Here is a 57,671-nt window from a genome sequence, read left to right on the forward strand (position 1 = left end):
TGAAACAGACGGATCAATTGTAGAGGATTTACTTCAATTGTAAAGAACTGTGTATATATGTAAAAGTTATGTAAAAATCATCACTGTTTCTCTTTTTATAATTTTTATTTTTGTACACTGTTAGTAGAACAAATTTAAGGGGGAACATTATATGAAGAAAATGTCCAGACAAGAAAAAAGCTGGATATTATACGATTGGGCGAATTCCGTATATTCGCTCGTCATTACAACTGCATTATTTCCAATCTACTTTAAAACCGCTGCAAAGGAAGCTGGACTATCCGGTGCAACTTCAACAGCATATTGGGGATATGCAAACTCGTTCGCAACACTTTTAATTTCTATACTTGCTCCTATTCTCGGAACGGTTGCTGATTATAAAGGATTCAAAAAACGATTTTTTACATTTTTCTTTGGACTCGGTATTGTCTTTACAAGTATGCTAGCAGTTGTTCCAACCTCTCAATGGTACTTGTTATTAGGATGCTATATGCTCGCATTAGTCGGTTTTGCTGGAGCAAATATTTTTTATGATGCATTCTTAGTAGATGTTACTTCTAAAGATAGAATGGACCGAATTTCTACGAGAGGATTCGCCTTAGGGTATATTGGAAGTACAATTCCTTTTATCGGTTGTATTGCACTTATCATTCTTGCTCAAAAAGGAACTATCCCTTTATCCGTTGGCATTGCTAGTCAAATTTCCTTTGCGATAACAGCTCTTTGGTGGGGGTTATTTACAATTCCAATGCTAAAAAACGTAGAGCAAACGCACTATATTGAACGTCATCCTAGACCAATTACAATGAGCTTCAAACGCCTTGCTGATACTTTTAAAAATATTAAAGAATATAAAACTGTCTTTATGTTCCTAATCGCTTACTTTTTCTATATTGACGGGGTCGACACAATTATTACTATGTCTACAGCTTACGGAACTGATCTCGGGATTAGTGCAACGAATCTATTAATCATCTTATTTGTCACACAAATTGTAGCTTGTCCATTCGCTTTATTGTATGGCAAACTATCAGAAACATTTACAGGTAAAAAAATGCTATATGTCGGTATTATTATTTATATCATTATCTGCACATATGCTTATTTCTTAAAAACGACACTCGATTTCTGGATTTTAGCAATGTTAGTTGCCACTTCTCAAGGTGGTATTCAAGCACTTAGTCGTTCCTACTTTGCGAAACTAGTACCTAAAGAATCTGCAAATGAATTCTTCGGATTTTATAATATATTTGGCAAGTTTGCCGCGATTATGGGTCCAGTATTAGTTGGTGTTACAACTCAATTAACGGGAAAAACAAACGCTGGCGTACTTAGTATTATTGTACTGTTCGTTATCGGTGGATTCTTACTAACTAGAGTTCCGGAAAATAATACATCTGTTACACCACCTAATCCGAAAACTAAAACGATATAAGAAAAAGATCCTCTTCATATGAGAAGGGGATCTTTTTTATTTTTAACGGTTCACCTTCCAATGAAAGGCCCTACTGTTTGTACAAAAATAATTTATCAACAGTTGTTCCTAATACTTCCGCTAAACGAAAAGCTAACGCTAAGCTTGGATCATATTTATTATTCTCAATTGCATTTATCGTCTGTCTAGAAACTTTACATTTATCAGCTAATGCGCCTTGTGAAATATTATTTTCAGTGCGTAATTCATAGATTTGATTTTTCACACCATTGCTCCTAACATGTAAAATCGTTTTTACAACATTAGTATATAGTCGGTCCATTTCATTGTCAAAAGATTGCCATGAAAAAAGGGAGCAATTGAGCCCCCTTACAATAGCTATTTCGAAGCTAATGAATTCGTCATTTCCTCTCGATTAACAACATCTTCTTTCTTTATTTGCATACGTAAAACCGGGCCTATTGCTAATAAAATAAGTGACATTGCTATACAAAATACGGTAACTAGTGAGGTCATCTCCTTCAATCCTCCAGCTAGTGAAGTTCCAATTAACATTGCCCCCATAAACAGTGGTAAAATTGTTCCATTTACTCTTCCAATCATATTTTCTGGTACAAGTTGAATCATAAGCGTACCGACAACGATATTAACACAAGCTAAACAAATACCTGTTCCAAATCTCATGAAACTAGTAATCCAAAATGATGTAGATATCCCTTCTACTAAAAATGACATCGCTAATATGCTCATACCGAATACAAACATCTTTTTCGGATTCACCTTTGAAGCGAAAACTGCAGCAACAATACCACCAATTAACATACCTATTCCATCAGCTGCGGCTAAATATTGAACTGCTTCCTTTTCCATTCCAAGGCGTTCTATTACAAGAAACACTTCTAATGGATTCGTTAGTCCAACAGCTAAGCCCATAACGGTGAAAGTGATCGTAATCATACGTAAATTTTTCGTATGAAGAACGTATTTCCAACCTTCTTTTATATCATTTTTCAATGAATCTCTCGCCACTTGCTCTTTTTCAACCCATTTTGGTAAAAATGAAAGGGCAATAGCAGATAACAAAAATAAAATGATTAAGCTATATAGCGACGTAAATAAACCAAGTTGTGTATACACAAGCGATCCTACCACTGGTCCAAAAATCATAAATAATGACTGTAATGTTTGGTTAAATGCAATCGCATTTGCTACCTGTTCTTCCTTTACATAGCGCTTAAATATACGCGAAGATGATGGCTGAGAAAACTGGCCTACAATCGCGGAAATGAGTGTTGCAAAAAATATTGCCTGCCAATAATCCAGCTGTAACAACAAAACAATACCTATAATAGACAGTACACTTAACACATCTCCAGCAACCATCGTTCTTTTCGGATTCCAGCGATCAGCTAACGCACCACCGATAAACGAGAAAATAAAGATAGGTGCATATTCCATAACCGATAACAATGAAACGGAAACCGGATCATTATTCGTTCGCTCCATTATGAAATACAAAAGGGCCATATTTCTGATCCAAATTGCAAATTGTTGTAAAATATCAGATGCCATAACGAGCATAAATGCTCGATTTTTAAATAAAGCGTTCATTCTCATTCCCCTTTCATAAACCGACCGTTCGGTCTAATTTAATTTGTAAGAAAAGCAACTGACCTATTATTCAGCTGCCATCCCTTTTAACAATACATCTATCGCCTTTTTATAAATACGTTTCAGCTCTTTATAATCTAACTCGTAGTAAAGTACTCCAAGCCCTGATAATAATCCATTCACAATATACATAAGATCTCGCGTATTATCTTCACGAAACTCTCCAGACTGTATGCCTGCTTCAATTAATTTCTCCAACATAACATATGATTCTCTAGTTAAAGCTAACAGTTCATCCAGAATCTCTTTACTTACAACTTGGCTCATAGAGAATTCCTCTATCGCATTTGAAATTGGTTGCTGTATGTCCTCTACATAATATTCCGCGAGACCATATAGTTTTTCGGTACTAGTACTATATAACTTCTCTTTTTCATTCCATTTTTCAAGCCAATCATACGTATGCTGTTTCACTACGAATAAAAATAATTCTTCTTTACTTTTAAAATGATAATAAATGCTTCCTTTACTTCGTCCTGTAATTTCACAAATCTCTTCCATAGATGTAGCTGCATAGCCCTTCTGTGAAAACAGACTTTCTGCTTTATATGCAATTTCTTTCTTTATCTCTTCTGCGCTTCTTCTCATATTCACACCTCTTTAAACCGACCGTTCAGTCTAATAATAACAAATCAAAAACCTCTATCGCAAGAGGCTATATTCCTTATTTAAGAAAACGTACTCTCAAACCACATTCGAATCATATGTATTGTTCCAATTTTAAATCCTAATTTAACAAGAAATACGCCTCCCGCAGCTAATAAAAATAACATTACTTTCCCCTTAGTATGTTAAAAATAGTTAATCAAACGTTTGTTTAACTGTTTTTATGCATATGTAAGCCAACTAATCAAACGTTTGTTTAAAAAGAAATACGCCTATATAAGGCGTATTTTCATCAATCACCGCCGCCACCGCAGCTTCCCCCACCATCTCCACCAAAAGACCCTCCACAATCATGCGAGCCTCCATCGTGCGAGCTATCATTATCAGATCCAGCAAAGAAAAATAGTGGTGATGAGTTGTTAGATGAGTTATGAATGTTATTTTGTTTTGTAAGATTTACATTCTTTTTGTTTGATCGAACTGCTGTTACAATTGTTCCAACTACAACAAATAATAGTATGACAATAATAAATTCCATATAAAAGCCTCCCTTAATCTTCGAATAATTGAATAGTTCTTTCTAGATTTTCAAGTGAAATGAAGCGCGATTCACGAAGGATTTCTTTTCCCTTATAAAATAATAAAACTGTTGGACCTGTAAATACGGCATATCGCCCCGCAATCTCTTGCATGTCTTGTAGCAATATCTCTATTTTCTCTACGTAATCATAATTCTCTAATACGTAATTTACTTTCCTTAACATGACATCACAAACACCGCAATTTTCCGTTTTAATAAATAGCAGTACTACTTGTTGTTCTTCAATATATGTTGTTAATTCTTCTATCGTTTCAAATGTATTCATCTTATCCCTCTTAGCGTAATTTACGAAATACTTTATCCTGATACATACGAAAAGCTGAACTATCTTTAATCTTTCTCTTTTCCATTACTTGCTGAAAACGTAGTGTTTTCGCTGTTAACTCTTCTTGTAACTTTTTTCTCTCCGCTTCATCATAACAGCAAGAGATTAAATCCTCTATTTTTAATATATCTTTTTGTAGTTCCATTTCTGGTGGAATCATTCCCGCGTTTTTTAAAATTTTATAGCTCATTCTAAGTTCTGGAGGTACCATTGAAAGGTCTTCTAATTGTAGTGGTTTGCCTTTTCCCGGAATATGATCGAGATCACCGTTCCGTACTGCTTGTCGAATTTTTTCTTCGGCAATATTCAAAAACACATCCACATTACTCCCTCCCTTACATATTTTTACTATTATTTTACATGAAATTTCATTATCTTGCTACGCCATTCAAGTTTGACTCCATACAGTTTTTTAAAGAATATATAAAATTACTATTCCTTCTGATAAATCCGTTACAATCAAGGACGAAGTCAGAGGAATCCTAGCGAACATTATAATAACCTATTATAATTATATTCGATTTATAATATGAAGTTTATGTGAAGTTCACCTGAAGTTTACATGAATTTCCTTTTACTTCTATTGTCTTCCTATACTAATCACATTATCCTTTACATATAGGAATTATTTTCATTCCATTTCAAACTATCTATATATATAAAGAAAGATAGTAGCCTATTAGGGAAAGGCATCTAGTATTATTACAAATATAAACATAACAAAAGAAAAAGCACGCTTATAAGCGCACCATAAGAGTGTTTCTTCATACACTTCTCATGTAAGAGTTCTCGAAAATCATGTTAATCACAAAGAAAAGGCATTAGCTCATAAAGCTAATGCCTTTTCTTTATTCATATTGTTCAGTATGCCATTCTTCTATATTCCATATTTTCGTTATCCATGATTCATAGAAAGAAGGCTCATGTGAAACAATTAAGACCGTTCCTTTATATCGTTGTAGCGCTTCCTGCAAAGCCTTCTTAGTTTCTATATCCAAATGATTAGTCGGCTCATCTAAAATTAAAACATTACTTTTCGTTACGATAAGTTCACAAAGTCGTACCTTTGTTTGTTCCCCTCCGCTTAATAAACAAAGCGGCTTTAATACATGTTCCTCTTTCAATCCACACTTCGCCAATGCTTGACGTACTTCTTTCTTTGTCATATCTGGTCGTTCTGTCCAAACTTTCTCTAACGGTGTTATTTCTGAAGCAAACTCTTCCTGTGCAAAATAAGCAGGATTTACTCGTTCCCCAACAGAAACTGAACCACTTAACGGCTTGAGTTGACCTAATAACGTTTTTAACATTGTCGTTTTTCCAATACCGTTATGACCAACGATGGCTATCTTTTCTCCTTTTTTCACTTGCAAATCCAATTTTGGAAATAAAGGATCCCTATAGCCTATTCTTAGTTTTTCAGCCTGCAATATGCGGCTTACCGGTTCATTATAAACAGTAAAATCAAAACGGGACCGTGGCACATTAGTAACTTTTTCAACCCTTTGCATTTTCTTCAATACTTTTTCTCGGCTCTTTGCCTGTTTCGCTTTTCGAATTTTATTTTTTTGAATAAATGTTTCTAAGTGGGCAATTTCTTTTTGTTGCTTCGCATACGCTACTTGTAATTGTTTCTTTTGCATTTCATAATTCTGTACAAAACTTCTATAACCACCTACATAACGCTTAACCTTTCGTTCTTCTAGATGATAAATAACGTTCGTAATATTGTTTAAAAATACTTCATCATGCGAAATGATAATATAAGCTTTTTCATACATTTGTAAATAGGATTGCAACCATTCTATATGTGCTGTGTCTAAATAGTTTGTTGGCTCATCTAACAATAAAACATCAGCTTTTTCTAAAAGAAGCTTTCCAAGTAACAACTTTGTCCGCTGCCCTCCGCTTAATTTTGAAACATCCTTCTTCATCCCTACTTCAAACAACCCTAAACCTGTTGCTACTTCTTCAATTTCTGTATGAATTTGATAAAAATTAGAACTCTCCAACATCGTTTGTAATTCTCCATACCTTATTAACAATTTTGTTACTTCTTCTGCTTCCGCCATTTCTTCTGCAAGTTTTAACATTTCACATTCAATCGCATACAAATTAGAAAATGCACTTTGCAAGTATTCTTCAATTGTTATGCCTTCTTGTAAATCTATATGTTGCTGTAAAAATCCTACCTTCACATGTGGAAACCATTCAATGTTTCCATCATCATGTATAACTTCTCCTGTTAACAGACGTAACAGTGTTGATTTTCCAATGCCATTTTCTCCAACTAACCCAACATGTTCTCCCTTTAATAGTCGAAAACACGCATTATATAAGATGGTTTTCTCACCATAAGAATGACTTACATTTTCTACTGTTAATATACTCATTTTTCTCTCTCCTTTACTTATCATCCATAAGCTAAATAGAGAGACTCACAGTATAAAGCCTTATTTGATTGTGTATATAAAAAATGGGTAAGGTGAATACACCTTACCCATTACATATTATCGTAAAAAAGGATTAAGGTTCTTTACCTGCTGTCTTCAATTTAGCTTAATTGTTAAAAATGGGCAGACTTCTCCCGTCTTAAGCTAAAACCATTTGAAGAACAGTTGATAAAGTCATTTTATCCTTTCACTCCTTTAACATTTGTTATATTAAGAGTATAAACTACTCTGTTATATTCTATTCTCCATTTTTTCTTTTGTTCCTTCTTCAAAATGATCTACTGTTAATGAATCCACTATTTTCTCAATAGATTTCATTTTTCTCCTCCTATATAAAAAAGCCTTTTAACAGTAATTACGCTAAAAACTGTTAAAAGGCTTTTTCTATTTTTTCATATAAGGAGCTAATACTCTTAAAATCTCTTCCTTATCCTTCTTTAACTCAAGTGATGTTAACATATCCATCGTTCGCGGCCTAGGTAATTTCACTTGTACTTCGCCAACTATTGATGCTGGCCTTTGAGATAAAATAAATACGCGATCAGAAAGCAAAATGGCCTCATCTAAGTCATGGGTGACCATAACAATTGTTTGCTTTTCCTGGTGCCAAGAATTCAAAAGCCAACTATGTACTTCCATCTTTGTAAATGCATCTAATTTTCCAAAAGGCTCATCAAGGAGCATAATCGGTTTTTCACATAAATATGTGCGAAGAAAGCTAATTCTTTGGCGCATACCACCAGACAATGCATCTGGGTAATGATCGGCATATTCATCTAATTCAAACTGCTTTAATGCTTCCATTCCTTCTGCCAGCCTTTGTTTTTTAGGCTTTCCTTCAATCTCCAGTGGAAGAACAATATTTTGCAAAGCAGATCGCCACGGTAATAATAAATCTTGTTGCGGCATGTAGCTTACAACATCTTGCTCTTGTACGTACTTATCATTATACGTGACGCTACCACTTGTTGGATTTTCAACGTGTGCAATCATGTTTAATAATGTGCTTTTCCCGCAACCACTCGGACCTACAAAGGAAACGAATTCTCCCTCTCGTATAGAAGCACTAATATTTGTTAATACATTCTTGCCATCGAAAGATTTTACAATATCTTTTATTTGTAATCCGCTCATTTTTCACTTGGAAGGAATTCATTTGTAAAGGCATCTTTTACATCGATTTTCTTTTTAATAACTTTGTTGTCATATAAGAAATTCATGTAATTTGTCCAAATTTCTTCCTTCTGTACTCCCCACGCTTTAGCATCATCTTGATACTTTGTGCTTAACCACTTTTGACTTTCTTGTACTAACTCTTTATTTACATCTGGGACAGCTTTAATTAAAATATCTGCAGCTTCTTTCGGTTCTTTAATTGCAAAATTATAACCTTCTGTCGTTGCAGTCATAAACTTTTTCACAAAATCTTTATCTTGCTTCGTATGTTTTTCACTCGTAATAATAACAGGACTGTAGAAATCAAGCGCTGGATCTAGGTCTTTTACCATAATCGTATTTAACTCTTTCCCTTGACGCTTCGCTTCAATCCCATCCCAACCGTAATAAATCCACTCGAAATCTGCATCTCGGCCAATTGATTTAAAGAAATCTGTTTGTCCTAAAATAATTTTTTCAACTTTATTAAAGTCAGCTTGATGCTTATCCATAATTGTTTTTAACGTTGCCTCTTCCGCTGGTCCTCCCCAGCCTCCGTAACGTTTACCTTCAAAATCCTTCGGTGATGTCATATTATCTTTCTTAAGCGATGCAAAAGCTGAAGTGTTATGCTGAATAATTGCTCCTACAGACACAACAGGAATCCCTTCCACACGGGCTAACGTTACATTTTCTTGTGCACTTATTGCGAAATCAGCTTTTCCTGAAGCTATCATTTGCTCCGCAGTTACATTATCACCTGGCTGGATAATTTCTACATCTAATCCTTGCTTTTTATAATAATCTTTCGTTTGCGCTACATATAAGCCAGTATGATTCGTATTTGGAAACCAATCTAATACTACTTTTACTTTTTGATCTTTACTTGCACTTTCCTCTTTCTTCGCCGGATTACATCCAGCCACACCTACTGCTAATAAAGCAGCTAACATAACTTTTAAACCTTTTTTCATTTTCTGCCGTCCTTTCTATATATCCATGGTGCTGTTATTCTTGCCATAAACTCCACGATAAAATACAGGCATAACGTCACCATGACGATAATCGCAGCAACACCAAATACTCGAGCAGTTAAAAAGGATTTTGTTGCTCTCGTAAGCATAACCCCTAGCCCTTCACTTGCACCGAGCCATTCTCCGATAATTGCCCCCATTACGCTATATGTAACTGCAATTTTTAGACCTGAGAAAAAGTATGGGAGCACTGCTGGAAACTTTACTTTTTGGTAAACTTGCCATTTCGTTGCTTTCATTGTTTGCAACAATTTCAACATATTTTTATCTACTGTTTGAAAACCTTCTAAAATGCTAAGCGCAATTGGAAAGAAACAAACGAGTATGACTACCATTACTTTTGGTAACATCCCATAGCCAAACCAAATAATAAATAATGGTGCAAGTACAACAATTGGAATTGTTTGCGAAATCACGAGCAATGGGTTTATTAAAATACGAAATAAAGGGATAACGTCCATAAGAATTGCAATGCTCGTCCCAAGTAAAATCGCAAAAAACAGTCCGATTATAACTTCCTGCAGTGTTTGCATCGTATTTGGTAATAGTAAATCTTTCATTCCAATTAACTCTTGAACAATGGCAGAAGGCTTCGGTAAAATCCACGGCTCAATTTTAAATAATGAAACAGATCCTTCCCATATCGCAATGAGAAGGATAAGCCAAATAGTTGTAATAAGTTTAGATTGCTTCTGGTTTTGCATATTCATCACGGTACTTCCAAACCTTTTCATCTATCGTTACACCAGTGCTTGGACGATAATGGATTTTAATTGAAGTAATCACTTCTTCTGCTCCAGCATCGACGCATGCTTGTTGTGCACGTTTAATGACATCAAGAAGTACATCTAATTCTCCTTCCAGCGTTGTTTCCATTGCTCCTACTTCATAACGAACTCCCGATTGTTGCACAACTTCAATTGCTTTATCAACAACAGAATATACATCTTTGTTCTTCGCTTGCGGTACTACTGAAAATGACATTGTAACTTGTTGTGACATAATAAAATCCCCCTTAAAGATAAGTTTTCAAAAAAAGAAAAGGCTTTCCTACCATGTAGGAAAGCCTTGTATGCAAGTTATTCTATAATAACTTATGCTACATCACTTTAAAGTAACTCCCTACGCTGGCATTATCCAGATCAGGTTGAGGGTCGATGTGTGCTTACATCCTCTCAGCCAATTGGCTCCCCGGTTCTTAATTCGTTTTCATTGTAGCATGATTTATTTTATTGAACAAACAAAACCATACATAATCATTTCATTATCTTTGGAAAATATCCAACTCGTTCACCATGAACTAATAATTGCTGAATAAATTCTTTGTTAATTGCTGGCACTACCAGTTCTTTTTTCTTAATCCATTCATTCGTTCTACGAGTACCCATTACAATTTCAGATTGTTGTGCTCCATCACCTGCAACTTGCGAAGCAATTAGCTCTGCTATTACTTCATCTTCCTTCGCTAACTTAAGTCCAGTATCTATATATTGTGAGAGTGAAACCATTTCAAGATTATATCCACATTCCTCAATTAGCTGTATGAAATGTTCAAATTCAATTTGATTTGGATGGCATATATGTAGCGTTTCCCCTACAACTTTTGGATCTTGTAAATACGCTACAATTGATTTACTAGCAAAATCAATTGGTGTAAAATCGATTTTCCACTTCACATTTGGAGCTTGTCCAATGAGTAACATCGCTTTAATAAGACGGTAAAATGCATTCCCTTCAATGTTTCGTTGGAATACACCTGTCTTCGAATGACATGCTAAGTTACCTGCACGATAAATATTTCCTTGTACACCGCCCTTTAAAGCTTCACGGACAAGGTTCTCTGCCTGCAATTTACTATCAGAATACACATTCTCTAACTCTACATCGTAATTAAAATCACCTGTTTCGATATATGTATCCCATTGCCCTATCGCTAATTCTATCGGAATACCAATTGTTGAAATAAAGTGGAATGACGCTCCTTCTTCTGTTAATGCTAGCATGCGGCTTGTTCCATGAACATTTACATTTATGAACTGAGATACATCTCCAAAGTGCCTTACATCTGCACCACAATGAATTACCGTATCAATCTTAGAACGTATGAGTAGAAACTCTTCTTCACTCATACCAAGATACTCTTCTCCAAGATCACCAGGTACTGCCGTTATACGTTGTAGCCAATCCTTACTTATATCATTAAAATAACTTGTTAATGTGTTAACAATTCTTTGTTGTATGTTTTGTGTCGGTCTTACTAAGCAATAAATGTGCGCTGTTGTATCTTTTAGTAATTCATATAAAATATGGGAACCTAAGTAGCCTGTAGCTCCTGTTAAAAAGATTTTTGAAACTGTGCCGCTTTTCACTTCTTTTATATGTGAAATTGGCCCTGGCTCATGAATTACTTTATATGCGCGAAATGCCTCTTCTTCCTCCACTTTTACTATCCTTTCAATTTGTGCTAACCCATATATTGTTCTTTCCTGGAAGAAGTCTTGAATTGTTAAATATGGAAAATTCTCTTTCAGTAAAGTTAAAACTCGTAACACCTTCAATGAATGTCCACCAATTGTAAAGAAATCATCATGAACACCTATTTTCGAGATTCCTAATACATCACCCCAAGCTTGTGCTATTTTCTTTTCCGCCTCAGTAGACGGTGCAACATATTCTTGTAGACGAACTGGTTCGTATTCTTCTTCCAGTTGTGCTAATCGCTTCAAATCAACTTTTTTATTCGGTGTAAGTGGCAATTCATTAATATAAATTAATTTAGATGGTACCATGTAATCTGGTAATTGTTCTCTTAAATCGTGTATTAAGGTTTCCATAGCAACTTCATTAATTGTTGTATAGAAAGCAACTAAATAATGGCTACCTTCTTCACTTTTTTTCGTAAACACAGCTGCATCTTTTATCATTTCGTATTTCGCAATTGTATTTTGGATTTCACCAAGCTCAATTCGGTGCCCCCTAATTTTCACTTGATTGTCTTTACGATATAGAAACTCAATGTTTCCATCTTCCAATACTTTTACAATATCACCTGTTTTATATATCCTACTATCGTGTTTTATGTGGTGCTGAATAAATACTTCTTCTGTTTTTTCTGGTTTATTAAAGTAACCCTTCGCTAAACCCACTGTTTCTATATACAATTCTCCCGGTATACCAATTGGACAAATCTTCATGTTGTCATTTAATATCCAAACTTTATAATTATCTGCTGGCTTTCCAATTGGAATACTAGCAAGTTTGTCATTTAAATCCTCTGGAATTGGATATGTTGTTGTTGTAATTGTACACTCTGTCGGACCATATGCATTATTTAGCTGAACATGGGTACCAATTCTCTCTCGCCATAATTTCACCACTTCAGCAGTAAGCATTTCTCCACCAACTGCAATTCTCTTTAATGAATCCAGCTTATACTTACTTTCGTCTGGAAGATATGTCGCTACTTGCTGTAAGAAAATTGTAGCTAAACCTAAAATAGATGTTGCCTTTGCTTTATAAATTGCATTTGCAAAAGCATCCACTGACATTCTTTGCTCATCTAATAATACATATACATTTCCACCACAAAATAATGATGCGAATAACTCCCAAATAGATGCATCAAAACTAAATGACGGGAACTGTGCGAAAATATCTTCTTCACTTAATTCGTAATGTCTTTGCATCCATGTACATAAATTCACTACTCCGCGATGTGCAAGCATGGTTCCTTTTGGATTGCCTGTAGAACCAGACGTGTAGATCATATATGCAATATCATCAAGGTGAATAGACAAGTTTACATCCGTCTCCGGAAACTGTTCCATATCGTAAAGAGATAATTCCCGAATATCCTCAAACGGTACTTTCGCTTCTTTCGTTAAAACTAATTTTGATTGGCTATCCTCAATAATATATTGCACTCGATTTGCTGGATAATCTGGGTCAATCGGAATATATGCCGCACCTGTTTTTAAAACGGCTACTATACTGACTACCGTATCAATACTTCTCTTCATAAAGATACCGACATAATCACCTTGTTTCACTCCATTATGTAATAACATGTGAGCAATTTGATTACTTTTTTTATTCAATTGTTCATATGTTAATGTTCCTTCCACTGAAGATAAAGCTATACGATTCGAAAATTTCCTTACGGTTTCATAAAACATATCCGCAATACTTTTATTCGGGTATGGTACTTCTGTGCAATTCATCTCTTTATATATCGCTAATTCTTCTTCTGTAATAATATTCATATCTACAACACATTGCTTTTCATTTGCAATACCTTGCTGAATTACATACTGAATTTGGTTCATATAGCGAAGCGCTGTTTTTTCCTCTAATTGCATTTCATTATAAGAAACTTCGAAACAATTATTCTTGAATTCAATAATGTTTAATTGACTATTTCTATTTTCTTTTCCGACTGTAATTGCAGGTTTCCCCCACTTTTCTTCATCGTACTGTAACAACACCTTTTGTACTTCTTCCATGCTCTCTAACTGCATCATTTGATCACTAATTTCTAATTTCAACTCTTCATAAGAAAGCTTTTGTGCAATCGTAATACATAACGGATAACTGCTATGTCCTATATAATAAGGAATGACTATTCGCTTTTCATTACTAATATGATGCAGCCATATAAAAGCTGCTACTATTACATCTAATTTCTTTTGTTCAATCCCTTTGCTACCCTTTACTTTCCTCTGCTTATATTCACTTACTTGAAAATCTTTCGGTATCATAAGCGGTTCATAATTATGTTGCAAAAATTGTTCATATCTCTCCATATATGAACGTTTTAACAAAATACTCATTCTGAATCCTCTCGCTCTCCATATTATAAAAATATAATGAAACTTTAATCATCGGAGGACATCTTCCCCCAATGATTAAAATCACACTACAACATCCTAAAATTCGGATATTAGATTATTATTTTTAGAGAGAAAGGTGCAGATTATATCTACACCTTATATTGTCATATTAACTTTTAAATTCCCCAATTAACTCTTGTAACTCCTGTGAAAGCCAGCTTAAAGAAGTAGCTAATTCAGCTATATCTTGTACTGACATTTCCTGTTCTTTCATACTCTCTTCAATATTACTACTACTATTCGCATACGTATTTGCAATATGTGATAGTTCATTTACAACACGAACAATGTTCTGGCTATTTTGCAATATATCACTTGAATTGCTAGAAACGGCTCTAACTTGATTTGTAACAGATTGGGCTGACTTTGAAATTTTCTCAAAGAAGGAACCACTACTTTGAACGAGTGTAATTCCAGACTCTACTTCTTTTGAACCTTTTTGCATTGAAACTACAGCCTCTTCTGCTTCGGCCTGTGTTTCCCCAATTAATTTAGCTATATCTTTTGCTGATGCTTCCGTTTGTTCTGCTAATTTTCGCACTTCATCAGCAACAACAGCAAATCCTCGTCCAGCAGCTCCAGCACGTGAAGCTTCAATAGAAGCATTTAAAGCTAATAAATTTGTTTGATTTGAAATGCCAGTAATTACAGTTACAATATCACTAATTTCTTTTGATCTTGTTTCCAACGAATAAATAATAGAAGATAAATCTTGTACTGCATTTTGGATCAAACTCATTTGATTAATAATTTGTTCAATAACTCCATTACCCTCAATTGAATGTTGCTCCATACCTTCTGAGGCAACCGCGACTTGTTTCGCAGCCCCTGTTATTTCTTCCATCTTATTTTCCATTTCATGTACAATACCTAAGCATTGTTGTACAGAATTTTCTTGAGACTGGGCACCAGCTCTTAATCCTACCATAGAACTCGCAATCTCTTGAACTGCCATGCTATTCTCCTCTGTACTTGCTGACAATTCTTGTGAAGATGAAGAAACTTGTTCTGCCGTCTGTTTCACTTTATCTATAATTCCTTTAAACTTCTCGATAGTATTATTAAAATATGCATTAATAATACCAATGTCATCTGGTCTTTCTTCTAATTTAATACTTAAATCTCCTTCGCCCACTTTACGCAACCCTTCGCGTAAATCTCGCAATGGAGCAAGTGAATTGCGCACAATTAAGAATTGGATAACTGTCGCAATTAAAACTGAAATACAAATAAACATTAAACCTTGCATCGTAAATTTCTTCTTTGTACTAGGAACAATAGAAGCATCTACATCAGCCGCAACAATCGCAACAATGGTTCCTTCTCCATCTGTAATTGGCTCTAATATCGTTACCCATGACCCTAGCTCATCTTCATATATTTCCGTTATTTGTGCTTTTTGTGTGCTCATTACTTTATCGTATGCCTTCATCCAATGAGCGGGTTGTTCATAATAATCTCCTGGTTTTACTGGAACAGCATTTGCTAATTCCGTAGTCAAACCAACTACCTGCAGCTCACCTTTTGTATTTGTTTTTGCTCCAACAACATACGTTTGTCCAACACTTCTCAATTCTTTTGTAACTTCATCTAACTGCTCTGTTAACTTTTCTCTTTTCTCTCTCTGTGCCGTTGGGTCCTTCGCAACATCTCTCAATATTTCTGCATCTAATTTATGTAATACCGCATCTCCAGTTTCAAAAGACTGCCTTTCAAATAAAGACATCATACTATTTTGAAACATGTTAAAACTTAACGCCCCCATACTACCTACAAGCGTCAAAATAACGAGTACAGTTAACAGTACATTTTTTTGAAGAAACGATAGCTTGTGCCAATATTTTTTCATTAACATCACCTTTCTAAATTAAACCCACATAAAATTTAAATATTAAAATATCTTTATACCTAATCGATAACCATTCTCAAACGGTTATAAATATAAAAAAAAGACCAATGAAAAAAGCATTGGTCAAGACCAACCCTATCCGTCCGGTAACTGGCTAGCATAGCCTTTCGACCTTAGCTCCTGTAGTTTTGCGTCCTCATGTTTCCATCAGTTTGCCTTTCTCGCTGAACGAGTTGAACGATATGGGAGTTCTATGAGAATTAAATTATTCTCTTTCAAAGATTACAACATACGGATTAAAATGTCCACTTATTTAGAGATATAAATGTAAAGTTCCAATGTATTATTTTTTCGAAATAATTTCAAAAAATACATGAATGTTACTTTTTTTGTGTTATATAATAAAAAATGTAGAAAAATCGAGGTTTCTTTTGATTATTTATTTAATTTTCATTCAAATTAAACTATTCGAATATATCTTAACTTATGAATTTCGGAGGTAGTTTATCATGTTTTGGCTACAATTTCTTACCTTATTACTCTGTATTTTTATTGGTGCACGCTTAGGCGGAGTTGGTTTAGGAGTAATGGGTGGAGTTGGTATGGCAATACTTGTTTTTGTCTTCCACTTACAACCAACCGCTCCTCCTATCGATGTAATGCTTATGATTTTAGCAGTAATTACTGCTGCGGGTGCTTTGCAAGCTGCTGGAGGAATGGACTATCTTGTTCATCTAGCTGAGAAAGCATTACGAAAAAATCCAAAGCGTATTACTTTTTTTGCTCCAATTGTTACTTATTTATTCACACTATGTGCTGGCACTGGTCACGTTGCCTATTCCGTACTTCCTGTTATCGCAGAAGTCTCTCGTGAATCAGGAATTAGACCTGAACGCCCAATGTCAATTGCCGTAATCGCTTCTCAACAAGCAATTACAGCTAGTCCCATTTCAGCTGCCACAGTTGCTCTTTTAGCAATGCTAGCTGACTATAAAATCACTTTATTAGATATTTTAAAAGTAAGTATCCCTTCCACTTTCATCGCTTGTATGGTTGCTGCATTTGTTGCTAGCAAAATGGGGAAAGAATTAAATGAAGACCCTGAATACTTAAAACGATTAAAAGAAGGAATGATTCCTAAGATTGAAGAGAAAAAAGAATTTGTCGGTGTAAAAGGCGCTAAATTATCAGTTATCCTTTTCCTATTAGGAACTTTCCTTGTCGTACTTCTTGGTTCATTTGAAGCACTTCGTCCAGGATGGATAGTTGATGGGAAGTTAGCCCGTCTTTCCATGCCAAACACAATTGAAATGGTTATGTTAACGATCGCAGCTCTTATTATTATTTTCTGTAAACCAAATGTAGAAAGCATTGTTTCTGGTAATGTCTTCAAAGCGGGCGCAACAGCAGTTGTTGCTATTTTCGGTATCGCTTGGATGGGAGATACTTTCTTTAACGGAAACTTAAATATGATTCAAGGATCTATTCAGCATTTAGTAACAAGTGCACCGTGGCTATTTGCTATCGCATTATTCATTCTATCTATTTTACTGTACAGCCAAGCAGCAACAGTTCGTGCTTTAATGCCACTTGGACTATCTCTTGGTATTCCACCAGCATTACTAATTGCGATGTTCCCTGCAGTAAACGGATACTTCTTCATTCCAAACTACGGGACAATCGTTGCTGCCATTAACTTTGACCGCACTGGTACAACAGGCATCGGGAAATATGTACTAAATCATAGCTTTATGATTCCTGGCCTAATTGCAACCTTTACTTCTATCGGAATTGGAATGCTCTTAATATCAATTATGTTTTAAAGAAAAAGCACAAACCTACAATTTTAAAGGGTTTGTGCTTTTTTAATCAAACGTTTGTTTAAATATTTTTAAACGTCATTCTTCCATTATATTCTTTACTTATTTGTGTAAAGTTCCTTTTTTCTACAAACTCTTATTTACTTCCTCTACTAGCTTCTTCGTACTTTCATAAGCAGATTCAGCTAAACTAATCGCGGAAATAACGGAAACACCGTCCGCACCGGATTCTATAACAGAAGCGGTATTTTCAATTGTAATGCCACCAATCCCAACGATTGGTATTGTAATTCCTTGTTCTCTAAAATGAGCTAATCCTTTCGTTCCTTGAACAGCTTTCGTGTCTTTTTTTGTACTCGTTGGGAAAATAGGTCCAACGCCTAAATAGTCAGCCCCATTTTCAATTGCCCAGCGCGCTTCTTCAATTGTATGTGTAGATACACCGATAATTTTATCACCCATTCTTTCACGAACAGATGTAATTCCCTCATCATCCTGTCCAACGTGAACACCATCTGCATCTAGTTCAATGGCTAATTCAACATCGTCATTTACAATAAACGGTACACCATACTCCTTGCAAAGTGCTTGCACCTCTTTGGCAAACTGTAAACGTTTCTCTCCCGTTAAAGCTCCTTCTCCCTTTTCACGAAATTGGAAAAGTGTCACTCCGCCATCTAACGCTTCTTTCAATACAGCTAGCGGATCCTTCATGCAATTATTACTTCCCATAATAAAATACACTTGCAATAGCTTAGACATTTTATCTATTTCAATGCGTGCCATTTCTTTCACTCCCTCTTACTCTAACTCCTCAATCTTTCCATACTTCTCAATATCATCTGAAGTTGTATTCGCTAATTGATTTAAAAATTCAATTTGGAAACTACCAGGACCTTTTTCTACTGTTTTAGCCGCTGCTAGTTCCGCTGCGACTCCATAAAATGTTAATGCCGCCGCGGCTGCCTTTACGTAATCTTTTTCTACCGCTGTAAAAGCTCCTATTACAGAAGTTAGTAAACAACCTGTTCCCGTAACTTTCGTTAAAATAGGATGACCATTTCGAATAAAAACAGTTCGCTCTCCATCTGTAACAACATCTTCTTGTCCAGTAATTACCGCAACTGTATTCAATTCGTCTGCTGCCTGTTTTGCAATACTTACAACATTCCCTTGTCCAGCACCAGCATCTACCCCTTTAATTTCCCATCTCTCATTAATAACGTTCGCTATTTCTGCTGCATTTCCGCGGATAACAGCTAAATCTATTTCAGCTGGAATATGTCTCGCAACTTCTGTTCGATACGACGTTGCTCCTGCACCAACTGGATCAAACAACACAGGTACATTGTTCATATTTGCTGCTTTACCAGCAAGTAACATCGCTTCTACTTCCTCAGGACGAAGTGTCCCCATGTTTAATACTAAAGCTCCCGCAATGCTAGCCATTTCTGCTACTTCTTCTTTTGCATACGCCATTACAGGCGATGCCCCTAACGCTAACAAACCGTTAGCTGTAAAATTTGTTACAACAACATTTGTAATATTATGAACGAGCGGATTAGAATCTCTTACTAAATCCACTACTTTACTAATTTCTTGTACATTCATTTTTTTCATCTCCTAACTATAATGGTGGGAGATACACAAAAAGACACTTTGCGTACGCAAAGTGTCTGAATATGTGCTTTTACACTCTCCCTACGCTGGCATTATCCAACAGGTTCAAATGGTCAATGACGGATTGATAGTCATACTCTCAGTTTGCATCCACAAACTCCCATGTGTTTATTATTCATCTACTTCAAAGTCTACTCTTATTCTAATAAAATAACAAGTTCTTTACCTTTCCGTCCTTAAAATGACAATACGGTCTGAATAACAAGAAACAAATTTTTTTGCTATTTTAATAGAAACATCTTCAACACCATTTTCATTTCCATTCATCAAAAAGCATTCAAACTTCGCGCGTAACTGAATCTCAAGAAGATGTATGCTATATTTAACGTATGGAATTTTGAAAGGATGTTTTAAATATGGTAAAAAGCGTTGTAATCGCTGAAAAACCTTCCGTTGCACGAGATATTGCTCGCGTACTGAAGTGTGGTCAACTCCCCCCACTGAGTTAAAACGTTTCAGTAGGGTATTGAGTTAGAACGCTAGGTCTTTTCGTCTATCGCTAGACAGTTTGACGCTCTAGCATTCATGCCACCTTATGGTAACACCCCAAGTAAGTTTTTGGTTGGTACTGGAAACGAACAATAGTTTCCCCACTTGCACCGCCCTTTCGAGAAAGAGCAATTCTTCCTTTTGGAAGAAGCCACCACTCAGATGAATCCGGCGTGTGCTACAAGCCCCGACAAGTCGAGTACACATGGATGGTTGACACACCCACTAAACTATGCGCGAAGCAACAGCCTTACGTTTTTGCACCTCTAATAGAATCGGCGTTTTCACTTTGAGATTTTCATCCAATTCTACAACTTTTGATTTTTGCAATGTGTTCAACGCACCATTAATATCAGCGTGGATACATGCCCCTGCTTTACTTTGGTACAGACCACGAGTGATTCGTTTGCCACTAAAGTGATAATGCGTCCTATCATCCTTAGACCAAACTGGCACCCTATCTTTATCAAGAAAACTAGCTTTTGAAGTATAACTTTCTTCTTGTTTCAAAAATCGGATGCCTTCTTTTACACATTTATTCTCAATTGCTGCGATCAGTTTATGAAAGGGGATTTGAACAAATTTTTGATTATTCTTTTTTTCCATATCAGATTTTTGTTTCCAACCAGCGTTATAGCCTATGACAACCGTATCTATGCTAAATGCTTTCACTTTTTTGAACAACAAGCCTACAGTTTGTGAAATGTAACCATTTATTTGTCTTTCCCGTTTATGCCAAAGTGTAGCCATTTGATTTGTTACAACTCGTTTCGAGATTCCATTTTTCATATTTTTCCGTTGGAGATTACTTATCATTTTGTTGAAGTACTGATTAATAGATTTTAGTTTTTTTCCATCAATTAAAAATGCATCACCTGTATTTGTCACGCAACTTAACAATCTGTCTACACCTAAATCGCAACTCAAAGCGTTACTAGTAGTCGTGGATGTTTTCTTCATTTGAGAAACGTGCATTTCATATGTATAATGCACCTCAAAGAACCGACCTTTTTGCTTCGGTACAATTTCAATGTAGGAGATTTTTTATTTATTAAATTTTTAGGCATACGTATTTTAATGGATCCAAATTTTTTCCTGAATGCAACACTCATCGGAATCATCCAATACCCGTTATCATCCACTTTTGGAACTTGATAGATTTCAATAATTCGTTTGTCAGTGGAACGAGAATAATTCGGAAACTTCGGACGACCTGTGAATGTTTCAGGTTTTTTCTTCCACTGTTCCCATGCTTTAAAAAAGCCCGTCACTTCTGTAAATAAGGCTCTACGAATGGCTTGAACAGAGTTTGATTGCATGCTCGAGTAGTTCATATCGGCTTGCATAGCAGTGTCCACTTCTTTTACAGTAGCCATTTTATTATGGTTCAAATAACTTTGTTTAATCGTGTACAAGCCAACATTTCGCAGTGCTTTTGAACTATGCGACATGCGCTGAAGTAAACGAAATTCTTTAGCTGTGAGACAAGCTCGTCCGATATTCTGTTTCTGAGTGAATCGTTGTATGTTTTCCCTTTTCTTTTGTTTACGTAATACTTTCACCGCTTTCTTTCTGTCCATTGTTTTCACCACCTTTCTTAGAGGGTTCATTAAAATTATTTCTTTCCTAAGATAAAACATCATCTTAGGAAATCTCGTTTCACGAAACGCGAACTAACACTTTTGTAACTGTTAATTACTTTTGACAAATCAATATTTGGAACGAAATAGAACAAAATGTGAACATGTTCTTCATCATAATTCCTTTTGGTTCAAGTAACCGAATTATTATTATCCAATTTCGTTGTCTTACGATATATTCCCTCCTTATCTACGACAGATTATATCGTAAGACAAAAAGAAAAAAATATTCATCCTCTAAAAATTATTATGAAAGAAACAAAAGTGTTTGGTCTATTGACTGACGACAATTCATCTGGACCTGAATTGTTGATCTTCACCCGTAACACAAATCAGATGGAGTCTCCTTACCAAAAAAGATAAAAAAGGAAACGGCTATCTTGAAGGTAGTAAATATATTGTAACTTGGGCTTTAGGTCATCTCGTTACATTAGCAGCCCCAGAAAGCTATGATGTGAAATATAAAAAGTGGGATTTAAAAGATTTACCGATGCTACCGGAGCGTTTGAAATTAACGGTTATTAAACAAACTGAGAAACAATTCAATGCTGTGAAAAGCCAACTACTTAGAAAAGATGTAAGTGAAATTATTGTAGCGACAGACATAGATTTATCTCTATAAAATATAACTGTACATAAATCCTAAAACACCTTTCATCCTTGATATAACAATGATATCTAATACTTTTTACAATTGCACATAAAAAGAAGCACATAATTTTTCTTTAAATTATGTGCTTTTTATTTATTAAATGAAGTATTTTATATTTAAATATTATAAAATCAAACTGGATATAATAGGAATTAAAAGGAGGATTTTATGTACATTTCGGAGTTAACAATAAACAATTTTAGATCTTTTAATAAAAAAACAACGCTAAATTTTAATGATGGGATTAATGTAATTATTGGACAAAATAATGCTGGTAAAACAACTGTCATAAAGGCATTAGATATACTCTTCAATAATTCTTCGAGTAAAAGGTTAAACATTAACGATTTTAATCGTAATGCCTCGATTGAAGAACTAAAAGTGTGCCCACCTAAAATATATATATCTGCCAAACTACAAGAATCTGAAAATGAAAGTGAATACTCAGATGAATTAGTGACAGTAGCTACCTGGTTAACAACCCTTAATACACCGTATGAAGCTACAATTACTTATGAATATTTCTTACCTGAAAGAGAAGCAGCTGAATATACAAATTTAATGAAAAAAATATCGACTGAAGATATTAATCAATATTGGAAAGCTATTGAACATAATTTCTTAAAAAAGTATGTTCATAGAGTATACGTTGGAAATCCTGAATTCAAAAATTCTGTGCAGAATGATGAAATAAATCGTTTTGATTTTCAATTTTTAACTGCAATTCGTGATGTCGAAAGAGATTTATTCAAAGGAAATAACAGCCTTTTAAGAGAAGTAATAGACTTTTTTATGGACTACGATATTAAAAGTAACAGTGATTTAGAAAAAAAGGAAAAAATAGAACAAATTCAAAAGAAAAAAAGAGACTTCTCAGTTGGATCAAAGAAGATAATTGAATCACTTCAGCAACGTATGAGAAACGGTGAAGAACAAATTTTAAAGTATGTCAATAATACTGGGGCTGGAATTGATGAATCTAAACCCTCATTTGATGGAGGAATTTTGGACACCGAATTATATTCAGCATTAAGACTCATTGTCGAAAAAGAATCTGGAATTAAGCTACCTGCCATTAGCAATGGGCTAGGCTATAATAATTTAATTTATATCTCCCTTTTACTATCAAAAATGCAAAAAGATGCTTCTGGAGAATATTTAGGGTCAAATGCTAAAGTGTTCTCCATATTAGCTATTGAGGAACCGGAAGCACATTTACATCCAAGTATGCAATATAAGTTTTTACAATTTCTAAAAGAAAATAAAGATTCAGATGTTAACCAAATATTTATTACTTCACATTCTCCAAATATAACTGCTGCAGTTGATTTAGAAGATATTTTAGTTATTCAAAAAATTAATGAAGAAATTAAAATAGCATATCCAAGTAAAGTATTCAATGATTCAAGTGAGGAAGATGTCATATCACGAAATTACGTAAAAAGATTTTTAGATGTAACAAAAGCGGATTTATTTTTTGCGCAAAATGTAATTCTAGTAGAGGGTATTGCTGAACAACTCGTTATTCCTGAATTTGCAAATTCAATGAATTTAAATTTAGCAGACAGCCATACCACTGTATTGAATATTGGGGGAAGATATTTCAACCATTTCTTAAAATTATTTGATACTAATCGCTGTGAATTTGCTTTAACCAAAAAAGTAGCATGTATAACTGATTTAGATCCCCTTAGAAAATCGAAAAATTGCGTAGACGAGGATAATAATTGGAAAACATGCCTTCCCATTTTTTTAGATTTACAACCTGAAGAATATGAATATAAACAAACTTCTAATACACTCGTAGGAACATATAACCAGCATGATTCAAAAATTAAGGTTTTTACACAGACTTATGGAAAAAGTTCTACATTTGAGTATGATGTGGTTTTAAAAAATCCAGCTTGCACAGAATTAATAACCTCCTCTGTTTCTAATGCTCAGGAGCTTAAAGATTTAATGAACCTTGTTATAAAAGATAAACCTATAAAAGAAATAGTTGAAAGAATACGGAAGAATGCCTTTAAAGACGAGCTTTCAAACTTGCTTGCTCTTGGATTACTAAAAGATAATTTAAGCGTAAAGAAAGGTATAATTGCTAGTCGATATTTACTATCTATTTCTAAAGGTGAAGCAGCTCAAGAAATTGCTTATATCATAAGTACAGCTGAACAAGGCTCAATTGAACCACCAGATTATATAAGTGAGGCGATAAAATGGATTTGTCAGTAGCTACGGAATTGAAAAATAGTACAAGTATCATACCTATTGATGAGCATTTTAAATTATATGCTGGACCTGGTGCAGGAAAAACTACTTTTCTAACCAATCATATTAAAAGAATTCTACATCAATCAAGTAAACTTGGAAAAGCAAAAAAAGTCGCTTGCATTACTTATACCAATACTGCTGTTAATACTCTTATTAATAAACTCGAAGATTCCATTGAATCATTAGAAATATGCACAATACATAGCTTCTGCTATAAGCATATTGTAAAACCATACATTTGGGTTCTAAAAGATAACCCTTTACCTATTGATAAAATAGACGGCCATGAACAAATTAAGTTACGACGTAGTCAAATAATCCAATTGAAAACTGATATCGGCCAGCGTTATTTAGATGATGCGGAACTAGCTGACGTTTTAAATAAACTCCAATGGTTTTTGGAAGATGGAATACCCATATTAAAATTTTTAAATGCTCACGATGGTAGACTAGGGAAATATTTCTTAAAAGAAGAAGCGTATTATAAGTATAAAAATTTATATTGGGCTGAAGGAAAGCTGAGTCATGATGATGTCCTCTATTTTGCTTATAGAATTTTAATGGAAGACGACAGAATAAAGGACATCATCAGAGCTAAATTCCCGTATATACTAATTGACGAATTTCAAGACACAAGCCCGTTACAAACAGAGATTATTAAAATAATCGGTCAAAAAGAAACCAATATAGGATTAATTGGTGATTTGTGTCAATCCATTTATTCTTTTCAGGGCGCTAATGTAGAGTCGTTCGAGATTTTTTCACTTGAAAATATGAATCTATATACTTTAAAGGGTAATCATAGATCAAGTAGCAAGATTATAAATGTCCTTAACCATATGCGTAAAGGAAAAGACTTTGAGCAGTTTTCTCCCGACCATAAATCTGGTGAATCACCTTCTTTACTTATAGGAACAAAAAAAAGTGCTTACCAGTACTTGCATGAAAAATCAAAAAGGCCAGTTGTATTAACCTATAAAAAAGAAACCTCAAGTTCTATTGAATATGATACAGAATCACTTGAAGATCTAAATTTTAATGTTATTCTTCAAGATTCAAACGGTGATAGAGGATGGAGAATTTTTCATATAATCCAATCTATTGAACTCGCTAAACAATTTCAACTAAAAGAAGCCTTAAAAATCATGAAAAGGGCTTATCGTAAAGAAATATCCTTTACTGATAAAGATGCTTTTATTAATCTAAAAAGACTTTTAAATATGTACAATGAATTTGAAAATAAGAGCATTACTTATTTCCATAATGATTTTATTTTAGGACAGTATAATGTTACTGGACTTATCTCTAGGGGAGCAGTAAAAGCATTATATGATGGGCTAACTTATAAGAAGGTAGTTATTCAGATGAAAATTTTAGAAGAAATGAGTAACTTCAAAACCATACATCATTCTAAAGGAGATGAATTTGAAAATGTTTTAGTAATGGTTCCTGAGAAAAAACGAGGAACAGCGTTATCCTTTCTATTATCACCTAACATGAACATAGAAGAACATCGAGTTTATTATGTTGCACTAAGTAGGGCAATTTCTGGACTCTATATTAATATTGAAAAATTAGAAGAAAATGAAAAAGAGGCACTCACAAAGATTGGTTTTGAAATAATACAAGTAGACGAATCAGCTGAAGTAAATATTTCTACTAAGGAACTAGTTACACCTTTATAATAAAACCAATTAGAATTTTCAAGGGAATATTTCATATATATTTAATTATATTTTATATAATTATAAAAAGAAGGTGGAACATCACCTTCTTTTTATTCATTTATATATCATCATACCAATATACAAAATAATTTTCTTTTAACTATCAGTTCGAACTTTACCAGATAATTCAAACAACTAATTATGATAAAATACATATTATCTAGAATAAATTTATTTTATGGAGTGATTGAACTATGTCAAGAAAAGCTCTTGTAACAGAAAGTAATCGGTACTTAGAACAAGCACATTTAGCAAGACGTCAACAAGATGAAAATACTGAAAGAGAAAGTTTACAAAAATTTTTCGAGTTATTCGAAAAGTTATTACCTAAAGATAGAATACATATGGAAGAAAATCTTTATTATCCCTATAGAAATATAGCTAGATTCTTAGCTAACTCAAATGAGTTTGCAGATTGTATTAAATACATAAACCGTGCTACTGCTCACTCTAAATATAGCAATGAATTATTGGATAACAAAGTTAATATGAAACTCCTTCAATCTCGTTCGTATTTAATGTTATACCTTCAAGATGGTGCTTCAAATCATTTAAAAACAGCAAAAGAATTAATAGATAATATAAGTGTTGATATTGATAAAGTTATCAACGCTTCACTTTTAAATGACTTCTCAGACTTACAAGAAATTTATTCTGCAATTGTCCAAAACAATGTATGGACAACGATAAATTTAGAACTACCCTTTCCTATAATCGCCTCTGAAAGGCCTATTTCTTTTATTTATAAAGAAACACAAATTACTCTTCAAATTGAAGTAATAGATAGCCCCTATAAAATATTGAATGTTGAAGGAACTGGATTTATTGAGATAATTGAAGATAAATATGGATTAGCAAACCGTTCTAAAGCAAGCCTATCAATAAATAAATATTTACATCCTGATTTAGATATAAACCTAGTTGGCATTTCAGAAACTAATCAAATTTCTGAAGTAATTGCAGAATGTATAGAAGTCTTGAATTTTTTCATTGAGCATTTTAGAGTTACCACCGGGAAATATTGGATAGAGACTATTTCACATAAGATGCTTTCCCAACACAGTGTTGTAATTAAGGCTGGAAATCAAACGATTAGAAATATTCCTCTGGCTGATTCCACTTCATACTATAAACTCAGCCCCAATATCCCTTGGATTACAAAAGATAAAGAAACCTTTTTAATCGAAAATCTTAGTAAGATTGAATTACCACTATGGAAATCGTTACTTCTCGATTCAAAAGATTACTTTCTTAGAGGAAAACATAAAGAAGCAATCGTATCAATAAACAGCGCATTTGAAAACTTTTTAGCTATTGAGGTTAAAAACCATTTAGCAAAGGGAATGTCGACTGATGAAATAACAACATTTCTAAACGGAAAACCCATTTATGAAAATTTCTTCTTAAATGAGTTCATAAGCGAAGAAAAATTTAATGCAGCAATACAAGAAGGTATCATCAATAATATGCCTCCAACAACCTTTACCATTATGAAAAAATGCAATCAAATTTCACCTTTAGGCATTAGCAACAGCCAATTGCAAAGATTGGTCTCAAGAATAAGATCTAAAAGAAATGATGTTGTACACGGTAAAGAAGACGTTATTGTAAGCACCAAAAATGTAAAAGATGCAATTGAATCTTTAGAAAAACTTATATCACTTTTTCTAAGCTGATTTTCACTTTTCAATCTTAATACAAAAAAAGAATTGCCCAGCAAAATTATTGATGGGCAATTCTTTTTTATTAGTTTAATCGAATTTTAATTTCTTTAAAGCTTCTGCGAACGGATTGTTTAATGGTTCTTCTTCTTTGTTCTGTTGTTTCATATATTTTTGAACATCGCGTTTATCAGCTTTGTTTCCAGATTCTTTTTTACGTCTTTCTTGGAATGTAGAAAGTTTTTCGCGATGGCCACATTTACATGCGAAAATTTGGCCATCGCCTTCACCGCGTAATTCTAATTTCTTCTTACACTGCGGGCAGCGTGCGTTTGTAGTGCGGGATACATTTTTACGGTGACCACATTCACGATCTTGGCATACAAGCATTTTGCCTTTTTTACCGTTTACTTCTAACATCGGTTTGCCGCAGTCTGGACAAGACTTCGTTGAAATGTTGTCATGTTTATATTTTTTATCACTCGATTTAATTTCAGAAACAATTTCTTTCGTATAGTTCTTCATTTCAGAAATGAATACTTCTTTTTTTAGCTTACCTTTTTCGATAGCCTCAAGTTTTTGTTCCCATTCACCAGTTAGTGTAGGGGATTTTAACTCTTCTGGTACTAAATCAAGTAACTGACGGCCTTTTGAAGTAATATGAATATCTTTGCCACGTTTTTCAATTAAGAACGAATTGAATAGCTTGTCGATAATATCAGCACGCGTTGCTACAGTACCTAACCCACCAGTCGATTTTAACGTATCAGCAAGTTGCTTATTCTGTGTATCCATATATTTTGTAGGATTCTCCATTGCTGAAAGTAAAGTCGCTTCGTTAAAGCGTGCAGGTGCTTTCGTTTGACCTGATGTTTGCATAATTAACTTTACAGTTAATGTATCGCCCTTTTCAATGTGAGGTAGAAGCTGCTCTTTTACGTCATCAGTTACATCATCGTCTTCAAATCGATTTTCGTATACTTCCTTCCAACCAGCATGTAAAATCGTTTTTCCGCGTGCAATGAACGTTTCACTACCAACTTTGGTACGTAATGTTAGTTGCTCGTATTCGAATGCTGGGAATAAAACAGCCAAGAAACGCTTTACAACTAAATCATAAATTTTGCGTTCCTTATCTGTGAAGGCTGAGAAGTTAACGTATCCTTCTGTTGGAATAATCGCATGATGATCGCTTACTTTACTATCATCAACAAATGATTTGTTAGGTTTGATAGGCTTTTGTAATACTTTATGTGCTAAAGGACGGTACTCTCCAATGCCACATGCTTTTAGACGTTCTGGAAGTGTTCCAACGATATCAGATGAAATATAGCGTGAATCTGTACGAGGGTACGTCAGCACTTTATGTTGTTCATACAATTTCTGCATAATGTTTAATGTTTCTTTCGCAGAGTAACCGAACTTTTTATTTGCATCACGTTGCAATTCAGTTAAATCGTACAGACCAGGAGAGAATGACTTCTTCTGTTTCTTATCAATTTCCACAACAGTAGCATTTTGTTTATCTAGACCTTTTACGATGTTATCAATTTTTTCTTTATTAAAACTACGACTATTACCGTTTGCATCTTGCCAAGTTAGTTTTAACTTATCGGTTGTTTGAGCTTCGATACCGTAGTATGTTTGAGCTTTAAAGTTTTTAATTTCATCCTCACGACCAGCAATAATAGCTACAGTTGGAGTTTGTACACGCCCACAGTTTAATTGAGCATTGAATTTTGTTGTTAATGCACGAGTAGCATTTAAGCCAATATACCAATCTGCTTCAGAGCGGGCAACGGCTGAGGCATATAAATTGTCATATGCTTTACCTGGTTTTAAATTATTAAAACCATCCTTAATTGCTTTGTCTGTTACAGAGGAAATCCATAAACGCTTAATTGGTTTATTCACCCTTGCTTTTTCAATTATCCAACGTGCAACTAACTCCCCTTCTCTTCCAGCATCTGTGGCCACAATCACCTCATTAACATCATTTCGAGTAAGTTGATGTTTCACAGCATTAAACTGTTTTCCAGTTTGTTTTATAACAACTAATTTCATACGTTCTGGAAGCATAGGAAGATCTTCAAGATTCCATGTTTTATACTTATTATCATAAGCCTCTGGGTCTGCAAGCGTCACTAAATGCCCTAGAGCCCAAGTCACAATGTATTTGTCACCTTCTAAAAATCCATTACCTTTTTTTGTACACTTTAATACTGTTGCTATATCACGTGCAACTGATGGTTTCTCAGCAATTACTACACTCTTTGCCATTTATTCAAACTCCTTTACTAACTATATAACGTTTAATATACCACAGTTTTCAAGAAGAACAGTAAGGAACACCTTTTATGTAGCAAGCATAATTAACATAGCTCGTTTAAAAACCACTAAGCGGAAGCATTAAAAAAATTAAAATTTGATTAAACAAAAAGGTTCCTACCACTATCGGTAGGAACCTTTTATTTTAATGAATGATTTTACTTCCTTTTGCGTTCTCAACAAACTTTTCACTCGATTTGTTAATTGGCTTTTTCAGTAATAATGCAGCGACAACCATGATTACTACGAAAGCAGTTAGCACGAGTAAATCTCTAGTTACTATATCCCAAAGCATTCCACCTACTGTTTCACGAATTGCACTAATTGCATATGTGAACGGTAAGAACGGATAAATCGCTTGGAAGAATGGTGGTGTCATTTGAATTGGGAACGTACCACCCGATCCTGCTACTTGCAGTACAAGTAAAATAATTGCCATCGATTTCCCAACGTTTCCGAAAATAGAAACGAGTGAGTACACGATACAAACGAAGACTCCCCCAATAAATAAACTAAATAACACGAACCAGAATTTATCGACTACGTACGTACCGAGTAAGAATATATCTCCCATTGATACGATAAACGCTTGTGAAAGACCTATCGTTAAGAATGTTAATAAACGTCCGAAGTAAACTTCATGGCTCTTATAATTCGCGCCCTCTTCATGTACTTCTACCGTTAATAATGAAACCATTAATAATGCGCCTACCCATAATGCAAGCACTGTGTAAAATGGTGACATCGCTGAGCCGTAGTTCGGCATCGCAAATAATTTATTCTCTTTTAAATTTACTGGATTCGCAAAGTAGTCACTTTGCTTTTCAACATCATTTTTCAATAGGCGTATGATGTCTTTTATATCCTCTTCTGATTCAAAATCACGAATTTTATCTGCTAATTCTTTAATCTTTTTCTCAGTAGCTGGCATTTCAGCTTTAATATCTGCTAATTTCTTTCTACCGTCTACTAAGCCTTTTGATGAATCTTCTAGTAATTTTTTAACATCTGGAAGCTTTTTGTCTGCATCATTTAAAATTTGAGTTGTATTTTTCGACATCTCTTTTGTACGAGCAATTGCTGTATTGAAACCTGGTACAATTTCTGAATCATACGTCGATAATACATCTGTTAATTGAGCTGATCCGCCTTTCGCAGCGTTGTTAATACTTTCAATTACATCTTTTGTAGGTTTCTGGCCATTGTTAAGAAGTGTAATTCCCTTATTCGTTGCCTCTACACCTTTTTGCAAGCTACTTTTCGCCTTATTTAATTTTGCAATTCCATTATTAAGGTTTTTATCACTATTTACATCTGCTAAAACCTTATTTGTACTTTCTAGAACCGGAATCATATCATCAATTAAACCGATTCCAGATTGGAATTGACCATTTAAACTTTTTAAGGCCTCCTTCGAACCTTCTAAACCATTAACACCTCTATTTTGCACATCCTCTAGTGCTTTTTGGACACTAGATTTAGTACTTTCAAGACCATTTTTCGCTTTATCATAATCTGCTTTTGCATTGTCGTATATTTCATTTGCATCAGCTTTAGCTTGATCTACTGTGCTAACTGCTTTTTTATAATCTGCCACAAATGTTTCGTTGTAATCTTTTTCAGCTTGATCAATTAATGCATTTGCTGCATCTAATTTTTGATTCGCTACATCTGTTACATCTTTCTTTACTTCTTGTCCTGTACCAATAACATTTACGATATCTTTAATTCCGTTATTCGCATTTTCCATACCGCTTTTAAGCTTAGTTAAGCGATCCACTCGACCTTGGAAGAAGTTTTTACCAAAATCAGTCGTCACAGAGTTTTGAAGTTCAGTAAATACATTAATAAGATACGCTATGCCATCTGTACGAGCTTGTAATTGATCTGATACAGCATTTAAATCTTTCTTTGCTTGTTCTGGATCAAATTTCCCATTTTGCAATCCATTTACAACACTTTTCCCATAAGCTGTTCCTGCACGTGATGAACTTAAAACATTATTGACTGTTTGATTAATATTTTGCGCTATGCTCTTATAACCATCACTATTCAATTTAGAAAGATCCGGTCTTGCAGGGAATTCAGGTAATCCATTCATTCCAGAGAAATCAGGGATATTTAAGTCTACACCCGGATTCATTAAAAAGTCAGTAAATGCAGCTGCACTATCCATAACGCCTTTTGCTGCTACTAAATCATTTCTTATCGTTCCTGGAGCGTTTTTCAACGTTTGATCTTGATTAGCAAAGAACTTATCTAAATTTGCCAACGCTTCTTGCCCATCATTTATTACACTCTCTACAACAGGTAAATCTTTTTGTGCTACTTTCACAATATCTTCTGCTCGAGTCGCATCATCTAACGCCTTATCCATGAGTGTATTCATTTCTGGGAACTGAGCTTCTAATTTAAATACAAGATCTTTTACTTTCTCGATACTTGGTAAGTTCGTTTCTAAATCGATTCCAAGGTCATTGAAGATTTTAAAAATCTCACCGTTTGCTGTTTTAACAAAGTTTTTACTAATCTCTTCTGTAAGACCCGATGCACCTTTCGCTGTAATCTTCGGTGCAATAGCATTTACCTTTTCATTTACGTAATAATCAATTTCCGGTTTCTGTGGATTTTCATTCAAGACTGTTGCAATCTTTTCCGAAAAATCTTTTGGGATAGTAATACTTGCAGAATAGTCTCCACGCTCTACTCCATAAATTGCTTGCTTTTCATCAACAAACTTCCACCCAAAATTTTTGTCCTTCTTAAGTGAATCTACAATTTCTTCACCAATGTTAATGTCTTTTCCTCTTAAATTCGACCCAACATCTTGGTTAGAAACTGCAATTTGGATTCCTTTCGTATTTCCGTAAGGATCCCAAGAAGCTTTAATGTTAAACCACGCATATAACGATGGTAAAACCATCAAACCTAATACAATAACAATCGCGGCCCAATGTTTGGCCACATTCCGTAAGTCTGTCTTATAAATACGCCAAATCTGTTTCATATAAGTTATCACCTAATTATATATTTTTCCTTCTTTAGAAAATGATGCATACATTTTGCAATTATATCACTTTCTACATCGTGGATTAAACGAAAACATACTATTATTCCCATTAAATATTTCACTTACTTCATTATATAACGAAGTAAAAAAAGTATGCATACAAAATGACCAAATTAGTTTTACATTCAGTAATAACAAATATATAGGAAATGTCATAAAAAATACAAGTATTTTCTCTTGGAAATACTTGTATTTCTAAAAAAATCCTCACAGATTTTTATTATCTGTGAGGATTTCTTCTATTATATATCTAATTGAACCTCTACACCGAAATGGTCTGAAATTACATTTCGGTTTATACCATTAAAAATAACTTTTGAAGAACGAACTGTTTTCTCTTGGTTACACAGTATTAAATCGATTCGCAAATTATGTTTATTTTCATCCCAACCAGCAATCTCGCCTTGGACAGTTGTTCCTTCATCCTTCTCTATCGCTAGTTCATATGTGTCATACAAACCTTTTTGCATCGTATACTCATAACCCTCGCCTTCCAAACGAGCATTGTTATTAAAATCACCCATTAAGAAGGCAAGCTCATTACTATCTACACGCTCCATCAAACGATCGATTTGACCTTTGAATGACTCTTCTTCATCATTCCACCAACCGAGATGGCAAGAGTAAAACGTTATATTCTTACCATTATAAGCAATTGTTGCACTTACAATTTTACGTGTTTTCCAATACGTTGTATCTTTGTTTTCTGATACAAAGAACGTATCTTCTTTTATAATACTATGTTTTGTTATAATCGCTAATCCTTCTTCGTACACGTCATAACCAATATGAGAGAAATCCCAAGTAATATTGTAATCTTTTACATGTAACGCTTTTAACTCTTCTAATAGTAAAAGTCCAAAATTATCTTCTTTCTTGCTACCGCATACATTTTTAGCCCCTATCGACTGACTTACCTCTTGCAATGCGATGACATCGTACTCTTCTTCTTGAATGACTTTAGCAAGATATTTTATCTTTTCCATTTGATTCTCTTCTTGCCAAGAGTGACAATTTAAAGTTAGCAATTTCATATTATTACGCACCTAACATATCTTGAATGTCTGACTTTAATACGTCAGCTTTCGGACCATACACTGCTTGTACACCTTTATCTTTTACGATTAGTCCTAAAGCACCATTTTGTTTCCACTGTGCTTCTGGTGCAACAACATCTAAATCTTTTACTGTTACACGTAAACGTGTCATACAAGCATCTACGTCAGCAATATTATCTTTTCCACCTAATAAATCAATAACTTTTGTTGCTAATGAACCATCTTGTACATTTCCTGTTCCTTCTGATGCCTCATCTTCATTATCAATATAGTTACCTGCACGTCCTGGCGTTGGTAAATTGAATTTTTTAATTAAGAAATTGAATAACGTAAAGTTAAGACCGAAGAACACTAATGAAACAATGACAAAGTTGATTAAGTCTCTTGTTAAACCTGCGTTAACCATCATTGGCGTACGAGTAATTAACTCAATAAATCCAAATGCGTGAACACGTAAATCAATTAAATCTGCTAATGCGAATGCAAGTCCTGTTGTAATAGCATACACAACATATAATACTGGTGCAATAAACATGAACATGAATTCAATTGGTTCTGTAACACCTGTTAAGAATACTGCTAATGCTGCTGATAAGAACATTGGTTTATATTTTGCACGTTTTTCTTTATCAACATTACGGAACATCGCGAATGCAATACCCATTAACGCTGCTGTTGAACCGATAACTTGTCCAGCTTTGAAACGAGCTGGTACAACATTATTTAATAGATCGTTATATGCTTTTGTATCTCCATTTGCTAATAAGTTATTTAAATCTGTAATCCATGCAAGCCATAATGGATCTTGTCCTGCTACAACTTGTCCAACTTTTGAGCCAGTTAACATTGTATACGTTCCGCCTAGCTCTGTGTAGTTCATCGGAATCGTTAACATATGGTGTAAACCGAATGGTAATAGTAAACGCTCTAACGTTCCATATACAAATGGTGCGACAACTGGTGCACTATCCTTTGAAGCTGCAATCCAGCGACCAAATTCATTTAATCCACTTTGGATGAATGGCCATAAAAGTGATAATACAATTGCAGTGACTGTAGACCAAACAATTACAACGAATGGTACGAATCGTTTTCCGTTAAAGAATGCTAATGCCTGTGGCAGTTTGTTATAGTTATAATATTTGTTATATAAAGTAGCTCCTAAGAAACCTGTGATAATCCCTACGAAAACTCCCATGTTTAATGCTGGTGCACCAAGTACAGAAGTAAAGTAATCTTTTACAATTAAATCTCCTGCTAATACTGAAGAAACTTTCGCTTTTGAATCCGCTAACATTTCAGCGTTTACGCCAAATATAGCTCCTGTAATTCTGTTTGTTAAGACGAATGCTAGTAGCGCTGCAAATGCACCACCTGCGCGATCCTTCGCCCAAGATCCCCCAATTGCTACTGCGAATAAGATGTGCAGATTTGTAATAATTGCCCAACCGATGTCTTCCATTACGCGAGCGATTGTATGAACTGCGTTAATATCCCCAGCAGACATCCCAATTAACTTACCGATAGAAATCATTAAACCAGCTGCTGGCATTACAGCTACAACAACTAATAATGCTTTCCCGAACTTTTGCCAAAAATCAAAAGACGTAATTTTCATCTGTTCTTCCTCCCCTTTATTTATAACAACATAATGATTTAAATTATAATTTCTGTTTCCTTTATGAAAACGATTCCTCATGTTACTTTTTTATCTTTACGCAACCGTTTTCATAAATCTATTTTAATAAAAGCGTTTTCACTTTGCAATAGAAATTTATTTTTTTTCATAAAAAAAGATGCTCTAAGAGCATCCTTTTTTATTATGAAATGCGATAAACCCTTGTTTCATAAGGTTTTAACGTGATTGCAGTTACTTGTTCATGTTCCGCAACTTCATAGTTATTTAAAAGCAAACGTTTGCGTTCTAGTCCGAATGAACCCTCATTATATACAGCTTCCTCTTTTGAGATATTACTAATTACAATGATTTTTTCATCGTTTAATGTACGAGTATATGCATAAATTTGCGGATCATCTTCTAAAAGTAAATCGTACGTACCGTAATTCAGTACATCGTGTTCTTTTTTCAAGGAAATCATTTTCTTATAGAAATTGAAAATAGAGTTCTCTTCATTCTTTTGCTTTTCAACATTAATTTCTTTGTAGTTTGGATTCATACCAAACCAAGGTGCACTTGTTGTGAATCCAGCATTCATCTCATCGCTCCACTGCATAGGTGTACGTGAATTATCGCGGCAAGAAGCCCATATAATTTCCATCATATCTTGATGGGATACACCCTCTGCAATTTTCTCGCGATATAAATTTTTAATTGCTACATCATCGTAATCTTCAATATTTTGGAATTGAACATTTGTCATCCCAATTTCTTGTCCTTGATAAATAAACGGTGTACCGTGCATAAAGAAATACATTGCTCCAAGAGCTGTTGCACTTTCACGCCAATATTGTTTATCATCTCCCCAAGTTGAAACGATACGTGGCTTATCATGATTCTCAATATATAAAGCATTCCATCCTTTATTTTCTAACCCTTTTTGCCATTTCGTTAATACCTTTTTCAACCCTACAACATCAAGATCTTTCTTCTTTTCTGCATCCCATAAGCTTAAATGTTCGAATTGGAATACCATGTTGAACTTACCTTGCTCTTCTCCAACCCAAAGCTCAGCATCTTCAATCTTAACGCCATTCGCTTCACCAACAGTCATAATATCGTACTTAGAAAATGTATTTTCTTTTAACTCTTCTAATAAAGGTTGAATGCCATCCACATTCATATGTTTATCAAAAGATGGCACATACTTTAGTTCTTTTGGATTTGGCATATCTTTAAAGCCATCTTCTTTTTTAATATGGCTGATTGCATCCACACGGAAACCATCAATTCCTTTATCAAGCCACCAATTAACTGTATCGTATAAAACTTCGCGAACTTCTTTATTCTCCCAGTTTAAATCTGGTTGTTTACGCGAGAATAAGTGTAAGTAATATTGTCCTGTTACTTCATCATATTCCCATGCCGAACCATTAAAAATACTTTCCCAGTTGTTTGGTTCCGCACCATCTTTACCATCATGCCAAATATACCAATCACGCTTCGGATTGTCCTTAGATGAACGAGACTCAATAAACCATGGATGTTCATCACTTGTATGATTAATAACTAAATCAATAATAAGCTTCATATCACGTTTATGAACTTCATCTAGTAAAGCATCAAAGTCTTCCATCGTACCAAACTCATCCATGATATCTTGATAATCACTAATGTCATAACCATTATCATCATTAGGTGACTTATACATTGGACAAATCCAAATTACATCTATACCTAAATCTTTTAAATAATCCAGTTTTGCAATAATACCTTGTAAATCTCCAATACCATCACCATTTGAATCCATAAAGCTACGTGGATAAATTTGATAAGCAACCGCTTCTTTCCACCATGTCTTATTCATAGTCATTCTCTCCTTTTGCATCCCATCGGAAATTTTTATGCAAACGTTTTCGTAACACTATCATAACAAAATATGGAGAGTTTGCAACGAGAATTTTTTACACTACTATTAAATATCTACATTCCATTACGAAATCATCCCCTATTTCATTGTTATTGCAGAAGTTTTATTATTGCCAGATCTGATTAGCTTACTTCCTTTAATATAAAATAAGACCATGATTATTGTGCATCTTCCACTTATCTTCTTTGTTTCACTAAATTTTGATGTAGTAGTATCAATATCTATTAATGTAAAATTTTCACTTGTCACATGAAATGATTCCAAATATGAAGGTATTAAAAAAGGTGATCCCTATTTTCATACAGAGATCACCGTCTTAAGATTACATTATTTTTTAATACCCTTATAAGGGGGAGCATTTCAACTTCCTTCTCCAAACAATTCCTTTTATTACCTATATATTTTAGCGTAGTTTCCCTGCTTCGTCTTTTTTCCTCTTTCTTCTTCTCATGTAAACAGAAAGTAAAGGTACAACTAAAATAAAGATTGGAACAGCTACCATCCAATCTTTGGACGTAGATGGTTTTGAAATCATTTCTTTTTCTTTTTCTTCATAAGGAATTCGATGTCCTCTAATTAACAAACGATGTGTATTCACACCATAGGGAGTACATGTAATTAAAGTAGCGTAATCCTTATTTTCCACAATTAATAAATCATCTACTTCATGCGGCAACACAACTTTAATTTGATCTACTTTATAAGCAAGGACCTTATCTAATGAATGAATATAAAAAATATCCGATTCCTTCATTTTATCTAAATCAGTAAATAATACTGCAGAAGGCAAACCTCGATGCCCCGTTAAAACGGTGTGTGTGCTTGTTCCACCTACTGGCAATGAGGATTTATCTAAATGACCTACACCGCGACTCAAAACTGCCTCTGAAGTCCCTTGATAGATTGGAAGCTTCACATTAATCTGAGGTATCTCAATATACCCCATTGTATCGCCTAGATTTAAAGCATCTGCATAAGAATTTTGATTATCTTTTTGTTGTTCAGCAAATGGATCTGAAAATGTTTGCCCAGAGTTTTGAACTTGCTTATTATGCTCATCCGCCTCTTTTTCTCGACGTTCGAGCTCTTTCTTTTGAAGGGACTTTACAGCTTTATCATAGGAACTAACTTGAGAATAATGTGTTCTTGTCGCGAACCAATCGCTTACAGTTGGATACAAAAATATACCTAGTCCTAATAAAAAAATGCATCCAAAAAAGATATTTTGTTTCATAGTACCCCCTTTAAGTATTTAAAAATATTAAAAAGAGGAAAGCTATTCGCTTCTCCTCTTTTTATGCTATATCATTATCATTTTCTAAAACCTTAATTTTTCGCTGTATTTCTTCTGAAGAAAACAAATGCTGCTACAGCCATCAACACAAGACCTACTACAGTAAATAGCATTGTTCCTATACCACCTGTTGAAGGGAGTACCCAGCCACTTTTATTATTCTTTACTTCTAATTCAATCTTTTTTTGCTCCGCATTAATTGTTACATGAATTGGATCTCTTAATTTTTGATAAGAAGCTTTTGTACCATCTTCTTTTTCATAAGTTGGTGCTTTCGTTTCAACTACTTGATAGTCTCCGTATGGGAGGTTATTCCATGTGATAATACCATTTTCATCAGATACACCTTTTACTTCTTGCTTTCCTACTACTACCACATTACCTTTTTTATCTTGTAATTCGAATTCTGCACCTTGTAATTTCTTATTATCAGCACCATCAACTTTCGTCAACTCAATGCTACCAGCAGTTGGGACAACAATTACCGGCTTAGATTCTTTTTGATCTTTTACATTATTATTATTTTCAAAATTGATTGTTGCTGTATTTGGAATTTTCGTTCCAGCTGCTACGTCTTCTTTAATCTGTGATTTAATTTGTAAATGCAACTCTTTTTTCCCATTTAATTTTGAAAAATCTTTCACAGTCGCTGTTACTTTTTGACCTTCTACAACTACTTCTACCACACTTGAATCTACTTCTACACCATCGATGTACACAACTGGTTTTCCTTGAATTACTAATCGATTATCTAACGTATCTGTTACAACATACTGTTTATAGTCTTTAATATCTTCTGGAATTAATGTTTTAATATCATAGTTATAATCTGTTTGTGTATTAATCGGTAAGAACTCTAGATCCTTATTAATCTTTTTATCAATCGTTGGCTCTTCATAGTTCTTTACTTCCACAGTCTCTACTTTACCAGATGTAATTGAACCATCTTCATTAAGAGTACCTGACTCAGTAATTGAGAATTCATGTTTTGTTAGATCTTTAACATAACCTTTTGGTGCTTCTTTCTCTTGGAAATAATACTTACCATACTCTAAACCTTCTACACGAATTTTACCATCTGTACCTGTTACTAATTTTTCTTTAACTACTTTACCATCCTCTGTATATAAAGAGAATTCTACACCTGAAAGTACTTTATCTTTTGCACCTATTTTTGTTAATTCTACTGCTCCACGTTTGATTTCATTCTTTGGATACATGTGAACATCGTAGTTTAGCACATCGCCCGTTTTACTTGTCATTGGAATGTCAACTGTATACGTATGTGGATTTAAGTTAACATGCTCTGGTCCAGCAACTTCTTTTACTTCATAACGTCCTAACGATAAATTTGTAAATACTGCCTCACCTTTATCAGTTGTTGTCATTTTGATTGATTCTGCGTTTGTTACAGGCTTTACATTTTCCTTTACAATCTTTCCATCATTTGAAATCTTTTCGAATGACGCAATTTGCTTAATTTCAAATGTTACACCTTTTAATGGACTAACCTTTTCAGGTAAAGTTTGATTCGCAGAACCATCACCTTCTACACCTGGCTCCCCATTTTTTTCTTGTGCGTACTTATGAATGGTTAAAGAACCTGTATTTTTTGATGCTGCACTCACAAACATACTAGGCAACATAGAAAACGTTAATGCCAAAATTAAAAGCATACTGAAAATCTTTTTCATATTATTCTTCCTCACTATCTCTATAAATTTTTCAATTTAAAACTCTATTACTTATTCCTTTTATTTCGAACATATAAGAACACAACTAGTAACATTAAAATCCCACCGATGGAATAGAAAATGCCTGTCCCTATACCTCCCGTTTTCGGGATTTCCCACTGACTCTTTTGATTTTCTATTGTTATTTTGTGTACTGATGATCCAACTTCTACTGTAATTGGCTCTTTCAAAAGCATATAGCCATCTGGGGCTTGTACTTCTTTAATTGTATATTTTCCGAACAGTAATGGATTGGAAACTGCGTTACCATTTTCATCTGTTGTTAATTTCCCAATCTCTTTACCATCTTTGTCTAAAATCTGAAACACAGCATTTTTTAATTTCAGATTGACATCTGTAGCATCGACCTTCGTAATTTCAATTACACCTTTTTCTAGCAATTCATTTTCAACGGTCTTCTCTATCGGCGTTTTTGTGTCTTTCGTTATTTCAAAGTCGTATGATTTATTATCTAGTTTATAACCTTCTGGAGCTTCGACTTCAACTAGCTTATATTCACCAATTGGTAAATCTATTGCCTTAGCTTTTCCATCTTCACCTGATGTAATTGTTTGAATGACATGATTATCTTTATCTCGGACTTCGAAAACAGCACCTTTTAATGGAATGTTGCTGCCTTTTTCTACTTTCGTAACTTCTAACTCTCCAGCACCAACTATATCTTCAACTAGTCCAGCATCGATTGTCATATTATGTTCATCTTCACCAAGTTTGATTATTTCTGAATATCCATCTTTATCAACATTCGAATCAATTCTTTCATCGTTACCAACGTTTTTATTTGTCCATTTGTAACCATCTGGCAACTTAAATCTCACTTGGTATTCACCCGGATCTAAATTTACAAACTTGTAATAACCAGGATTTCCTTTTTTGTCATTACCAGTTCTCGTCATACTAATAACTTTTCCATCTTTATCTAATAGCTCTACGACTACACCATTCACGCCAGTGTTTCCGTCGTTTTGAATACCATCTTTGTTTTTATCTAGCCAGACGTAATCTCCTAATGAGCTCTTTTTCGAAGCTTGTAATTGTACACCCACTCGGTTTGGCTCTGCTGGTTGAATCCAATTTCCTGTTACATCATTTATCGCACTGTATCCAAAGGAATTCCATGCAATTCCTGCCGAAGCATCCATATCAACAGGTGCACGCATTGACCATTCTAGTGTCGCTGCTTCGCCTGGATATACAAGCTTATTCTTATCAAATTCAAATTTAACTGCCGTTACTTTTGTTAAATCCGCCGGTGGCTCTAAAGACCAATTCGGATCATTTGCACCATCTGGATTCACAAAAGCATCATTTCCTTGAATTAAATCATCACGCTTAGGTTTTGAAACAGTCGTATAATAAATCTTAATGAAATCACCGTCAGTAAGTTGGATTGGTGATGTTAAGTATGGGGTCCATTTGCTACCACGCTCTTGTGAATGGTTCTTCGTTTGTAAAACTGACTGGTCACCCTCCGCAGGGAATATATCAATTAAGACACCATTCCTAACAGCTACGGTCCCACCATTTTCAATTTTCAAGCGATATTTCACTTCTCCACCTGGTACTGTTGTTGCTAATTCTGGTGAACCTTTCCAGCTATCGTCTAATTCACCTTTTACATATTTAATTGATTTTAAAGATTGCTCTTCTTCAATCTCAACAGCATCTTGACTTTCAATAATTGGGTCATTTATATCATCATCACCATCAAGATCATTTTCATCTTTTCCTGTTGGTTGTCCCCACTTGTCTGCAGATACTATTGTTGAGACATTAGACATTAAGCCCGCCTTATTATAGTACTTGCCTGCCATCGCGAAGTTATTAACCTTTACTTTAAACTTAACAGTCACAGCGTCTCTCGGTGAAACATCTAATTCAGGGAAAGTCCATCGTAAAAGGGTTCTTCCTTTTTCTTTATAGTTCGGAATCGTTTCCACCTTTACTTTTTTTGCATCATAAGGTTTTCTATCCCATTCATCTTTAACGACAGCAAATGTCTCCGAACCTGGAACATATTCTAACCCCTTTGGTAACCAATCTACGATTATTGGTTGTTTTAAAGGTGTAGAACTCCAATCAACTTTACCAGTTAATTCAAATTCTACTTCTTCTCCCTTGATATACTTTTCTCCAGGCTTTGTTAACGCCTTTTTCTTAAAAGTAACCTTTGCTTCAGGATTTTCTTTTACTTTTACTTGTGCTGTCGCTTCTTTTATATAGTTTTTTCCATCAATATCATATGAAATGTGTGCGGTATTTTTCAAAATACCTTCTTTAAAGTTCGGATCATCCACTTTAAACATTAACCATGCGCCATAACTCATTTTAAAATCTGCAGGCACTTTACCAAATTCATATCGAATTCCGGTTACTTTATCACCTTCAAATAATGATAAAGAAGAAACCTCTAACCATTCTCCGTTCGTATTACCACGAATCACTTTCCATTCTTTCCACTCTGGATTATTCTTCGTTTTGTATAAAATCTTATATTCACTTACACCTGAAAATGCACCTGTATGCATTCTCGTAAAATGAAGTTGTTCATCAAAACGGTCATCTTGAAGCACAAAATTATCAATTTCCTTAGAATATTGATTTTGAATGTTAGATAGTGTAAAAGCAATTTCTTCTTCTTTACTGTACTCAGACTTTGAGGCAGTCTTTCTCAGCTCTGAAAAAGCTTGCTCAGGAGGAATAACAGGAGGTTTTTTATTTGATATTTCAATATACGCATGTGTTTGTTTTGTTAATTCCTCTTCCCCTTTTGGCTTTAGTTTTGCCTCAACTCTATTTAGAACTTGTTGATTTTGATCCTCACCAAAATTTTCCTCTGGGAATTTAACCTTAACTTTAACAACTTTCTCGCCTTCTACATTTTTCAAATCCCATACGACTGTATGTGAATTCGCATCATATTTCCCATTATCACTAGCTGATATAAACTGGGCTTCTTTCGGTAGTAGATCTTTTATTGAAAGCGAATCAAGTGTAGTAGGTCCACTAACATGTTGAGCACGAATCGTGTACTCGACTTCTTCTCCTGGCTTAATCGTCCACTTATTAGGAGTTTTACGCATTTCCCACTCTGGTTTCTTAGGTGGTTCAGGTGGTACTTCTTTTTCATACGCTACAACCGTTACTTCATTAGAAGTTTTGCCTCCTTGATCAGATACAAAATCCGCTACAGCTGTAGCTTTCGTTCCATTTTTTGTTCCTTTAGGAAACTTCACTGTAATAGGGACTGCTTTAGAATCTCCATTGGGAAGGGGCTCTTTAAAAGTATAAATAACTGAATGCGTTTCTTTATCGTATACTGCATCCGTACCACTAATTTTCCCGTGTCTTACGTACTCGACTTCAGGTGGTAGTTTAACAACAATTTTTGCATCTTTATGCCCACCTTCTAATCCAAATGTACTTAAATCAAGTTGATATACAAAATCTTTATCTACATTTTTTTGCGAACCATCTCCGCCCTCAACCGAAAGCTTTAAGCTGACATTTGCTTCTTTGTCATATGTTTCTGCTGCTACAATATGTATAAATGGCTGTACAATAATTTGCATTACCATTAAACAAATGACAAATATACTAATCTGTTTACTCTTCATACTCACACCTCTCTATTAATCTCCTTAACAACAAAGAGATTGGCTATTTCTTCGAATACCATCCGCCTTCAGCCTAAGAACAATAAAATGGGCCATCTTAAAACAAACATCTTATTATCTGATAATTGGGCAAATAAAAAAGGATTGTCGGGTTGCAAATTGTATTTGCAACCCGACAATCCTAGTAATAAGATTCATTACCTTAGACTCAAAGCTTTGCGACCTATTCTTTCAAATAGTGTGCCAAGATATTCCAATGTTACTATTCTATAAAAAAAATGACAATTTATCTACTATATTGTTTTATTTCACATAATAATTTTCAAAAAAACTTTTAATAAACCACCATACATCTTACTTCTAAAATTTAAAATAGCACTGTTCCTTCATAGTCTAAAGCTATGCTACATGTACATTATTACTCTATCTCTTTTATATTACACTTAACATACAATTCAAACACCCTTAAATATTTTTTCCATATATATATTATAGTACAAACAATCTTATATAAAAAAAGGAGCTATACTATGAAGCAGACAAAATTAACAGGTCGTATCGTTGTTCCTTCAGATCCTGACTATGACGTAGCCCGAATGAATTTAAATTTAAGTATTCCAAAACTCCCTTGTATTATTGTTTTTTGCCAAAATAAAAATGATGTGTGTAACGCCTTAAAATGGGCACGCGAACGTCATGTACCATTTCGCTTAAGAAGCGGACGTCATAGCTATGAAAATTTTTCTCTTTTAAATAGAGGACTTATTATTGACGTAAGTGAAATGCATCGCATTACTGTTAATACAGATAAATTAACAGCAACAATTGAAGCTGGTGCAAACCTCGGCACTGTTTATAAAGAGCTTTGGAATTACGGTGTGACAATACCAGCTGGTACAAGCGCAAGCGTTGGAATTGTTGGATTAGCACTTGGCGGTGGCATCGGTATGCTTTCACGCTTATTTGGATTAACATGCGACCAATTAATAGAAGTTGAAATGGTACAAGCATGTGGTAAATTTGGAGCAAAAATCATTCGTGCAAGCGAACATGAAAACCATAACTTGTTTTGGGCATGCCGCGGTGGTGGTGGTGGAAACTTCGGAATTATTACTTCTTTAACTTTTCGAGTACACCCTATAAAAAATGTATCAATCTTCTCCATTACATGGGAATGGGAAGATTTTATCGCTGCATTTCAAGCGTGGCAAAACTGGGCACCTTATATAGATGAACGTCTCACTTCATCGATCGAATTATTCGCCAAGCAACGAAATAAAATTGAAGCACAAGGCGAGTTTGTCGGTTCTCCCTCTGAACTCCATTCCCTATTATCCCCTCTTCTTGAAACTGGTAGCCCCTCTCTCTTTATAGAAGAAGTTCCTTATATAAAGGCTGTCGAATTTTTTAATGGCGGTAACATCCCTGAAAATTTCAAGCGCTCTGGTTCCTATGTCTATAAACCTATTCCCCTTAAAGGCATTCAAATCATGCAATACTTTCTTTCTCATGCACCAAATAAAGATGCTAGTATTTGGCATCAATCGCTCATAGGTGCTGTTGAAAATATTTCGCCGAATGAAACAGCTTATTTCCATCGTAAAGCAATTATTGCTCAAGAATACATTACCTCTTGGAAATGTGATGATGAAGAAAATCGAAATATACGCTGGGTTAAAGATTTACGAGAAAGCTTAGATCCTTATACACTAGGTGACTATGTCAATTGGCCCGATATCGACATTAAAAATTGGCAAACTAGTTATTATGGCCCTAACTTTCAAAGATTGCGTAAAGTGAAAACCATATATGACCCTTGCAATGTTTTTCGTTTTCAACAAAGTATCCCACCCTTTCATACGTAAAAAAGGAAGAACAAAATACTGTTCTTCCTTTTCACATTAAAAATCGTTCAATTGTTTGTTTTAAGTCTGTTGCTTGCTTCTCTAAATCCTTTAACAATTGATTGATTACTACCATATTTTTAGATTGTTGCAGTGTCACACGTGCTACTTCTTGCGAACCTGCCGATGTTTCTTCAGCAATTGCTGCTACAGCCTTCGTCTGCGCTCCTGTTTGATGAATGTGACTCACTTGTTCGTTCATATAGCCACTAATTTGCTTGGTTGCATCTGCAACTTCCATAATACTTGATGACATTTCTTTTAAAATTAATTCGGTAGCCGCCCCGCGTTTCGCCTCTTCTTTAGCTGTTTTCACTTGCTCTGTCATTTTCAATGCGACTTGTTGCACTTCCTCTTGCATATTCCGCAATAACTGCGATATATTTCTTGCAGAATGATCGCTTTCATCAGCAAGTTTACGTACTTCTTCAGCTACAACTGCAAAGCCCCTTCCATGCTCTCCAGCACGAGCTGCCTCAATAGAAGCATTCAGTGCTAATAAATTCGTTTGACTAGCAATCTCACTCACAACAGAAACAATATGTTCTACTTGTTTCATTCGTTCTTCTAATTTTTGTACATTTTGCATCGAATCTTCGTTTTCTTTTGCCAATGTTTGAATACCTTGAATTAAAGAAGTAAAGACACGTGTACTTTGCCCTAAAGCTTGAACCATTTCTAAAGACAACTCATCAGACTGTTTTGCTTTTTCTTCTACTTCACTAGCAATAGAAGTTGTTGTATCAACAGCAGACACAATTGCCTGAATTGAAGCTGCTGATTGCTCAGCGCCAGAAGAAATCTCTGCAAGAGTTTCAGAAACACCTCGAGCTTGTTTTGTCGCTTCCCCTGTTTGCTTTCTAATTTGCTGAACTTGATTATTTGTATACGAAAATGTAGTATCAATATTTTTTACCATACCCCTTAAGTTCCCTAGCATCATATTAAATGCAACACTTAAAGATTTAATCTCATCATCTGTTTTTGGCAACGGGACATCTTCACGAATATCCCCATCAGCCGCCTTCCTTGCAGCCTCCTCTAATTTTCGAAGTGGTTTAATTAAAAAGATTGCTGCTCCATACGCTAAAATTCCAGACCATACTACACCTAATAACATAACGATAATATTATAAACAGTTTGACTTACATAACTTTGAAAATAATCGTATATCACGTAAATAAAAAATATACTTGTTGAATATGTAATAAAAGCTAAAACTGTAGTAAATAGCATAAGTTGTGTACGTAAGCCAAAGGAAAAAGTTTTCTTCTCCTTTTCCATTTCTCATTCCTCCTCATAAGTAATATACATACTATCTATATATCATTATCCATATTTTCCTTATAGAAAGATATATAGATTTTTTATTTTTTGTTTACATATTAATTACATTATTTTTTCTATATATAAAACGAAAATAATGTATACTTCTATTTGGATGCCATTATATATTCAACTAAATAATTTAAGGTTAGGTGATTCTATGTTAAAAGCTTTAAATCGTTTAAACGTTATAAACAGATTAATATTGTTAGTAGCAGTACCGATTTTTTCCATATTAATTATTAGCGTTGTAAATTATATAAATTTACAACAAATGCACAAACAACTTCAAACAGTATATGTGGATCGTCTACTACCTATTAAATGGCTAGGTTCTATTCAGAGTAGCATGTACCAAGAGTTTAGTTATGTAAAGGAACTCATTATTACTGAAGATGAAAATCGACGTACTACAATTTTAAATAAATTAAATGAAACAAATAAAGAAACCGGAAAATTACAAGCCCAATACGAAAATACATACATAACAGGCGAAGAAAAAAAACTCCTCAACCAATATAAAGAAAAACTAGAAAACTATGAAAAGCATCGTGCTCAAATGCTTGATCTCATTAAAGAGAATAAACTTAATCAGGCGTATTCATTTTACCTAACTACAGTTGAACCTAATTTATCGGCTACAGTAGACGCTTTAAAAAAACTTAGTGATTATAACGAAAAGTTAGCTGAAAGTTTGTATAACGACAGCGAACATTCTTATAAACAAGTGATAAGCGTAACAATTATTTTATTCATTGCATGTTTAGTTCTTTGCATTCTTATCTCCTTATTTACTGCTAAATCTATTATCAATCCAATCAATTCATTACGGAACATAATGAATACAGCTGGAAAGGGCGATTTAACCGTTGCTGTACCAAAACAATATCATCATGAATTCGGTCATATGTTTAATAGTTTTGATCAAATGATATTAAATTTGCAGCAAATTATTAACAATGTGATTCAAACAAGTGCAAAAGTAAAAGACTCTACAAACCACATTGTTGAAACAACAACCGTTTCCTCTTCCACTATGGATACCATTGCAAATACAATGAAACAACTGTCTTACCATATTAATGATCAGTCAGCAAACATTAAAGATAGTTCTACAGCAATGGATGAAATAGCAAATGGAGTGCAAAGCATTGCTGAATCTTCTACAACGATTTCAAACTTAGCTATTTCTACTTCCGATAAAGCAACTATAGGGAATGAAACCATTGAAAAGTCCATTTCGCAAATGACAACTATCCACACTGTCATGGATGAAATATATACAGTAGTAGATCAATTAGTTGTTCGCACACAAGAAATTGATAGCGCACTGCAAACTATAACCTATATTTCTGAACAAACAAATCTATTATCTTTAAACGCTGCAATTGAGTCCGCTCGCGCTGGAGAACATGGAAAAGGATTTGCAGTTGTAGCAGAAGAGGTTCGTAAGCTTGCTGAACAATCAAAACAAGCAGCTAAAGATATTACAAAATTAAACTTACTCGTACAAGATGATTCAAAAAATGTAGTCAACGTGATGGGGAAAGGACAAAAAGAAATTCAAGAAGGAATTCATGCCATTCAAAATACAAAGTTAACATTCCATGATATTGTAGATCACATTACTGAAGTTACAAATCAAATACAGGATATAACAGCAAGTGCAGAAGAAATGTCTGCAAGCTCTGAAGAAATAAATAGCGCTCTTATTAATATTTCTTCTATTTCGCAAAATATAGTTTCAGAAACTGAGTATACATCCAATTCTTCACAAACCCAATCTATATCAATACAAGAAATTACAAATATGTCTCTTCAAATGCAAAAACTTGTTGAAGAATTAGAAACATTTGCATCTCAATTTAAAATTAAAAATTTATAAGTAAGTGAGAAACCACCTAAATTAGGTGGTTTCTCTATTTAAATTATACATTAAGATTTCCTTATGTAATAACTGAACCATGAAAAAAATAAAGGATTCTGACAATTTATGACTAATAACAGAAATAAGGGGCAACATTTGTAAAATATATTTTTGACTGGGGGTTTTGTATGATTCAAGTTCGAAATCTAATAAAATCATTTGGCTCACTGGATGTTTTAAAAGGAATTGATTTAGAAGTAAAAGAAAAAGAAGTTGTTGTTTTAATTGGCGCCAGTGGTTCTGGAAAAAGTACATTACTTCGCTGTCTTAATTTTTTAGAAATGTACGATGAAGGTGAAATTCACTTACAAGGTAAGCGAATTGATCCAAAGCATTCAAATTTAAACAAAGTACGTGAAAATGTCGGTATGGTTTTTCAGCACTTTAACCTCTTTCCTCATATGACCTCACTAGAAAACATCATAGAAGCACCTATTCACGTAAAAAAATTGGAAGCAGCAAATGCAAAGGAAATCGGAAATCAGCTTTTGCAAAAGGTTGGCCTACAAGATAAGGCGGATGTAACTCCTCACCTCCTTTCAGGCGGCCAAAAACAACGTATTGCGATTGCAAGGGCTCTTGCTATGAATCCTAAAATTATGCTATTTGATGAACCTACCTCAGCTTTAGATCCTGAACTTGTTGGAGAAGTATTGCAAGTTATGAAAGAACTTGCCGAAGAAGGAATGACGATGGTTATTGTTACACATGAAATGAATTTTGCAAGAGATGTAGCTGATCGCGTCATCTTTATGGATGATGGGAAAATTGTAGAGGATGCTCCGCCTGAGCAATTCTTCTCAGCTCCATCACATGAAAGAGCCAAACAATTTTTACGTAACGTTTTATAATGTAACTTCTATTTCAAACGTAAAGAAATACATTCATACGGCGTACAAATAATTGTCCAAATAAAGCATCTCAATAACATTTAAAACCATCCGTATGATCAATATTTAGGAGGGGTTTTATGAAAAGAAAATTATTAACCATTGTTGCGAGCATTACATTATGTACATCCTTCATACTAGGGGCCTGTAGTAAGGACAGCGCCACTACTTCATCAAGCGGTGAAAAAGAATTTCGTTATGCTATGAGTGGCTTATACAAGCCTTTTAATTATAAAGAAAATGATGGGAAACTTGCCGGATTTGATGTGGAAATCGGTGCGGCGCTTGCTAAAAAAATGAATATGAAACCCGTTCCTATTACAAATCCATGGGAAACACTAATTCAAGGTCTCCAGGCAAAGAAATATGATGTAATACTAGGCAGTATGGCCATTACAGAAGAACGCTTAAAAGCTGTTAATTTCTCAAACCCTTATTATCGCTCTGGTGCCCAAATCTTTGTAGCGAAAAAGAATACATCCATTTCTTCTCCAGAAGACTTAAAAGATAAAAAAATTGGTGTTGTGAAAGCTAGTACCTTTAAAGATCTTGTCGCAAAATATACAGATAAAATTACAGAATACGATAGTGATATTACTGCTCTTATGGACTTAGAACCTGGGCGTGTTGATGCGGTAATTACCGATCAAATGGTCGGCCTACGTATGATAAAAGAAGGGAAATCTAATATTAAAGAAGCTGGAAAACCATTAAATCTTGATGAGATGGGAATTGCTATTCGCAAAGATGATAAAGAAATGGTTGAAAAAGTAAATAAGGCTTTAGATGAAATTATTAAAGATGGTACGTATGAAAAGATCAGTAAAAAATGGTTCGGTCGTAACATTCTTGGAGAAGAAGCAAAAACGAAGTAGATTAGCTCTTCAAAGTTTTCATAAATTGTGCCCCACCTTGCACGTGGGGCATTTCATTCCCGACTAAAATCCATACAATATGAGGTGATACACATGTATGAAATTTTTATCTCTACCTATCCTACACTCTTAAAGGCTACTGTTATCACATTACAATTAACATTAACCTCCCTAGTACTCGGTTCATTAATCGGATTACTATTCGCTTTCTTTCGAATCTCTAACAATAAAATTCTAAATAGCATTGCTCATGTATATATCGCCATTATTCGTGGTACACCTTTAATTGTTCAAATCGCAATTCTCTATTTCGGTATTACATCTGTTATTGTTTTCACCCCTTTTTGGGCAGGAGCAATTGCTTTAGCAATCCATAACGGTGCATATATTACTGAAATTTTCCGTGGATCCATTCAATCCGTCGACCGGGGACAATTGGAAGCTGCTCGCTCTTTAGGTATGCCTTATCCTTTAGCTATGCGCCGAATTATATTACCACAAGCATTTCGTCTATCTCTCCCTCCTCTTGGTAATCAATTTATTATCGGATTGAAAGATTCTTCACTCGTTGCTTACGTAGGACTATCCGAATTATGGGGATCAGGTTTATCAATTGCTGCCGGTAACTTCCAACAATTAGATACATATATAATCGTTGGTTTATACTATCTCGTACTTGTTCTTCTATTTACTTACTTTGTTAATCTTTTAGAGAAACGACTACAAAGAAAAGAAACAAATTCAGTCCAAGTTAGTGCAAAGAACAAAAAAGAAGTTTCTTTATAAGAAAAAGCAAGCCTGAGATGGCTTGCTTTTTCACTGCAAAAATATATCAACTTTTACTGATTTACTTTTTTAATACTCTCTTTTTCCTCTATATGATCCTCACGATATGAAATATTATGAGGGTCTAATCCATTTCCTAAAGAGCCATAGAAATGCTCTCTATGCGGATCAACTAATTCACTTCCTTGATAATACACACGTGGTGTATTCCATAGTGCTGCCAAAGCTTTTGTCATCGGCATTTCGTGATAGCGTTCCGGCCACATTTCTTTAATTTTCTCTTTTACTAACGGATAGTATTTAGAGCTCATAGCAGGGAACAGATGATGTTCTGTATGATATGAGAAATTGAAATGTAAAACGTCTACCCAGCGCGGCACTGTTACTGATAAACAGTTTGCTAACGGATCGTTTACTGGAACAATTGGATTTAAGCGATGATTCGTTGCAATATATGCCATTACAATAAAGTTAGCAATTAACAGCGGAATCACATATGCAAATAACCATTTTGCTGGTCCCATAATAAACAATAAACTAATCCAAACAGTCCAAGGCAAAAGAAGTTGAAGCCATACAGATTTTTGATTGGATGACTTAAATTCTTTTATAAAATGAAAGAACATTCGAGTCGAATGCAATGTAAATTGAATTGTTAGTGACAGAAAACTAAAGAATGAACGTACATGTAGAGGCATGCGATATACCCAACTCAAAAACTTACTCTTTTTAAGCTTCTCAAGCGTTGGCCATGCATCAGGATCATTCTCTTCATGCTGTGTATGAACATGATGCGTTGCGTTATGCCACTTTCTCCAAAGTTTTGGTCCAGTTGATAACGGCATAAATGCAATCGCACCTAAGAAATCACGAAGCCATGCCTTTCTTACAACTGTTCCATGTAAAATTTCATGCCCTAAAAATCCAAGTGAAGCAAAACATAATCCGAGAACAATCGCAATTCCTAGATTTGCCCACACATTCAATTCAAATACACCAATCGTTATTAATCCCGACAATGCCACAAGTAAATAAGCCAGTCCACCAAATAAACGAGTAGGAACTGGTTTAAATGCTTTTTTCGGCAAATGTGGTGATACACGCGCTGCATACCACCCAAACGTATGAAGCTCCTTCATCCTTTTGCCCCTTTCTGTTGCCGCGCCTTGCGCAACTTACATATATCAATTCTTGCTTCCAGATTGATTTTACTAGATGATCAAAAAGCATCTATTATAAGGAAAATATACTCACTCTATCGTCACTTATTTTTCGCTTTTATTATCAATGAAAAACATTTCTCTTTTTACTCTCTATCAACCTTTCCACATGATGAATCATAACAATAGAATTTCTATATTGTCAACAACTTTTATGACCTAGTAATAAAAGTTGGTTATATTTTTATAATTATACTTTATTCCACTAAAGAAAAAGCATAGATTTTATAAGGTTTTATCCAATATATATCCAAATACATTTCAGTAACAAAGACTCTATCTTATTCAATAATTCACTGTATAGTTAAGAACTAATATCCTCTGAATTTAGTTTTCCATAAATACCTCCCGTCATACCACCACCGAAAATAATTATATTGAAATAATTTTATCTTTTTTGTTAATAAAATAGAATCCTACTAAAACAACACACATGAATTCCATATAATATGGAAATATTAAAAGGAAAATTGCTCTAAATCAGGAGGTTTCCATAATGACAAGTGATACATTCCCACAATTGCCGTTATCTTATTGGATTGAATCTACTCAGTTTCCTACTTTCCCCCATTTATCCGAAAATATAAAAACGAAAGTTGCTGTTATCGGTGCTGGTATTACAGGTATAACCACTGCCTATTTACTAGCGAAAGAAGGCATCGATGTTGTGTTAATTGATTCCGGTCTTATTTTAAACGGAACTACTGGGCATACAACGGCGAAAGTAACAGCGCAACATGATCTTATTTATGCTGAATTAATAAATCATTTCGGTCTGGAAAAGGCCGGACTTTACTATGAATCAAATAATCACGCTCTACAATTCATAAATGAAATCGTGCAAACATATAAAATCGACTGTAATTTCTCAAATGAAGATTCATATTTATATACAACTGCTGATAATGGATTAAGAAATTTATCGAAAGAATATGAAGCCTATCAAAAACTAAATATTCCTTGTGACTATGTTCAATCTCTGTCGATTCCGATTCCAGTACAATCTGCACTTGTAATGAAAAATCAGGCGCAATTCCATCCCCTCCTTTATTTGAAAACACTTTTAGAAAAGTTTGTGGAGATGGGTGGCAAAGTTTATGAACAAACAACAGCTATGGATGTGGAGAAAGGAGATTCTCCACAAGTCATTACAAAAGCTGGTCATCGTATTACTTGCGAATATGTTGTCTCTTGTTCACATTTTCCTTTTTATGATGCTAGTAGCTTTTTCTTTACCCGAATGTATGCAGAACGCTCCTATGCTCTTGCAATAAAAGCAAAAACGGATTATCCAGGTGGCATGTATTTAAGTATCGATGATCCAAAACGCTCCTTACGCTATATAACAAACAATGGAGAAAAATTAATTTTGATTGGTGGAGAGAGTCATAAAACAGGGCAAGGAATAAATACAATGCTTCATTATGAAGCACTCTATTCTTTTGCTGAAGCAACTTTTGGAGTAGATGAAGTTCCCTATCGATGGTCAGCACAAGATTTGATTACTCTGGACAAGCTCCCTTACATCGGGCATATTAACGAACGGAATCCAAATATATTTGTTGCAACCGGGTATCGGAAATGGGGAATGACAACTGGAACTGCTGCCGCTCATTTACTCAAGGACTCCATTCTAAAAGTCCACAGTCCATATAAAGAGCTGTTTGCACCATCACGCTTTCATGCAACCCCAGATATAAAAACATTCCTCTCTCAGAACATTGATGTTGCTAAACATTTAATTGAAGGAAAAATTGAAACCGCATTACGTACACCAGAAGATCTTGAGGTTGGAGAAGGATCTGTTGTACATGTCAATGGTAAACGAGCAGGTGCCTATAAAGATAAAGAAGGAAAATTACATATCGTCGATACGACTTGTACACACCTTGGCTGCGAAGTTGAATGGAATAACGGTGATTGTACTTGGGATTGTCCTTGCCATGGTTCTCGTTTTTCAATTGACGGGGATGTTATGGAAGGCCCAGCAGATCAACCATTAAAACGAGTTGATAACGAATAAAACATACAATATGATTTATTCGTTATCATTTGTAGACCTTATCGTAGCTATATGTATTTTCTTAATTCCTACAAACGAAAAAAGAGCACAAACTTACTTGTGCTCTTTTTTGTATACTTCAAACAACATATCTCGAAATACTGTATTCAAAATTTCAATATCAATCCCTAATCCCTTTTCAATTCCTTTTACGTATTGCTGATAGTAATGAATTTGTTCTTCTAAAAATTGATTCAGCACCTTAATTTTCAATCCAACATCTAATTCAGTACCTGCTTTTTTCTTTATTAACAACTGTTCAATTTCATCTAATACGCTACGTTCTAATGATAATTCTGTAATCAACCGATCAAATTCTACAGGTGGCAAAGTCGCTTTCTCTTCTAACCATTTACAAGCTAAAATAGGACGTAATACATAAAAGTACTTTTTCAACTTTACATTCTCACCTTGCAAAAATTCACGATAATTTTTCGACGCCATATGTAAGTAATGATATATCGTTGCTTTTGGATCAAAACCCTTTTCACTCATTTGCTGCAGCTTCTCTGGAAAATTAGAGTTTTTCGAATAAAAAATTGGTGATCGGATCCACTCGAGTAAAGCTGGATTCGACTTTGCAAATAGTTGCAACGCCTTTTTAATATCCCAACCACTTATATCTAAATCATCACTAATCGGATATTCAATTACATCACGCTTATCATGAATCGATAAATACCATTCTACAGGGTGTATATACACAAACCTAACATCATAATCACTGTCTTTCGATGGAAATCCCCAAGCTCGACTCCCTGATTCCACTGCAAATAAGATTTTCACATCATTCTCTTTTTCAATTCTTTCTAATTCCAATTCTATTTTCTCTCTCATTTCATATCCTCCCCATTTTTTGATCATTTCCCTGGAAATTCGACAAGTATACGGCCATTTTACTACATACTAAAATAGCTGTCAGAATTTTTCTGACAGCTTAACAAAACGCTTATTTTTTCTTTTCAATTACAATAGCCGCAATACGTTCAAACTCTTTTTGAATCTCCTCTTTATATGCATCAACTTTTGAAAAATCCATAGCAGCAATATAAATTCGTTCTAACTTATCACGAACTGATTTTGCTTTCGCTAAGAAAGACATTGCTTCACTCATTTTTGTTTTATATTGAATGGACACATCACGAATTTCTGTCGCATATTTCTCATCCGTTCCTGGAGCAACAATGAGATCATACATATCAATAATCTCATCACCTCCGCGACTTGGAAAATATTCATGTGGTGCAGTACTATCAAAAATTGCAAACCCTAATTCTCTTACAATAACCATATCAAGACTATTTGGGTCAAATCCACAATGGTACACTTCAACATCAAACCCTTTTTCCTCCGCTACCTTAGCTAACTTTTTGAGCATTGTTGATTTTCCAGAACCCGGGCGTCCTTTTATAAAATAACGTTGTGGTAATCCTTCTGTTAAATTAGGAACAAAATCAACTGCTCCTTTTGGTGTTGCAGCTCCTAAAAAACGATGCTTCACAGTCGATTGTTTCCCGCCTTCATTCGTAAATAACTTCTGAATCAGCTCATCTGTTAGTTCATTTGCTTTATTAAAATCAATATTATTAATATATATTTTCTCCCACTCATCATGTATAACTAGTGCTTCTTTAAAACATGCGTAAGCTGATTGAAAAGCCTTACTTGCTTCTGAAACAAATCGTTCAATTTCTAGCTTCTGCTTTCTTAATTTATCTGAGTCCCAAGCCACTCCTAAATTTATATATTCTTCGACGACTCCTGGCATCTTTGGCTCAATAACATGCGGCGATGTCCCATCAACAATTCCTACTTTTAACTGTGGGATAATCACACCATCAACTGACTTATTATCAGAAGAACAATGTAAAAGTTCAATATCATAGCCTTTTTCAACCCATTCACGACCTATTGCCTTTATTAAAGAAGATTTCCCCGTTCCTGGACCACCCTTTAAAATAAATAACCTATCTAGCCCTTTTAAATTCTCTTCGTATAAATTATGAAATCCTCTAGCTGTATTTCCACCAGCATAATAATTCAATACATTCCC

General features: G+C 34.5%; 39 protein-coding genes, 5 pseudogenes and 4 riboswitches (2 of these 48 running past the window's edge). Of the genes and pseudogenes, 13 read left to right on the forward strand and 31 right to left on the reverse strand.

Translation table 11 applies throughout. From position 1 onward, the window contains the following. Both EUC40_RS23670 and EUC40_RS23675 read left to right on the forward strand, forming a co-directional pair. Window positions 1-43: the final stretch of an alkaline phosphatase family protein gene (locus EUC40_RS23670; protein ID WP_000356461.1), read on the forward strand. The gene continues 1,271 nt to the left of window position 1, outside the view; the window shows 43 of its 1,314 coding nt (coding positions 1,272-1,314); the start codon falls outside the window, past its left edge; it ends in the stop codon at window positions 41-43. Window positions 44-151: 108 nt separating this feature from the next. Next, window positions 152-1,435: an MFS transporter gene (locus tag EUC40_RS23675; protein WP_156576741.1), complete on the forward strand. Its 1,284-nt coding sequence runs from the start codon at window positions 152-154 to the stop codon at window positions 1,433-1,435. Between the two features lie 70 nt (window positions 1,436-1,505). On the opposite strand, the gene EUC40_RS23680 is transcribed toward EUC40_RS23675, so the two are convergent. The 14 genes and pseudogenes from EUC40_RS23680 to EUC40_RS23745 form a co-directional block, all read right to left on the reverse strand. Further along, the gene (locus EUC40_RS23680) at window positions 1,506-1,757 is read right to left on the reverse strand and encodes a helix-turn-helix transcriptional regulator (protein ID WP_156576742.1); all 252 of its coding nucleotides are present in this window, start codon (window positions 1,755-1,757) and stop codon (window positions 1,506-1,508) included. A gap of 56 nt (window positions 1,758-1,813) precedes the next feature. Then, a complete protein-coding gene (locus tag EUC40_RS23685) occupies window positions 1,814-3,046 on the reverse strand; it encodes an MFS transporter (RefSeq protein WP_156576743.1) in 1,233 nt (410 codons plus the stop codon). 66 nt (window positions 3,047-3,112) lie between these two features. Continuing rightward, window positions 3,113-3,694: a TetR/AcrR family transcriptional regulator gene (locus tag EUC40_RS23690; RefSeq protein ID WP_071710483.1), complete on the reverse strand. Its 582-nt coding sequence runs from the start codon at window positions 3,692-3,694 to the stop codon at window positions 3,113-3,115. Between the two features lie 80 nt (window positions 3,695-3,774). Beyond that, window positions 3,775-3,891: pseudogene (locus EUC40_RS23695) on the reverse strand (histidine kinase); the annotation flags it as partial. Window positions 3,892-4,004: 113 nt separating this feature from the next. Then, entirely contained in the window at window positions 4,005-4,250 is a 246-nt protein-coding gene (locus EUC40_RS23700; protein ID WP_156576745.1) for a hypothetical protein, read from the reverse strand. 13 nt (window positions 4,251-4,263) lie between these two features. Further along, entirely contained in the window at window positions 4,264-4,578 is a 315-nt protein-coding gene (locus tag EUC40_RS23705; RefSeq protein ID WP_156576746.1) for a thioredoxin family protein, read from the reverse strand. Window positions 4,579-4,588: 10 nt separating this feature from the next. Then, window positions 4,589-4,960 carry a DnaJ family domain-containing protein gene (locus EUC40_RS23710; RefSeq protein WP_156576747.1) on the reverse strand — a complete coding sequence of 124 codons (372 nt, stop codon included), beginning with the start codon at window positions 4,958-4,960 and terminating at the stop codon, window positions 4,589-4,591. 526 nt (window positions 4,961-5,486) lie between these two features. Beyond that, window positions 5,487-7,031: an ABC-F family ATP-binding cassette domain-containing protein gene (locus EUC40_RS23715; RefSeq protein WP_156576748.1), complete on the reverse strand. Its 1,545-nt coding sequence runs from the start codon at window positions 7,029-7,031 to the stop codon at window positions 5,487-5,489. 444 nt (window positions 7,032-7,475) lie between these two features. Then, window positions 7,476-8,225: an ABC transporter ATP-binding protein gene (locus EUC40_RS23720; protein ID WP_000016071.1), complete on the reverse strand. Its 750-nt coding sequence runs from the start codon at window positions 8,223-8,225 to the stop codon at window positions 7,476-7,478. Further along, a complete protein-coding gene (locus tag EUC40_RS23725) occupies window positions 8,222-9,220 on the reverse strand; it encodes an ABC transporter substrate-binding protein (protein WP_156576749.1) in 999 nt (332 codons plus the stop codon). The genes EUC40_RS23720 and EUC40_RS23725 overlap by 4 nt, the downstream gene beginning before the upstream one ends. Then, window positions 9,217-9,990, reverse strand: coding sequence for an ABC transporter permease (locus EUC40_RS23730; protein WP_001057167.1), 774 nt, complete (start codon window positions 9,988-9,990; stop codon window positions 9,217-9,219). The genes EUC40_RS23725 and EUC40_RS23730 overlap by 4 nt, the downstream gene beginning before the upstream one ends. Continuing rightward, entirely contained in the window at window positions 9,962-10,282 is a 321-nt protein-coding gene (locus EUC40_RS23735) for an MTH1187 family thiamine-binding protein (protein ID WP_000082902.1), read from the reverse strand. Before EUC40_RS23735 ends, EUC40_RS23730 begins: the two co-directional genes overlap by 29 nt. A gap of 100 nt (window positions 10,283-10,382) precedes the next feature. Next, a riboswitch (TPP riboswitch) is annotated at window positions 10,383-10,484 on the reverse strand. Window positions 10,485-10,536: 52 nt separating this feature from the next. Continuing rightward, window positions 10,537-14,109 (reverse strand): non-ribosomal peptide synthetase, encoded by a 3,573-nt coding sequence (locus tag EUC40_RS23740; protein WP_156576750.1) that lies wholly within the window; start codon window positions 14,107-14,109, stop codon window positions 10,537-10,539. Window positions 14,110-14,278: 169 nt separating this feature from the next. After that, window positions 14,279-16,018, reverse strand: coding sequence for a methyl-accepting chemotaxis protein (locus tag EUC40_RS23745; RefSeq protein ID WP_071710491.1), 1,740 nt, complete (start codon window positions 16,016-16,018; stop codon window positions 14,279-14,281). Between the two features lie 142 nt (window positions 16,019-16,160). After that, window positions 16,161-16,245, reverse strand: a riboswitch (cyclic di-GMP riboswitch). Window positions 16,246-16,527: 282 nt separating this feature from the next. On the opposite strand from EUC40_RS23745, the gene EUC40_RS23750 reads away from it, so the two are divergent. Next, on the forward strand, window positions 16,528-17,841 hold the full coding sequence (locus tag EUC40_RS23750) for an anaerobic C4-dicarboxylate transporter family protein (protein WP_063221629.1): 1,314 nt from the start codon (window positions 16,528-16,530) through the stop codon (window positions 17,839-17,841). 123 nt (window positions 17,842-17,964) lie between these two features. Here the strand turns inward: EUC40_RS23750 and thiE are convergent, their stop codons facing one another. The 4 genes and pseudogenes from thiE to EUC40_RS27375 form a co-directional block, all read right to left on the reverse strand. Further along, complete coding sequence (gene thiE / locus EUC40_RS23755) at window positions 17,965-18,624, reverse strand: thiamine phosphate synthase (protein ID WP_156576751.1); 660 nt, start codon at window positions 18,622-18,624, stop codon at window positions 17,965-17,967. A 15-nt stretch (window positions 18,625-18,639) separates the two neighbouring features. Further along, on the reverse strand, window positions 18,640-19,449 hold the full coding sequence (gene thiM / locus EUC40_RS23760; RefSeq protein ID WP_156576752.1) for a hydroxyethylthiazole kinase: 810 nt from the start codon (window positions 19,447-19,449) through the stop codon (window positions 18,640-18,642). Window positions 19,450-19,519: 70 nt separating this feature from the next. Next, window positions 19,520-19,632, reverse strand: a riboswitch (TPP riboswitch). 600 nt (window positions 19,633-20,232) lie between these two features. Further along, window positions 20,233-21,587 (reverse strand): annotated as a pseudogene (locus EUC40_RS23765) (RNA-guided endonuclease TnpB family protein). A gap of 68 nt (window positions 21,588-21,655) precedes the next feature. After that, a pseudogene (locus tag EUC40_RS27375) lies at window positions 21,656-21,769 on the reverse strand (transposase); the annotation flags it as partial. Between the two features lie 209 nt (window positions 21,770-21,978). Between EUC40_RS27375 and EUC40_RS23775 the strand changes: the two are divergent. From EUC40_RS23775 to EUC40_RS23790, 4 genes and pseudogenes are all read left to right on the forward strand, one after another. Further along, window positions 21,979-22,251 (forward strand): annotated as a pseudogene (locus EUC40_RS23775) (toprim domain-containing protein); the annotation flags it as partial. A gap of 216 nt (window positions 22,252-22,467) precedes the next feature. Then, complete coding sequence (locus tag EUC40_RS23780; protein ID WP_156576753.1) at window positions 22,468-24,531, forward strand: ATP-dependent nuclease; 2,064 nt, start codon at window positions 22,468-22,470, stop codon at window positions 24,529-24,531. Beyond that, the gene (locus EUC40_RS23785; RefSeq protein ID WP_156576754.1) at window positions 24,516-26,255 is read left to right on the forward strand and encodes an ATP-dependent helicase; all 1,740 of its coding nucleotides are present in this window, start codon (window positions 24,516-24,518) and stop codon (window positions 26,253-26,255) included. The genes EUC40_RS23780 and EUC40_RS23785 overlap by 16 nt, the downstream gene beginning before the upstream one ends. A 236-nt stretch (window positions 26,256-26,491) precedes the next feature. Continuing rightward, window positions 26,492-27,973 (forward strand): hypothetical protein, encoded by a 1,482-nt coding sequence (locus EUC40_RS23790; RefSeq protein ID WP_156576755.1) that lies wholly within the window; start codon window positions 26,492-26,494, stop codon window positions 27,971-27,973. 75 nt (window positions 27,974-28,048) lie between these two features. Here EUC40_RS23790 and topB read toward each other — a convergent pair whose 3' ends face one another. The 8 genes from topB to EUC40_RS23830 all read right to left on the reverse strand — a co-directional run bounded on the left by topB (window position 28,049) and on the right by EUC40_RS23830 (window position 44,627). Next, entirely contained in the window at window positions 28,049-30,238 is a 2,190-nt protein-coding gene (gene topB / locus EUC40_RS23795; protein ID WP_156576756.1) for a DNA topoisomerase III, read from the reverse strand. A gap of 193 nt (window positions 30,239-30,431) precedes the next feature. After that, a complete protein-coding gene (locus EUC40_RS23800) occupies window positions 30,432-33,293 on the reverse strand; it encodes a YhgE/Pip domain-containing protein (RefSeq protein WP_071710498.1) in 2,862 nt (953 codons plus the stop codon). A 305-nt stretch (window positions 33,294-33,598) separates the two neighbouring features. Beyond that, window positions 33,599-34,390: an endonuclease/exonuclease/phosphatase family protein gene (locus EUC40_RS23805; RefSeq protein WP_156576757.1), complete on the reverse strand. Its 792-nt coding sequence runs from the start codon at window positions 34,388-34,390 to the stop codon at window positions 33,599-33,601. Window positions 34,391-34,394: 4 nt separating this feature from the next. Beyond that, the gene (locus tag EUC40_RS23810; protein WP_156576758.1) at window positions 34,395-36,032 is read right to left on the reverse strand and encodes a PTS transporter subunit IIBC; all 1,638 of its coding nucleotides are present in this window, start codon (window positions 36,030-36,032) and stop codon (window positions 34,395-34,397) included. A gap of 202 nt (window positions 36,033-36,234) precedes the next feature. Further along, complete coding sequence (locus EUC40_RS23815) at window positions 36,235-37,899, reverse strand: glycoside hydrolase family 13 protein (RefSeq protein WP_156576759.1); 1,665 nt, start codon at window positions 37,897-37,899, stop codon at window positions 36,235-36,237. Window positions 37,900-38,365: 466 nt separating this feature from the next. After that, the gene (locus EUC40_RS23820) at window positions 38,366-39,196 is read right to left on the reverse strand and encodes a class C sortase (RefSeq protein WP_000812330.1); all 831 of its coding nucleotides are present in this window, start codon (window positions 39,194-39,196) and stop codon (window positions 38,366-38,368) included. Between the two features lie 92 nt (window positions 39,197-39,288). After that, window positions 39,289-40,950, reverse strand: a complete 1,662-nt coding sequence (locus EUC40_RS23825; RefSeq protein WP_156576760.1) for a SpaH/EbpB family LPXTG-anchored major pilin — start codon at window positions 40,948-40,950, stop codon at window positions 39,289-39,291. A 47-nt stretch (window positions 40,951-40,997) separates the two neighbouring features. Continuing rightward, window positions 40,998-44,627, reverse strand: a complete 3,630-nt coding sequence (locus EUC40_RS23830) for a SpaA isopeptide-forming pilin-related protein (RefSeq protein ID WP_156576761.1) — start codon at window positions 44,625-44,627, stop codon at window positions 40,998-41,000. A 163-nt stretch (window positions 44,628-44,790) separates the two neighbouring features. Further along, a riboswitch (cyclic di-GMP riboswitch) is annotated at window positions 44,791-44,882 on the reverse strand. Between the two features lie 275 nt (window positions 44,883-45,157). Between EUC40_RS23830 and EUC40_RS23835 the strand changes: the two genes are divergently transcribed. Further along, window positions 45,158-46,492, forward strand: coding sequence for an FAD-binding oxidoreductase (locus tag EUC40_RS23835; RefSeq protein ID WP_156576762.1), 1,335 nt, complete (start codon window positions 45,158-45,160; stop codon window positions 46,490-46,492). A gap of 31 nt (window positions 46,493-46,523) precedes the next feature. Here EUC40_RS23835 and EUC40_RS23840 read toward each other — a convergent pair whose 3' ends face one another. Together EUC40_RS23840 and EUC40_RS27655 are read right to left on the reverse strand one after the other, a co-directional pair. Then, the gene (locus tag EUC40_RS23840) at window positions 46,524-47,474 is read right to left on the reverse strand and encodes a methyl-accepting chemotaxis protein (RefSeq protein WP_425278207.1); all 951 of its coding nucleotides are present in this window, start codon (window positions 47,472-47,474) and stop codon (window positions 46,524-46,526) included. A gap of 39 nt (window positions 47,475-47,513) precedes the next feature. Further along, window positions 47,514-47,816: pseudogene (locus tag EUC40_RS27655) on the reverse strand (HAMP domain-containing protein); the annotation flags it as partial. A gap of 202 nt (window positions 47,817-48,018) precedes the next feature. Between EUC40_RS27655 and EUC40_RS23845 the strand changes: the two are divergent. From EUC40_RS23845 to EUC40_RS23860, 4 genes are all read left to right on the forward strand, one after another. Then, complete coding sequence (locus tag EUC40_RS23845; RefSeq protein ID WP_156576764.1) at window positions 48,019-49,743, forward strand: methyl-accepting chemotaxis protein; 1,725 nt, start codon at window positions 48,019-48,021, stop codon at window positions 49,741-49,743. A gap of 170 nt (window positions 49,744-49,913) precedes the next feature. Further along, window positions 49,914-50,636 carry an amino acid ABC transporter ATP-binding protein gene (locus tag EUC40_RS23850; protein WP_156576765.1) on the forward strand — a complete coding sequence of 241 codons (723 nt, stop codon included), beginning with the start codon at window positions 49,914-49,916 and terminating at the stop codon, window positions 50,634-50,636. A gap of 119 nt (window positions 50,637-50,755) precedes the next feature. Next, on the forward strand, window positions 50,756-51,550 hold the full coding sequence (locus tag EUC40_RS23855) for an ABC transporter substrate-binding protein (protein WP_156576766.1): 795 nt from the start codon (window positions 50,756-50,758) through the stop codon (window positions 51,548-51,550). A 93-nt stretch (window positions 51,551-51,643) separates the two neighbouring features. Beyond that, a complete protein-coding gene (locus tag EUC40_RS23860) occupies window positions 51,644-52,336 on the forward strand; it encodes an amino acid ABC transporter permease (protein WP_244322176.1) in 693 nt (230 codons plus the stop codon). Between the two features lie 53 nt (window positions 52,337-52,389). Here EUC40_RS23860 and desB read toward each other — a convergent pair whose 3' ends face one another. After that, window positions 52,390-53,475, reverse strand: a complete 1,086-nt coding sequence (gene desB, locus EUC40_RS23865) for a Delta(10) desaturase DesB (RefSeq protein ID WP_071710511.1) — start codon at window positions 53,473-53,475, stop codon at window positions 52,390-52,392. A 577-nt stretch (window positions 53,476-54,052) separates the two neighbouring features. On the opposite strand from desB, the gene EUC40_RS23870 reads away from it, so the two are divergent. After that, a complete protein-coding gene (locus EUC40_RS23870) occupies window positions 54,053-55,579 on the forward strand; it encodes an FAD-dependent oxidoreductase (RefSeq protein WP_156576768.1) in 1,527 nt (508 codons plus the stop codon). Between the two features lie 93 nt (window positions 55,580-55,672). Here the strand turns inward: EUC40_RS23870 and EUC40_RS23875 are convergent, their stop codons facing one another. Together EUC40_RS23875 and EUC40_RS23880 are read right to left on the reverse strand one after the other, a co-directional pair. Next, the gene (locus EUC40_RS23875; RefSeq protein WP_071710513.1) at window positions 55,673-56,455 is read right to left on the reverse strand and encodes a nucleotidyltransferase domain-containing protein; all 783 of its coding nucleotides are present in this window, start codon (window positions 56,453-56,455) and stop codon (window positions 55,673-55,675) included. A 112-nt stretch (window positions 56,456-56,567) separates the two neighbouring features. Continuing rightward, a protein-coding gene (locus tag EUC40_RS23880) for a PRK06851 family protein (protein WP_156576769.1) crosses the window boundary here: on the reverse strand, window positions 56,568-57,671 show its 3' portion. 6 nt of this gene lie beyond the right edge of the window; the window shows 1,104 of its 1,110 coding nt (coding positions 7-1,110); the start codon falls outside the window, past its right edge — the gene reads right to left on this strand; its stop codon occupies window positions 56,568-56,570.

The organism is Bacillus luti (assembly GCF_009739945.1).
GTDB lineage: Bacteria > Bacillota > Bacilli > Bacillales > Bacillaceae_G > Bacillus_A > Bacillus_A luti.

What these genes read in the sequence shown, in the direction of transcription:
- EUC40_RS23705 (WP_156576746.1), bottom strand. Translation starts at nt 4,578, where the DNA reads ATGAATACATTTGAAACGATAGAAGAATTAACAACATATATTGAAGAA.
- EUC40_RS23825 (WP_156576760.1), bottom strand. Translation starts at nt 40,950, where the DNA reads ATGAAAAAGATTTTCAGTATGCTTTTAATTTTGGCATTAACGTTTTCT.
- EUC40_RS23815 (WP_156576759.1), bottom strand. Translation starts at nt 37,899, where the DNA reads ATGAATAAGACATGGTGGAAAGAAGCGGTTGCTTATCAAATTTATCCA.
- desB (WP_071710511.1), bottom strand. Translation starts at nt 53,475, where the DNA reads ATGAAGGAGCTTCATACGTTTGGGTGGTATGCAGCGCGTGTATCACCA.
- EUC40_RS23785 (WP_156576754.1), top strand. Translation starts at nt 24,516, where the DNA reads ATGGATTTGTCAGTAGCTACGGAATTGAAAAATAGTACAAGTATCATA.
- EUC40_RS23830 (WP_156576761.1), bottom strand. Translation starts at nt 44,627, where the DNA reads ATGAAGAGTAAACAGATTAGTATATTTGTCATTTGTTTAATGGTAATG.
- EUC40_RS23680 (WP_156576742.1), bottom strand. Translation starts at nt 1,757, where the DNA reads ATGGACCGACTATATACTAATGTTGTAAAAACGATTTTACATGTTAGG.
- EUC40_RS23780 (WP_156576753.1), top strand. Translation starts at nt 22,468, where the DNA reads ATGTACATTTCGGAGTTAACAATAAACAATTTTAGATCTTTTAATAAA.
- EUC40_RS23860 (WP_244322176.1), top strand. Translation starts at nt 51,644, where the DNA reads ATGTATGAAATTTTTATCTCTACCTATCCTACACTCTTAAAGGCTACT.
- EUC40_RS23725 (WP_156576749.1), bottom strand. Translation starts at nt 9,220, where the DNA reads ATGAAAAAAGGTTTAAAAGTTATGTTAGCTGCTTTATTAGCAGTAGGT.
- EUC40_RS23820 (WP_000812330.1), bottom strand. Translation starts at nt 39,196, where the DNA reads ATGAAACAAAATATCTTTTTTGGATGCATTTTTTTATTAGGACTAGGT.
- EUC40_RS23870 (WP_156576768.1), top strand. Translation starts at nt 54,053, where the DNA reads ATGACAAGTGATACATTCCCACAATTGCCGTTATCTTATTGGATTGAA.
- thiE (WP_156576751.1), bottom strand. Translation starts at nt 18,624, where the DNA reads ATGGCACGCATTGAAATAGATAAAATGTCTAAGCTATTGCAAGTGTAT.
- EUC40_RS23875 (WP_071710513.1), bottom strand. Translation starts at nt 56,455, where the DNA reads ATGAGAGAGAAAATAGAATTGGAATTAGAAAGAATTGAAAAAGAGAAT.
- thiM (WP_156576752.1), bottom strand. Translation starts at nt 19,449, where the DNA reads ATGAATGTACAAGAAATTAGTAAAGTAGTGGATTTAGTAAGAGATTCT.
- EUC40_RS23750 (WP_063221629.1), top strand. Translation starts at nt 16,528, where the DNA reads ATGTTTTGGCTACAATTTCTTACCTTATTACTCTGTATTTTTATTGGT.
- EUC40_RS23805 (WP_156576757.1), bottom strand. Translation starts at nt 34,390, where the DNA reads ATGAAATTGCTAACTTTAAATTGTCACTCTTGGCAAGAAGAGAATCAA.
- EUC40_RS23740 (WP_156576750.1), bottom strand. Translation starts at nt 14,109, where the DNA reads ATGAGTATTTTGTTAAAACGTTCATATATGGAGAGATATGAACAATTT.
- EUC40_RS23850 (WP_156576765.1), top strand. Translation starts at nt 49,914, where the DNA reads ATGATTCAAGTTCGAAATCTAATAAAATCATTTGGCTCACTGGATGTT.
- topB (WP_156576756.1), bottom strand. Translation starts at nt 30,238, where the DNA reads ATGGCAAAGAGTGTAGTAATTGCTGAGAAACCATCAGTTGCACGTGAT.
- EUC40_RS23735 (WP_000082902.1), bottom strand. Translation starts at nt 10,282, where the DNA reads ATGTCACAACAAGTTACAATGTCATTTTCAGTAGTACCGCAAGCGAAG.
- EUC40_RS23790 (WP_156576755.1), top strand. Translation starts at nt 26,492, where the DNA reads ATGTCAAGAAAAGCTCTTGTAACAGAAAGTAATCGGTACTTAGAACAA.
- EUC40_RS23840 (WP_425278207.1), bottom strand. Translation starts at nt 47,474, where the DNA reads ATGATGCTAGGGAACTTAAGGGGTATGGTAAAAAATATTGATACTACA.
- EUC40_RS23730 (WP_001057167.1), bottom strand. Translation starts at nt 9,990, where the DNA reads ATGAATATGCAAAACCAGAAGCAATCTAAACTTATTACAACTATTTGG.
- EUC40_RS23800 (WP_071710498.1), bottom strand. Translation starts at nt 33,293, where the DNA reads ATGAAACAGATTTGGCGTATTTATAAGACAGACTTACGGAATGTGGCC.
- EUC40_RS23715 (WP_156576748.1), bottom strand. Translation starts at nt 7,031, where the DNA reads ATGAGTATATTAACAGTAGAAAATGTAAGTCATTCTTATGGTGAGAAA.
- EUC40_RS23675 (WP_156576741.1), top strand. Translation starts at nt 152, where the DNA reads ATGAAGAAAATGTCCAGACAAGAAAAAAGCTGGATATTATACGATTGG.
- EUC40_RS23690 (WP_071710483.1), bottom strand. Translation starts at nt 3,694, where the DNA reads ATGAGAAGAAGCGCAGAAGAGATAAAGAAAGAAATTGCATATAAAGCA.
- EUC40_RS23810 (WP_156576758.1), bottom strand. Translation starts at nt 36,032, where the DNA reads ATGAAAATTACGTCTTTTGATTTTTGGCAAAAGTTCGGGAAAGCATTA.
- EUC40_RS23685 (WP_156576743.1), bottom strand. Translation starts at nt 3,046, where the DNA reads ATGAACGCTTTATTTAAAAATCGAGCATTTATGCTCGTTATGGCATCT.
- EUC40_RS23720 (WP_000016071.1), bottom strand. Translation starts at nt 8,225, where the DNA reads ATGAGCGGATTACAAATAAAAGATATTGTAAAATCTTTCGATGGCAAG.
- EUC40_RS23845 (WP_156576764.1), top strand. Translation starts at nt 48,019, where the DNA reads ATGTTAAAAGCTTTAAATCGTTTAAACGTTATAAACAGATTAATATTG.
- EUC40_RS23700 (WP_156576745.1), bottom strand. Translation starts at nt 4,250, where the DNA reads ATGGAATTTATTATTGTCATACTATTATTTGTTGTAGTTGGAACAATT.
- EUC40_RS23745 (WP_071710491.1), bottom strand. Translation starts at nt 16,018, where the DNA reads ATGAAAAAATATTGGCACAAGCTATCGTTTCTTCAAAAAAATGTACTG.
- EUC40_RS23835 (WP_156576762.1), top strand. Translation starts at nt 45,158, where the DNA reads ATGAAGCAGACAAAATTAACAGGTCGTATCGTTGTTCCTTCAGATCCT.
- EUC40_RS23855 (WP_156576766.1), top strand. Translation starts at nt 50,756, where the DNA reads ATGAAAAGAAAATTATTAACCATTGTTGCGAGCATTACATTATGTACA.